Source organism: Variovorax sp. OV084, assembly GCF_900111625.1.
Classification (GTDB): Bacteria; Pseudomonadota; Gammaproteobacteria; order Burkholderiales; family Burkholderiaceae_C; genus Variovorax.
Genome location: NZ_FOII01000023.1, coordinates 1 through 56196, shown reverse-complemented (window position 1 = coordinate 56196; position 56196 = coordinate 1). Strand labels below are relative to the sequence as shown.

Annotated in this window: 55 protein-coding genes and 1 tRNA gene; 22 read left to right on the top strand and 34 right to left on the bottom strand. The window is 65.9% G+C overall.

Features of this window, described 5'->3' with window-relative positions:
* Positions 1–37: 37 nt before the first annotated feature.
* From BMW87_RS31015 to BMW87_RS31005, 3 genes are all read right to left on the bottom strand, one after another.
* On the bottom strand, positions 38–811 hold the full coding sequence (locus BMW87_RS31015) for an ABC transporter permease (RefSeq protein WP_093053105.1): 774 nt from the start codon (positions 809–811) through the stop codon (positions 38–40).
* Positions 812–838: 27 nt separating this feature from the next.
* The gene (locus BMW87_RS31010; protein ID WP_093053103.1) at positions 839–1831 is read right to left on the bottom strand and encodes a tripartite tricarboxylate transporter substrate binding protein; all 993 of its coding nucleotides are present in this window, start codon (positions 1829–1831) and stop codon (positions 839–841) included.
* Positions 1832–1976: 145 nt separating this feature from the next.
* Positions 1977–2642 carry a TetR/AcrR family transcriptional regulator gene (locus tag BMW87_RS31005; protein ID WP_093053100.1) on the bottom strand — a complete coding sequence of 222 codons (666 nt, stop codon included), beginning with the start codon at positions 2640–2642 and terminating at the stop codon, positions 1977–1979.
* A 94-nt stretch (positions 2643–2736) separates the two neighbouring features.
* Between BMW87_RS31005 and BMW87_RS31000 the strand changes: the two genes are divergently transcribed.
* Positions 2737–4464: a thiamine pyrophosphate-binding protein gene (locus BMW87_RS31000; protein WP_093053097.1), complete on the top strand. Its 1728-nt coding sequence runs from the start codon at positions 2737–2739 to the stop codon at positions 4462–4464.
* On the opposite strand, the gene BMW87_RS30995 is transcribed toward BMW87_RS31000, so the two are convergent.
* A complete protein-coding gene (locus BMW87_RS30995; RefSeq protein ID WP_093081682.1) occupies positions 4427–4723 on the bottom strand; it encodes a hypothetical protein in 297 nt (98 codons plus the stop codon). The two genes, BMW87_RS31000 and BMW87_RS30995, sit on opposite strands and share 38 nt — an antisense overlap.
* Before the next feature lie 103 nt (positions 4724–4826).
* Between BMW87_RS30995 and BMW87_RS30990 the strand changes: the two genes are divergently transcribed.
* Positions 4827–5606, top strand: a complete 780-nt coding sequence (locus tag BMW87_RS30990; protein WP_093081679.1) for an AraC family transcriptional regulator — start codon at positions 4827–4829, stop codon at positions 5604–5606.
* Positions 5607–5646: 40 nt separating this feature from the next.
* On the opposite strand, the gene BMW87_RS30985 is transcribed toward BMW87_RS30990, so the two are convergent.
* Both BMW87_RS30985 and BMW87_RS30980 read right to left on the bottom strand, forming a co-directional pair.
* Positions 5647–6090 carry an SWIB/MDM2 domain-containing protein gene (locus BMW87_RS30985; protein WP_093081677.1) on the bottom strand — a complete coding sequence of 148 codons (444 nt, stop codon included), beginning with the start codon at positions 6088–6090 and terminating at the stop codon, positions 5647–5649.
* 155 nt (positions 6091–6245) lie between these two features.
* Positions 6246–7169: a DMT family transporter gene (locus BMW87_RS30980; protein WP_093081674.1), complete on the bottom strand. Its 924-nt coding sequence runs from the start codon at positions 7167–7169 to the stop codon at positions 6246–6248.
* A gap of 38 nt (positions 7170–7207) precedes the next feature.
* Here BMW87_RS30980 and BMW87_RS30975 point away from each other — a divergent pair, with 38 nt between their 5' ends.
* Positions 7208–7621 (top strand): gamma-glutamylcyclotransferase family protein, encoded by a 414-nt coding sequence (locus BMW87_RS30975; protein ID WP_093081672.1) that lies wholly within the window; start codon positions 7208–7210, stop codon positions 7619–7621.
* A 205-nt stretch (positions 7622–7826) separates the two neighbouring features.
* Positions 7827–9158 (top strand): isocitrate lyase, encoded by a 1332-nt coding sequence (gene aceA, locus BMW87_RS30970; protein WP_093053080.1) that lies wholly within the window; start codon positions 7827–7829, stop codon positions 9156–9158.
* Positions 9159–9259: 101 nt separating this feature from the next.
* Here the strand turns inward: aceA and BMW87_RS30965 are convergent, their stop codons facing one another.
* Positions 9260–10222 carry a GlxA family transcriptional regulator gene (locus BMW87_RS30965; RefSeq protein WP_093081712.1) on the bottom strand — a complete coding sequence of 321 codons (963 nt, stop codon included), beginning with the start codon at positions 10220–10222 and terminating at the stop codon, positions 9260–9262.
* Between the two features lie 115 nt (positions 10223–10337).
* Between BMW87_RS30965 and BMW87_RS30960 the strand changes: the two genes are divergently transcribed.
* From BMW87_RS30960 to BMW87_RS30915, 10 genes are all read left to right on the top strand, one after another.
* Positions 10338–10649, top strand: a complete 312-nt coding sequence (locus tag BMW87_RS30960; protein WP_093081669.1) for a putative quinol monooxygenase — start codon at positions 10338–10340, stop codon at positions 10647–10649.
* 218 nt (positions 10650–10867) lie between these two features.
* Positions 10868–12775, top strand: a complete 1908-nt coding sequence (gene thrS / locus BMW87_RS30955; protein WP_093081667.1) for a threonine--tRNA ligase — start codon at positions 10868–10870, stop codon at positions 12773–12775.
* A gap of 101 nt (positions 12776–12876) precedes the next feature.
* The gene (gene infC / locus BMW87_RS30950; protein ID WP_093081664.1) at positions 12877–13503 is read left to right on the top strand and encodes a translation initiation factor IF-3; all 627 of its coding nucleotides are present in this window, start codon (positions 12877–12879) and stop codon (positions 13501–13503) included.
* A gap of 162 nt (positions 13504–13665) precedes the next feature.
* A complete protein-coding gene (gene rpmI, locus BMW87_RS30945) occupies positions 13666–13869 on the top strand; it encodes a 50S ribosomal protein L35 (protein WP_007832497.1) in 204 nt (67 codons plus the stop codon).
* Positions 13870–13893: 24 nt separating this feature from the next.
* Positions 13894–14253, top strand: coding sequence for a 50S ribosomal protein L20 (gene rplT / locus BMW87_RS30940; RefSeq protein ID WP_007832499.1), 360 nt, complete (start codon positions 13894–13896; stop codon positions 14251–14253).
* Positions 14254–14365: 112 nt separating this feature from the next.
* Positions 14366–15442: a phenylalanine--tRNA ligase subunit alpha gene (pheS, locus tag BMW87_RS30935; protein WP_093053069.1), complete on the top strand. Its 1077-nt coding sequence runs from the start codon at positions 14366–14368 to the stop codon at positions 15440–15442.
* 38 nt (positions 15443–15480) lie between these two features.
* Complete coding sequence (gene pheT / locus BMW87_RS30930) at positions 15481–17922, top strand: phenylalanine--tRNA ligase subunit beta (RefSeq protein ID WP_093081662.1); 2442 nt, start codon at positions 15481–15483, stop codon at positions 17920–17922.
* 5 nt (positions 17923–17927) lie between these two features.
* Entirely contained in the window at positions 17928–18299 is a 372-nt protein-coding gene (locus BMW87_RS30925) for an integration host factor subunit alpha (RefSeq protein ID WP_093081659.1), read from the top strand.
* 64 nt (positions 18300–18363) lie between these two features.
* The gene (locus tag BMW87_RS30920) at positions 18364–18822 is read left to right on the top strand and encodes a MerR family transcriptional regulator (protein WP_093081657.1); all 459 of its coding nucleotides are present in this window, start codon (positions 18364–18366) and stop codon (positions 18820–18822) included.
* A 26-nt stretch (positions 18823–18848) separates the two neighbouring features.
* A tRNA-Pro gene (locus BMW87_RS30915) sits at positions 18849–18925 on the top strand.
* A 129-nt stretch (positions 18926–19054) separates the two neighbouring features.
* On the opposite strand, the gene BMW87_RS30910 is transcribed toward BMW87_RS30915, so the two are convergent.
* Positions 19055–20056, bottom strand: coding sequence for a hypothetical protein (locus BMW87_RS30910; protein ID WP_093081654.1), 1002 nt, complete (start codon positions 20054–20056; stop codon positions 19055–19057).
* 364 nt (positions 20057–20420) lie between these two features.
* Between BMW87_RS30910 and BMW87_RS30905 the strand changes: the two genes are divergently transcribed.
* Positions 20421–20669: a hypothetical protein gene (locus BMW87_RS30905; protein WP_093052781.1), complete on the top strand. Its 249-nt coding sequence runs from the start codon at positions 20421–20423 to the stop codon at positions 20667–20669.
* A 201-nt stretch (positions 20670–20870) separates the two neighbouring features.
* Here the strand turns inward: BMW87_RS30905 and BMW87_RS30900 are convergent, their stop codons facing one another.
* Both BMW87_RS30900 and BMW87_RS30895 read right to left on the bottom strand, forming a co-directional pair.
* Positions 20871–22646, bottom strand: a complete 1776-nt coding sequence (locus tag BMW87_RS30900; RefSeq protein WP_093081652.1) for a cytochrome c biogenesis protein DipZ — start codon at positions 22644–22646, stop codon at positions 20871–20873.
* 37 nt (positions 22647–22683) lie between these two features.
* Positions 22684–24051: an ATP-binding protein gene (locus BMW87_RS30895; protein WP_093052775.1), complete on the bottom strand. Its 1368-nt coding sequence runs from the start codon at positions 24049–24051 to the stop codon at positions 22684–22686.
* Positions 24052–24299: 248 nt separating this feature from the next.
* Here BMW87_RS30895 and BMW87_RS30890 point away from each other — a divergent pair, with 248 nt between their 5' ends.
* On the top strand, positions 24300–25331 hold the full coding sequence (locus BMW87_RS30890) for an alpha/beta fold hydrolase (protein ID WP_093081649.1): 1032 nt from the start codon (positions 24300–24302) through the stop codon (positions 25329–25331).
* A gap of 98 nt (positions 25332–25429) precedes the next feature.
* Positions 25430–26173: a response regulator gene (locus BMW87_RS30885; protein ID WP_093052769.1), complete on the top strand. Its 744-nt coding sequence runs from the start codon at positions 25430–25432 to the stop codon at positions 26171–26173.
* Between the two features lie 97 nt (positions 26174–26270).
* Here the strand turns inward: BMW87_RS30885 and BMW87_RS30880 are convergent, their stop codons facing one another.
* The 6 genes from BMW87_RS30880 to BMW87_RS30855 form a co-directional block, all read right to left on the bottom strand.
* Positions 26271–26840, bottom strand: a complete 570-nt coding sequence (locus tag BMW87_RS30880) for a thioredoxin family protein (protein ID WP_093081647.1) — start codon at positions 26838–26840, stop codon at positions 26271–26273.
* A gap of 153 nt (positions 26841–26993) precedes the next feature.
* Positions 26994–27965 (bottom strand): tripartite tricarboxylate transporter substrate binding protein, encoded by a 972-nt coding sequence (locus tag BMW87_RS30875; RefSeq protein WP_093081644.1) that lies wholly within the window; start codon positions 27963–27965, stop codon positions 26994–26996.
* A 27-nt stretch (positions 27966–27992) separates the two neighbouring features.
* A complete protein-coding gene (locus BMW87_RS30870) occupies positions 27993–28868 on the bottom strand; it encodes an amidohydrolase family protein (protein ID WP_093081641.1) in 876 nt (291 codons plus the stop codon).
* Between the two features lie 3 nt (positions 28869–28871).
* The gene (locus BMW87_RS30865; protein ID WP_093081639.1) at positions 28872–30065 is read right to left on the bottom strand and encodes a CoA transferase; all 1194 of its coding nucleotides are present in this window, start codon (positions 30063–30065) and stop codon (positions 28872–28874) included.
* Positions 30066–30079: 14 nt separating this feature from the next.
* Positions 30080–31060: a tripartite tricarboxylate transporter substrate binding protein gene (locus BMW87_RS30860; RefSeq protein ID WP_093081636.1), complete on the bottom strand. Its 981-nt coding sequence runs from the start codon at positions 31058–31060 to the stop codon at positions 30080–30082.
* A gap of 61 nt (positions 31061–31121) precedes the next feature.
* A complete protein-coding gene (locus BMW87_RS30855) occupies positions 31122–31994 on the bottom strand; it encodes an HpcH/HpaI aldolase/citrate lyase family protein (RefSeq protein WP_093081634.1) in 873 nt (290 codons plus the stop codon).
* A 75-nt stretch (positions 31995–32069) separates the two neighbouring features.
* Here BMW87_RS30855 and BMW87_RS30850 point away from each other — a divergent pair, with 75 nt between their 5' ends.
* On the top strand, positions 32070–32975 hold the full coding sequence (locus BMW87_RS30850) for a LysR family transcriptional regulator (protein ID WP_093081631.1): 906 nt from the start codon (positions 32070–32072) through the stop codon (positions 32973–32975).
* Here BMW87_RS30850 and BMW87_RS30845 read toward each other — a convergent pair.
* From BMW87_RS30845 to BMW87_RS30810, 8 genes are read right to left on the bottom strand one after another with little or no spacing between them, the layout of a single operon-like run.
* Complete coding sequence (locus BMW87_RS30845) at positions 32972–33661, bottom strand: substrate-binding domain-containing protein (protein ID WP_177192884.1); 690 nt, start codon at positions 33659–33661, stop codon at positions 32972–32974. The two genes, BMW87_RS30850 and BMW87_RS30845, sit on opposite strands and share 4 nt — an antisense overlap.
* Positions 33662–33663: 2 nt before the next feature.
* The gene (locus BMW87_RS30840) at positions 33664–34554 is read right to left on the bottom strand and encodes a DUF1932 domain-containing protein (protein ID WP_093081628.1); all 891 of its coding nucleotides are present in this window, start codon (positions 34552–34554) and stop codon (positions 33664–33666) included.
* Between the two features lie 17 nt (positions 34555–34571).
* Complete coding sequence (locus tag BMW87_RS30835) at positions 34572–35411, bottom strand: metal-dependent hydrolase (protein WP_093081624.1); 840 nt, start codon at positions 35409–35411, stop codon at positions 34572–34574.
* A gap of 23 nt (positions 35412–35434) precedes the next feature.
* Complete coding sequence (locus tag BMW87_RS30830) at positions 35435–36436, bottom strand: Bug family tripartite tricarboxylate transporter substrate binding protein (RefSeq protein ID WP_093053207.1); 1002 nt, start codon at positions 36434–36436, stop codon at positions 35435–35437.
* A gap of 5 nt (positions 36437–36441) precedes the next feature.
* Positions 36442–37422 carry a Bug family tripartite tricarboxylate transporter substrate binding protein gene (locus tag BMW87_RS30825; protein WP_177192881.1) on the bottom strand — a complete coding sequence of 327 codons (981 nt, stop codon included), beginning with the start codon at positions 37420–37422 and terminating at the stop codon, positions 36442–36444.
* A 36-nt stretch (positions 37423–37458) separates the two neighbouring features.
* Entirely contained in the window at positions 37459–38745 is a 1287-nt protein-coding gene (locus tag BMW87_RS30820; protein WP_093081622.1) for a gallate dioxygenase, read from the bottom strand.
* Positions 38746–38760: 15 nt separating this feature from the next.
* On the bottom strand, positions 38761–39462 hold the full coding sequence (gene ligK, locus BMW87_RS30815) for a 4-carboxy-4-hydroxy-2-oxoadipate aldolase/oxaloacetate decarboxylase (protein ID WP_177142347.1): 702 nt from the start codon (positions 39460–39462) through the stop codon (positions 38761–38763).
* A gap of 2 nt (positions 39463–39464) precedes the next feature.
* Entirely contained in the window at positions 39465–40493 is a 1029-nt protein-coding gene (locus BMW87_RS30810; RefSeq protein ID WP_093081617.1) for an amidohydrolase family protein, read from the bottom strand.
* A 170-nt stretch (positions 40494–40663) separates the two neighbouring features.
* Between BMW87_RS30810 and BMW87_RS30805 the strand changes: the two genes are divergently transcribed.
* On the top strand, positions 40664–41956 hold the full coding sequence (locus tag BMW87_RS30805) for a LysR family transcriptional regulator (protein ID WP_093081614.1): 1293 nt from the start codon (positions 40664–40666) through the stop codon (positions 41954–41956).
* 18 nt (positions 41957–41974) lie between these two features.
* Here BMW87_RS30805 and BMW87_RS30800 read toward each other — a convergent pair whose 3' ends face one another.
* From BMW87_RS30800 to BMW87_RS30765, 8 genes are all read right to left on the bottom strand, one after another.
* Positions 41975–42532, bottom strand: coding sequence for a hypothetical protein (locus BMW87_RS30800; protein ID WP_093081612.1), 558 nt, complete (start codon positions 42530–42532; stop codon positions 41975–41977).
* Between the two features lie 13 nt (positions 42533–42545).
* Complete coding sequence (locus BMW87_RS30795) at positions 42546–43313, bottom strand: DUF899 domain-containing protein (protein WP_093081609.1); 768 nt, start codon at positions 43311–43313, stop codon at positions 42546–42548.
* Position 43314: 1 nt separating this feature from the next.
* Positions 43315–44001 carry a Vgb family protein gene (locus BMW87_RS30790; RefSeq protein ID WP_093081607.1) on the bottom strand — a complete coding sequence of 229 codons (687 nt, stop codon included), beginning with the start codon at positions 43999–44001 and terminating at the stop codon, positions 43315–43317.
* A gap of 46 nt (positions 44002–44047) precedes the next feature.
* Entirely contained in the window at positions 44048–45268 is a 1221-nt protein-coding gene (locus BMW87_RS30785) for a helix-turn-helix domain-containing protein (RefSeq protein WP_093081605.1), read from the bottom strand.
* Positions 45269–45288: 20 nt separating this feature from the next.
* Complete coding sequence (locus tag BMW87_RS30780) at positions 45289–46122, bottom strand: alpha/beta hydrolase (RefSeq protein WP_093052709.1); 834 nt, start codon at positions 46120–46122, stop codon at positions 45289–45291.
* A gap of 83 nt (positions 46123–46205) precedes the next feature.
* Positions 46206–47846 carry a methyl-accepting chemotaxis protein gene (locus BMW87_RS30775; RefSeq protein WP_093081603.1) on the bottom strand — a complete coding sequence of 547 codons (1641 nt, stop codon included), beginning with the start codon at positions 47844–47846 and terminating at the stop codon, positions 46206–46208.
* Positions 47847–47952: 106 nt separating this feature from the next.
* The gene (gene kdsA, locus BMW87_RS30770; RefSeq protein ID WP_093052704.1) at positions 47953–48798 is read right to left on the bottom strand and encodes a 3-deoxy-8-phosphooctulonate synthase; all 846 of its coding nucleotides are present in this window, start codon (positions 48796–48798) and stop codon (positions 47953–47955) included.
* A gap of 63 nt (positions 48799–48861) precedes the next feature.
* A complete protein-coding gene (locus BMW87_RS30765; protein WP_093081601.1) occupies positions 48862–49818 on the bottom strand; it encodes a S1C family serine protease in 957 nt (318 codons plus the stop codon).
* 201 nt (positions 49819–50019) lie between these two features.
* On the opposite strand from BMW87_RS30765, the gene BMW87_RS30760 reads away from it, so the two are divergent.
* Entirely contained in the window at positions 50020–50208 is a 189-nt protein-coding gene (locus BMW87_RS30760) for a hypothetical protein (protein WP_093052698.1), read from the top strand.
* 12 nt (positions 50209–50220) lie between these two features.
* Here BMW87_RS30760 and BMW87_RS30755 read toward each other — a convergent pair whose 3' ends face one another.
* Complete coding sequence (locus tag BMW87_RS30755) at positions 50221–51900, bottom strand: alpha/beta fold hydrolase (RefSeq protein ID WP_093081598.1); 1680 nt, start codon at positions 51898–51900, stop codon at positions 50221–50223.
* A gap of 219 nt (positions 51901–52119) precedes the next feature.
* Here BMW87_RS30755 and BMW87_RS30750 point away from each other — a divergent pair, with 219 nt between their 5' ends.
* On the top strand, positions 52120–52386 hold the full coding sequence (locus tag BMW87_RS30750) for a hypothetical protein (protein ID WP_093052692.1): 267 nt from the start codon (positions 52120–52122) through the stop codon (positions 52384–52386).
* 35 nt (positions 52387–52421) lie between these two features.
* Here the strand turns inward: BMW87_RS30750 and BMW87_RS30745 are convergent, their stop codons facing one another.
* Positions 52422–52628: a hypothetical protein gene (locus BMW87_RS30745; RefSeq protein ID WP_093052689.1), complete on the bottom strand. Its 207-nt coding sequence runs from the start codon at positions 52626–52628 to the stop codon at positions 52422–52424.
* 292 nt (positions 52629–52920) lie between these two features.
* Between BMW87_RS30745 and BMW87_RS30740 the strand changes: the two genes are divergently transcribed.
* On the top strand, positions 52921–56196 hold a 3276-nt coding region (locus BMW87_RS30740; RefSeq protein ID WP_143062637.1), incomplete at its 3' end, for a two-partner secretion domain-containing protein.

Genomic DNA, 56196 nt, shown 5'->3' with positions numbered 1-56196 from the left:
AGTTGTTGGCTTTGCGAAGGAACTTGAAACGGAAAACTCAGTTCGCGTGGCGCTGCGAGGCGTGCCAGGGAATCATCACGCGCTCGACCAGGTCGACCGCGACGAAAAGAATGACGCCGATGCTCGAGAGAACCACCAGCGCGGCGAACATCAGCGGCAAGTCGAAGTTGCCGTTGGCAACCTGCAGCACGTAGCCGATGCCCGAGTTGGAGCCGACGAATTCACCGACCACCGCGCCCACCACGGCCAGCGTGACCGACACCTTCAGGCCGCTGAAGATCGAAGGCAGCGCCTGCGGCAGGCTGATCTTGAGAAAGGTCTGCAGGCGGCTCGCACCCATCGAGCGCGAGAGGTCGAGCATGTCGGGCTCGACCGACTTGAAGCCCATCACCGTGGACACCACCACAGGGAAGAAACCCAGCAGGAAGGCGCTGATCACCTTCGGGAAGATGCCGAAGCCGAACCACACCACGAACAGCGGCGCGATCGCTACCTTCGGGATGCTCTGCGAGAACACCAGCAGTGGATAAACGTACGACTCGACGACGCGCGAGTAGGCGATGACCATCGCGATCGGAATGCCGATCAGGATCGTCAGGCCGAAGCCGCCCAGCGTGGCGAGCGTGGTCTTCCAGCTTTCGGCGAGCAGGCGCGGCCACTCGGCGACGAGCTGCTTCACGACCTCCCACGGCGGGGGAATCAGGTAGGCCGGAATCTTGAAGAGGCGGATCGCCAGGTCCCACAGCACCAGCAGCAGCAAGATGAGGATGAAAGGGCGCAGGGCCGGAGAGAGCAGGAGCTTGCGGAACATGGCGAGGGCCGGGGCTTTCAGGGGGGCTTACTGTTGGACCGAGAGCCCGGCTGCCTTCACGAGCTGCGCGTTGCTCGCGATCTCTTCCTTGATGTAGGCGTCGAACTGCTCGGGCTTGAGCGTCCAGGCGTCGGCGCCGAGCTTGGCGAAGCGCTCCTTCACCTCGGGCGTGGCCAGCGCCTTGGCTACCTCGGCATGCAGGCGCTCGACGACGTCGCGCGGCGTCTTGGCGGGCGCCATCATTCCGATCCAGAAGTTGAATTCGGAGCCGGGCACGCCGGCCTCGGTGGTGGTGGGCACGTCGGGCAGGGCTGCGGCGCGCTTGGGCGAACCGACCGCCAGCGCCAGCAACTGGCCTTCCTTGATCTGGCCGATGACCGGAGCAATGGGCGAGAAGTAGTAGTCGACGCGGCCCGAAAGCACTTCGGTCACGGCCTCGCCCGATCCCTTGAAGGGAATGTTGGTCGCGTCGATCTTGGCGGCCATCTTGAACTTCTCGGCGTTCAGGTGCGTGGCGCTGCCCTGGCCGGCGGAAGCGAAGTTCATGCTGCCGGGCTTGGCGCGCGCGGCGGCCAGCAGCTGGGGCAGCGTCTTGATGTTCTTGCTGGGCGAGATCACCAGCGCATTGGGCAGCGACGAGATTGGCGTGACCCCCGCGAAATCGTGCACCGTGTCGAACGGCAGCTTGGCGAAGGTCGAAGGGCTGACCGTGTGCGACGACGAATGGATCATCACCGTGTAGCCGTCGGGCGCAGCCGTGGCCACCGCCTGCTGGCCGATGGTGCCGCTGGCGCCGCCGCGGTTGTCGACCACCAGCGTCTGGCCCATGCTGGCGCTCATCTTGTCGGTGATGGCGCGGGCAATGATGTCGGTGGTGCTGCCGGCCGCGAAGGGAACGATCACGCGGATCGGCTTGCTGGGGTAGCCGTTCTGCGCGGCGGCCAGGCCCGGTAGCAGTGCAGCGATGCAGGTCAGCGAGGCAACGACGGTGGTGCGTGCAGTGCTGGCAAAGAGCTTCATGGATGTCTCCGCGCGGTCGGGCCGCTTTCTTGAACCGATCAATTCACCAATGAGTGAATTATCGATTGTAGGAACGGCTGCGCTGCAGCGTCAACGGCCGCTGCCTAGTAGATACCCGGAGAGCACGAAGACGCGCTGATGAAGCTCAGTGCAGGACGTAGCCCAGCACGAGATCAGTCATGTGCGAGAGGCGTTGCGCCATTGCCTTGGGCGCGCGCAGGTCACGGCCGAAGATGGCCGAGAGCGTGTGGTTGTTCGAGAGGTAGAAGTAGCAGAGCGACGCGATGGAGATATAGAGCTGCACAGGGTCCACGCCGGCGCGGAACAGGTTGTCGCGCCGGCCGCGCTCCAGCACGGTGTCGAGCAGCTGTACCAGCGGCGAGTTCATCTCCTGGATGCGCTCGGAGCGCTTGAGGTGCGCCGCGCAATGCAGGTTCTCGCTGTTGAGCAGCGTGATGAACTCGGGGTGCTCGAGGTAGTAGTGCCAGGTGAACGAAACCAGCTGGCGGATGGCCTCGACAGGCTCGATCTCGTCGAGATGCAGGCGCTGCTCGGCCTCGCGGATATCGGCGTAGGTGCGCTCCAGCACCGCGAGGAACAGGTCGTCCTTGCTGCCGAAGTAGTAGTAGATGAGGCGCTTGTTGAGGCCCGCGCGCTCGGCGATGCTGTCCATGCGCGCGCCGGCGAGACCGCGCGCGGAGAACTCGTCGCGCGCCGACGCGAGGATGGCGAGCTGCGAGCGGTCGGCGTCGCGCGAACGGGGTTCGATCACTTCGGCGGCGTCGGGTGAGGGGTCCTTGGAGGCCTTCATGGCGCGAATTTAACCAATTGGGGAATTAACGCAAGGCGTCTGGAGCGGGCGCACATAATTGCCGAAGACATTTGCAGCTGAGGTTCTACTTCTCATGAGTACATCACAACCCGCGGGCCACCTGATCGTGGAGTGCCTGGTCGAACAGGGCATGGAAATGGCGTTCGGCGTGCCTGGCGAAAGCTTCCTGGCGGTGCTCGACGGCTTTCATGCGTACCGCGATCGCACGCGCTTCATCGTCAACCGGCAGGAGGGGGGCGCGGCCTTCATGGCCGAGGCGCACGGCAAGCTCACCGGGCGGCCGGGCGTGTGCTTCGTCACCCGCGGGCCCGGCGCGACGAACGCATCGATCGGCGTGCACAACGCCTTCCAGGATTCGACGCCGATGGTGCTGTTCGTCGGCGACGTCGGCAGCGACTTCCGCGATCGCGAGGCTTTCCAGGAGGTCGACTACGGCAGCTTCTTCGGGCCAAGCACCAAGGGCTTTGCCAAGCGCGTGGAGCGCATCGACGATGCGAACCGCATTCCCGAGTACATCGCGCGCGCCTTCGCCACCGCGATGAACGGACGGCCGGGGCCGGTGGTGCTTGTGCTGCCGGAGGACATGCTGCGCAGCGAGACGACGGCTCGGCCGCTGGCGCGCGTGGAAGCGGTCGAGCCCTGGAGCGACCCGGGTGCGCTGCGCACCTTGCGCGAACTGCTGCTGAAGTCGCAGCGCCCGCTGGTGATTGCCGGCGGCGGCGGCTGGACGACGCAGGCCGCGCAGGCGCTGCAGCGTTTTGCGGAGAACTGGCGACTGCCGGTGGCGAACGCCTTCCGCTTTCAGGACACTTTCGACAACCACCATCCGCTGTATGCGGGCGATGTCGGCATCGCGATCAACCCGAAGCTCGCGCAGCGCGTGAAAGACGCCGACCTGATCTTGGCCATCGGTCCGCGCCTGGGCGAGATGACGACCGGCGGCTACACGCTGCTCGAAGCGCCCAAGGCGAAGCAGACGCTGGTGCACATCCATGCGAGCGCCGAAGAGCTCAACCGCGTGTACCAGGCCGACCTGGCGATCAACGCCGGCATGAGCGCGGCCGCGCGCAGCCTGGAGGTGCTGAGCGCGCCGCCGACGCTGCCCTGGGAAGAATGGACGCTGCAGGCGCACGCCGACTACGAGGCCAACCTTGTGCCGCAGGCGCTGGCCGGCATGCCCGCCGAGACGCCGCGCGGGCCGGTCGACATGGCGGAGGTCGTCGCGCTGCTGCAGAAGCACTTGCCGGCGGACGCGGCCATTACCAACGGCGCGGGCAACTTCGCAAGCTGGGTGCACCGCTACTTTCGCTATCACGGGCTCGCGAAGGGCGCGAAGACGCAGCTGGCGCCGACCAGCGGAGCGATGGGCTATGGGGTGCCGGCCGGCATCGCGGCCAATCTTGCGACGGGGCGCGTGGCCTTCACCATCGCGGGCGATGGCGATTTTCTGATGACCGGGCAGGAGCTGGCGACGGCTGCGCAGCATGGCGGCAAGAGCATCGTCGTGCTGCTCAACAACGGCATGTTCGGCACCATCCGCATGCACCAGGAGCGCGAGTACCCCGAACGCACGAGCGGCACTGCGCTGCGCAACCCCGACTTCTGCGGCCTCGCGCGCGCCTATGGCTATGCGGCCGAGCGCGTGACGGAAACGGCGCAGTTCGAGGCCGCGCTGCTGCGTGCGCTGGCGGCCGATACGGGCACGCTGATCGAGATCCCGCTCGACCCTGAAGTGATCACCACGCGCGGCACGCTGGCGTCGATCACGCGTTCGGCGAAGCAGCAGCAGGCGCAGGGCTGAGTGCCGAGCGATGTCGGGCCACTTCGTCGCGCAAGGACGGCGAGCGCAGCTCGAACACGTCGAACAGGCCGAGCGCGTCGAGGGCGGGAATCAGGGAGACCAGGTCTTGCTCGGCGGCGTGCCTGTCGGCGGCCGACGCGCTTGCGTCTTCGAGGATGCGCACGTTGGCGAGGAAGGCGCCGACCGATCCCTTGCGCAATGTGCGGCCGTTCACGACGGTGAAGTCTGCGCCGTCGGGCAGTACGTCTTGGGCTTTCATGGATGTTCCTTGGATGGGTTGGTGAGGATGAACTCGATGCTAGGCAGCGGCGCGCGTTCGGGCTTGCGGCGCGGGGCCAATCGATACCTCTGGCGGGCCAACCATGGCTGCTGAGGCCCCTGTGAAGCTCTGGATCAACGCCTACGAGGCGCCGCGCGTCACGGACTACCACGCGCATGAAACCGGCCAGCTGTTCGCACTGCGCGAGGGGTTGCAGGTCATCGAAACGCCTTCGGGCCGCTGGGTGCAGCCGCCGGGGTGGATCGGCTGGATCGCACCGCGCTGCGCCCATGCGGCGCAGAGCTTTGGTGCCACCACGGGCTGGAGCTTGCACATCGACTCGATGATGGCGGCGTCCTTGCCGGACGGACCGCATGTGTTTGCCGTCACGCCGCTGGTGCAGGGGCTGATCGACCGGCTGACATCGATGGATGCCACCGAGCCCCTGCTGGAGCCGCGCCGTGCGCGTCTGGTGGGCGTGCTGATCGATGAGCTTGCGGCGAGCGCCAGGCCGTCGCTGCACCTGCCGATGCCGCAGGACAAGCGCCTTGCCGCGATGGCTGCTGCGGTGGCCAATGATCCGGCGTTGCCGGACAGCATCGACGAATGGGCCGATCGCATCGGCATGGCGCGCAGGACGCTCACTCGCCGTTTCGCCGTGGAAACGGGCCTGAGCTTCGCGCAATGGCGCCAGCAGGCGCGGTTGCTCAAGGCCGTCGAGCTGCTGAGCCTGAAGGAGGCCGTGACGGCGGTGGCGCTGACGGTGGGCTACAGCTCCGTGAGTGCCTTCATCGAAGCCTTCCGCAAGCACTTCGGCCGCACGCCGTCGCGCTTCTTCGAAGAAAGCGTGGCCTTGCCGCAGGCGAAAAAAAAGCCCGCATGAAGCGGGCTTTTTGATTCAGGAGCGCGAGGCCCCTGAGCGCTTACTTGACGTGCTTGCCGATCAGCGCGGCCAGTTCGAACATCGACACTTGGGCCTTGCCGAAGATTTCCTTCAGCTTGGCGTCGGCGTTGATGTTGCGCTTGTTGGCCTTGTCTTGAAGGTTGTTCTTCTTGATGTAGTCCCACAGCTTGCTCACGACAGCGGTACGCGGTAGCGGCGTCGAGCCGACCACAGCGGCGAGTGCCGGGCTGGGGGTCAGGGCCTTCATGAACGCGGCGTTGGGCGTGCGCTTCTTGGCGGGAGCAGCCTTCTTTGCGGGAGCGGCCTTCTTGGCAGGAGCCTTCTTCGCCGGAGCAGCCTTCTTAGCAGGAGCAGCAGCCTTCTTGGCCGGTGCAGCCTTCTTCGCAGGAGCCGCCGCCTTCTTTGCGGGAGCGGCCTTCTTTGCCGGAGCTTTCTTGGCCGGAGCCTTCTTTGCAGTTGCCATGGTTGATTTCCTTTTTTGGTTGAACACTCACCAATGAAAAACTTGCGTCTCCAGTGGCAATGCGGATGCTAAAGGAGAAAAAACGCGTTTCCAAGGGAAAAAGCGCTTTTTTCATTGGGAGTTGTTGTTTTTTCAGAGGGGAGAAGCCCTGTTTTTCACGTTCGGCGCCCAGGCCATGTCGCAAGCACCACACCCGCGAGGGCAATGACGAACGCAACCAGCTGTGGCGAAGAGAGGTTTTCACCCAGCACGAGCACGCCGACGAGGGCTGCGCTCACGGGCAGCATCACGGCGAAGACACCCGCTTGTGCGGCTGGTACGTGGCGAAGTCCGGTCATCCAGAGCCACACCGTCCAGATGCTTGCAGCGAGCGCATAGACCACGAGCAGCGCCCAAGTGCCGAAGCGCACCGCGGTGAAATCGAACTGCAGCGCGAACCAGATGCCGAAGGGCAGCGAGAGCACGAAGCCCCACAGGTTGATGAGCGAGGCGATGCGCTTGGGCCCCAGGCGCCCCGTGAGCGACTTGCCGATCACCGCATAGGCCGTCTCGCAGAGCACCGCGCAGAACACCAGCAGGTTGCCGAGCCAGGGCATCGATGCCGACGAAGCAGAGGGCGATGCCGGTGCGTGCGCAGGCGAAAGTGCCAGCAGACCGATGCCGAGCGCGGCGCAGGCGATGGCCAGGCCGATGCGCACGGTGATGCGCTCGCGCAGGAACAGCCAGCTCGCCACGGCCACGCACGCGGGGATCGACGCCATGATCACGCCTGCCGACACCGCGCTCGTGAGGCTCACGCCGAACAGCATGCAGATCGAGAACATGAAGTTGCCGAGGAACGACTCGAGGAACACCAGCCAACGCGTGCGCGCGGTCATCGGCGGTTCGTCGGGTGTGCGCTTGAGCCAATGCGGCATGGCCAGTGCGGCGATGCCGAAGCGCAGCCATGCGAGCAGCAGCACCGGAAAGGCGGCGACAAGGGGCTTGGAGAGGGCGACGTAGCCGCCGACGAGCGACATGCTCAGGGCCAGGCAGCCGTAGGCCACGAGGCGGCCTGATGCGGGAGCAGCGGAGTTCAATAGACTGAAGTTCTGTAGTTGCGGAGAAGGCGGTTTCGATGATGCCCCACGTTTTTGTTTACGGCACGCTGCGCCGCGGCGGGCGCAACGACATCGCGCGATATCGGCCCGCGCCGGTGTGGGTAGGTGAGGCGAGCATTTCCGGCACGCTGTATGACCTGGGCGCCTATCCGGGTGTCGTGCTGGGTGGGGTGGGACGCGTGAAGGGCGAGGTCTATGTCGTCGAGCCCGCGGTCGAGGCAGCACTCGACGTGCTCGAGGAAGTGGCTGACGATGACTCAGGCGAGTACATCAAGCGGCAGGTGCGCGTGGATGTTGGCGGGCAGTGGCTCGATTGCCTGGTCTACGAGATCCATCCGGCGCGCATCGTGGGCCGCCGCGTGATCGAAAGCGGGGATTGGATCGCGCATGCGGTGCGAAGCGGTGCCTCGTTTTCACAACCGAAAGATTGATTGCGCATTGCGAAATAGACGGCTGCTGCGCCGCAATATTTTTCTCAATATGAGAAAAATAATTTTACATTGAGAAATATATCTGTAAGTAGTTGATTTTATTGATTGAAAAATATGTCTTCTATAAGACATAAGAGTCTGCAGTCCGATTACAGTAACTCCACGGCCGCAGCGCCCAACCTTCAATCAACCTCACGGAGTGACCATGCCCCAGACCCTCACAGAACAACTCAGCCGCGAACAGCAGATTGCCGCCCTCGAAAAGGAATGGGCCACCGATCCGCGCTGGAAGGGCGTCAAGCGTGGCTACAGCGCGGCCGACGTGGTGCGCCTGCGCGGTTCGTTCCCCATCGAGCACACGCTGGCCAAGCGCGGCGCAGAGAAGCTCTGGGACAAGATCAACGGCGGCTCCAAGAAGGGCTACGTGAACGCGTTCGGCGCCATCTCCGCCGGTCAGGCGATGCAACAGGCCAAGGCTGGCCTGGAAGCCGTGTACCTGTCGGGCTGGCAAGTCGCCGCCGACGGCAACAGCTCCGAGACGATGTACCCCGACCAGTCGCTGTACGCCTACGACTCGGTGCCGACGATGGTCCGTCGCATCAACAATACCTTCCGCCGCGCCGATGAAATCCAGTGGGGCCGCGGTGTCAACCCGGGCGACAAGGAGTTCATCGACTACTTCCTCCCCATCGTGGCCGACGCGGAAGCCGGTTTCGGCGGCGTGCTCAACGCCTTCGAACTGATGAAGAACATGATCACGGCCGGCGCAGCTGGCGTGCACTTCGAAGATCAACTGGCTGCCGTGAAGAAGTGCGGCCACATGGGCGGCAAGGTGCTCGTGCCGACGCATGAAGCCTGCGAGAAGCTGATCGCCGCGCGCTTCGCAGCCGACGTTCTGGGTGTGTCGACCATCGTCCTGGCCCGCACCGACGCGGAAGCCGCGAACCTGATCACCTCCGATCACGACGCCAACGACAAGCCCTTCCTGACGGGCGAGCGCACGCAGGAAGGCTTCTACCGCGTGAAGAACGGCCTGGAGCAGGCCATCAGCCGCGGCGTGGCCTACGCGCCCTACGCAGACCTCGTGTGGTGCGAAACCGGCGTGCCGGACATCGGCTTCGCCCGCGAATTCGCACAAGCCGTGCACGCCGCCTGCCCCGGCAAGCTGCTGTCGTACAACTGCTCGCCTTCCTTCAACTGGAAGAAGAACCTCGACGACAAGCAGATCGCCTCGTTCCAGGAAGACCTGTCGGCCCTGGGCTACAAGTACCAGTTCATCACGCTGGCCGGCATCCACGTCAACTGGTTCAACACCTTCCAGTTCGCCCACGCCTACGCTCGCGGCGAAGGCATGAAGCACTACGTCAACATGGTGCAGGAACCCGAGTTCGCCGCGCGCGACAAGGGCTACACCTTCGTGTCGCACCAGCAGGAAGTTGGCGCCGGTTACTTCGACGACGTGACCACCGTGATCCAGGGCGGTTCGTCCAGCGTGAAGGCGCTGTCGGGCTCGACCGAGGAAGAGCAGTTCCACTGATCGGGTGATCGATCCTCGCGGGTCGGTCTTTCGACAGGCAGATATTTCGCTGTCACTTTCAGCCCGGCCGCGCGCCGGGCTTTTTTGCGTCCGTTGCGTGCTCAGGCTTCGAGGCGCACCTCGCGCACGCCGCGGCCCAGGCGCTGGCGCAGCAGGGTGCGCAGCGTGACGCCGTCGGCGTAGCCCACCATGCCGGCGATCTGCTCCAGGCTCTTGTCGCTGGTCTTGAGCAGGTGCACCGCGCGCTCCACGCGCAGGTCCTGCACGTAGGAGAGGGGGCTCTTGCCCAGCACCTGCTGCATGCGGCGGGCCAGCGTGCGCTTGCTGGTGCCCGCGGCCTGTGCGGCCTCGTCGAGCGAGAAGCCGTCGGCCAGCCGGCCGCGCGCCCAGCGCTCGAAGCGCTCCACCAGTGGGTCGGAATGCGAGAGGTGGTCGGAGATCACGTAGGCCGACTGCGATGGTCGCGAATCGACGATCAGGTAGCGCGCGACCAGCGTGGCGAGTTCGGGGCTGGCCTGGCGCACGATCCACAGCGCCATGTCGACATGGCTCAGTGCTGCGCCGGCCGTGACCAGATTGCCGGAGCTGACCAGCATGCGTGAGTCTTCCAGTTGCACGGCAGGGTAGCGCTGGCGGAACAGCGTGGCCAGCCACCAGGTCGTGGTTGCCTTCTGGTGATCGAGCACGCCCGATTCCGCGAGCACGAAGGTGCCGATGCAGGCGGCGGCCAGATTGGCGCTTTTGCTTGCGCGCTCCCGAATTGCGGCGCAGGCGTCGCGCACGTCGGGGCGACACAAGGCGGGTTCCAGTGTTTCGGGCATCTTGCAGCCCAGCGCTGGAACGATCAGCCAATCCGCGGACCCGGCGTCGAGCGCGCGAGCCACCGGAACGGTGAGCCCCTGCGAGGTTCTCACCCGCTTGCGAACGCCCGTCACCGTGACTTCGAACGGCGCCACGTCGAGCTGCAGCATGGCAGCGAGTTCGTTGGCAGTGGTGAACACGTCGAGCACCGTGGACAGGCCGGTGTCGAACACGCCATCGAGAGCGAGTACATCGAGCTTCATGGCCATAACGATATCAAAGATGTCAAAAACGCCAATAGCTCCAGAGACAACGCCTGCCTAGAGTCCATACCAACGCCGCGCAATGTCGCGCGCCGTTCAACTCAGGAGATCACCCATGATCAAGTACGCACTGTTCGCTCGCCTCGAAGCCAAGCCGGGCAAGGAAGGCGATGTAGAGAAGTTCCTCGAAGCCGGCCTTGCGATGGCGCGCGACGAGAAGACCACGCCGATCTGGTTTGCGCTGCGCCTGTCGCCGAGCACCTTCGGCGTGTTCGACGCGTTCGAAGACGAAGCCGGTCGCCAGGCTCATTTGACCGGCCCGATCGCCCAGGCGCTGATGGCGAAGGCTCCCGAGCTGTTCGCCAAGCCGCCGTCTATCGAACCCATTGAAGTGCTGGGACTCAAGAACGCGGCGCCCGCGTCCTGAACGGGCAGCGGCTAGAATTGCGGACTCTGCACTCAACAAGAGCGAGAAAGGCACCTTGGTTATGACACCGCGAACTACTCCGCAAGGATTCAGCGGCTTTTTCTTCACTGAAGGAAAAGGCCGGTAGCCCGCGCTCGCTGGTTTCTGCCAGCTCTACAACCAAGCAAAGCGCGGCATCCACCGCGCTTTTTTGTTTTTCTCCCCGAGGTTTTCTTCAAATGATCCAGATCACGCTCCCCGACAACTCGCGCCGCGAGTTCCCCGGCCCGGTTTCGGTGGCCGAAGTCGCCCAGTCCATCGGTCCCGGCCTGGCCAAGATGACGGTGGCCGGCAAGGTCGACGGCAGGCTCGTCGATGCCAGCGACGTCATCGACCATGACGCCAAGCTGCAGATCATCACGCCCAAGGACGACGAAGGCCTGGAAATCATCCGCCATTCGACGGCCCACCTGGTCGGCCATGCGGTGAAGCAGCTCTATCCGACGGCCAAGATGGTGATCGGGCCCGTGATCGACGAGGGCTTCTATTACGACATTTCGTACGAACGCCCGTTCACGCCCGAGGACATGGCCGCCATCGAGGCGCGCATGCGCGAGCTGATCGCGCAGGACTACGACGTGATCAAGAAGATGACGCCGCGCGCCGAAGTCATCGAAGTCTTCAAGTCGCGCGGCGAGGACTACAAGCTGCGCCTCGTCGAGGACATGCCCGACGAGCAGGCCATGGGCCTGTACTACCACCAGGAATACGTCGACATGTGCCGCGGCCCGCACGTGCCGAACACGCGTTTCCTGAAGGTCTTCAAGCTCACGAAGCTGGCCGGCGCCTACTGGCGTGGCGACGCCAAGAACGAACAACTGCAGCGCATCTACGGCACGGCCTGGGCCGACAAGAAGCAGCTCGACCAGTACATCCAGCGCATCGAGGAAGCCGAGAAGCGCGACCACCGCAAGCTCGGCAAGGAGCTTGACCTGTTCCACATCGACGAAGTGGCGCCGGGCGTGGTGTTCTGGCACCCCAAGGGCTGGGCTGTGTGGCAGGCCGTCGAACAGTACATGCGCGGCATCTACCGCGACACGGGCTATTGGGAAGTGAAGGGCCCGCAGATCCTCGACAAGAGCCTGTGGGAGAAAACGGGCCACTGGCAGAACTATCGCGACAACATGTTCACGACGGAGTCGGAGAAGCGCGAATATGCGCTCAAGCCGATGAACTGCCCGGGCCACGTGCTGATCTTCAAGAGCGACCTGCGCAGCTACCGCGACCTGCCGCTGCGCTACGGCGAGTTCGGCCAGTGCCACCGCAACGAACCCAGCGGTGCGCTGCACGGCATCATGCGCGTGCGCGGCTTCACGCAGGACGACGGGCACATCTTCTGCACGGAGGACCAGATCCTCGACGAGTGCATCGCGTACACGGAGCAGCTGCAGAAGGTCTATGCCGACTTCGGCTTCACGGACATCCTCTACAAGGTCGCCACGCGGCCCGAGAACCGCGTCGGCTCCGACGAGCTGTGGGACAAGGCCGAGCACGCGGTGATGGAATCGCTGCGCCGCTCGGGCGTCGACTTCGTCATTGCACCGGGCGATGGCGCCTTCTACGGCCCCAAGATCGAATACACGCTGCGCGATGCCATCGGCCGCCAGTGGCAGTGCGGCACGATGCAGGTCGACTTCAACACGGCCGAGCGCCTGGGCGGCGAATACGTGACGGAATCGAGCGGCCGCGCGCACCCTGTGATGCTGCACCGCGCGATCGTCGGCAGCCTCGAGCGCTTCATCGGCATGCTGATCGAACACCACTCGGGCGCGCTGCCCGCATGGCTCGCTCCGGTGCAGGTGGCGGTGCTCAATATCAGTGAAGGACAGGCCGATTACGCCGCGCAAGTTGCGAAAGCGCTGCAAAATCAAGGGCTTAGGGTTCAGCTTGACCTGCACAACGAGAAGATTACGTATAAAATACGGAAGCATTCGTTGCAAAAGCTCCCTTATATCGTTGTCGTAGGCGACAAGGAAAAGGAAGCAGGTGCCGTCGCAGTGCGCGCCCGGGGCAATCAAGACCTCGGTGCAATGTCCCTCGAATCGTTCGTGCAACGGCTCGTCCAGGATATTGCCGACAAGCGTTGATTTGTCTTCGGAACACCCCATATGTTTCAAAGCCAAATCATGCCGTTTGTCCGCGAGGACTGACCGGTGTTCGCTACAGATTTTGTAGCAAATTTTGAAGGATTCTGACCATCGCTACTGCATTCCGCGACCGCCGCCACCGCGAGGAACGCCAACACCGCCTGAACCGGGAAATCATGGCCCCGGAAGTCCGCCTGATCGGCCCGGATAACGAGCAATTGGGTGTCGTGAGTCTTGCCGAGGCTCTGCGCCTTGCCGGTGAGCAGGACGTGGACCTAGTGGAGGTCGTTGCGGCGGCCAACCCGCCCGTGTGCCGCCTGATCGAGTACGGCAAGTTCAAGTACCACGAGCAGAAGAAGGCAGCCGAGGCGAAGTCGAAGCAGAAGGTCATCGAGGTCAAGGAAATCAAGTTCCGGCCCGGTACCGACGATGGCGACTACAACATCAAGATGCGCAACATCAAGCGCTTTCTTGATGAGGGCGACAAATGCAAGATCACGCTGCGCTTCCGCGGCCGCGAGATCACGCACCAGGAGCTCGGTCTGGCTTTGCTGCAGCGTATTCGCGACGAACTGGGTGACCTGATCATGGTCGAGCAGTTTCCGAAGCTCGAAGGCCGGCAGATGATCATGATGATCGCGCCGGGTCGCAAGAAGGCTGGTGGCGCTGCGCCGAAGCCGGCTGCAGATGCCGCTGCCGCGCCGGCAGCGTCGCCCGCAACAGCCTGAGCGTCAGGGTTGCAGTAGAGAAGAGAAGGTTCGAAGGGATTTCGCCCTTGCCAGCGCCTCGCAAGAGATGCCGGCAGGGGCGGGATAAAGAAGTGTCTCGGGGCCAACAAGTCTGTGGAGCATCCATGGCGCCTCACGAGCACAAACTAAAGGAGCATTCACATGCCCAAAATGAAGACCAAGAGCAGCGCGAAAAAACGTTTCCGCGTTCGTCCCGGTGGCACCGTCAAGCGCGGTCAAGCCTTCAAGCGTCACATCTTGACGAAGAAGACCACCAAGAACAAGCGTCACCTGCGTGGTGCAGTCGCAGTGCATGAGACCAACATGGTTTCTGTCGCCGCCATGCTGCCCGGCCGTGGCATTTAACTCAGACGAACAAGGAGTACACACATGCCTCGCGTCAAACGTGGTGTAACGGCTCGCGCCCGCCACAAGAAAGTTCTCGCACTCGCCAAGGGTTTCCGCGGTCGCCGCGGCAATGTCTTCCGCGTCGCCAAACAGGCGGTGATGAAGGCAGGCCAATACGCCTACCGTGACCGCCGTACCAAGAAGCGCGTGTTCCGTCAGCTGTGGATCGCGCGTATCAACGCCGCCTCGCGTGAACTGGGCCTGACCTACAGCCAGTTCGCCAACGGCATCCGCAAGGCCGGTATCGAGATCGACCGCAAGATGCTTGCGGACATCGCCGTGCACGACAAGGCCGCTTTTGCCGGCATCGTGGAGCAGGTCAAGGCCAAGCTGGCTGCTTGATTCTGCACAGCAGGGGTGCTGCCTCCGGGCAGCGTCCTGCGCCCACGGCTCAAGGGCTGGCGCTTGAAAAGGCTCCAGCTCTTTTTTATTTCCCCTCGAAGATTTTGTTGCTATGAACGAGTTGGACTCCCTGGTCGACACCGCACGCGCCGCTTTCGCCGAAGCGAAAACGCCCGCCGAGCTCGAAAACGCCAAGGCCCAGTTCCTCGGCAAGTCGGGCCGCATCACCGAGCTGATGAAGGGCATGGCTGCGCTGAGTGTCGAAGAGAAGAAGTCCCGCGGCGCCGCGATCAACGTCGCCAAGCAGGCCATCGAGGCCGCGTTGACCGACCGCCGCCAGCAACTGGCCGACGAAGAGCTCTCGCTACAACTGCGCGCCGAAGCGCTCGATGTGAGCCTGCCCGGCCGTCGCCGTATTCCCGGCGGACTGCACCCCGTGAGCCGCACCCTTGAGCGCATCGAGGAAATCTTCTCGAGCATGGGCTTCGACGTGGCCGACGGCCCCGAAGTCGAGAGCGACTGGCACAGCTTCACCTCGCTGAACAACCCACCGAACCATCCGGCGCGTTCGATGCAGGACACCTTCTACGTCGACATCAACGGCGACGACGGCATTCCCTACAACCTGCGTCCGCACACCAGCCCGATGCAGGTGCGCTACGCGCATCAGCACATCAAGAAGTACGCCGCCGAGTTCGCAGCCGCTGCGGCCGACACTACCGGCACCGTGAAGGCGCCCGAGATCCGCGTGATCGCCCCGGGCCGTACCTACCGCGTCGACAGCGACGCCACCCACTCGCCCATGTTCCACCAGTGCGAAGGCCTGTGGCTCGGCGAGAACGTGAGCTTCAAGGACCTGAAGGTCGTCTTCACCGACTTCTGCCGCACCTTCTTCGAGCGCGACGACCTCGTGCTGCGCTTCCGCCCGAGCTTCTTCCCGTTCACCGAACCGAGCGCCGAGATCGACATCCAGTTCGCGAGCGGGCCGCTGGCCGGCCGCTGGCTCGAGGTGTCGGGTTCGGGCCAGGTGCATCCGAACGTGGTGCGCAACATGGGCCTCGATCCCGAGCGCTACATCGGCTTCGCTTTCGGCATGGGCCCCGACCGGCTCACGATGCTGCGCTACGGCGTGAACGACCTGCGCCTCTTCTTCGACGGCGACCTGCGTTTTCTCTCGCAGTTCCAGTAAGCACCCCTCCATAGAAAAACCAGATCGAGATCGAAGAGATGCAATTCCCGGAATCCTGGCTGCGCGAGTTCTGCAACCCGCCCCTCGACAGCGCCGCACTGGCCGAAACGCTCACCATGGGTGGCTTCGAGGTCGAAGAGCGCCGACCGGTGGCGCCGCCCTTCACGCGCATCGTGGTCGGCGAAATCAAGGAAGCCGAGCAGCACCCGAATGCCGATCGCCTGCGCGTGTGCCAGGTCGACGCGGGGCAAGGCGCCTTGCTCAATATCGTGTGCGGCGCGCCCAATGCGCGCGTTGGCATCAAGGTGCCTTGCGCACTCGTCGGCGCCGAACTGCCGCCGGGTGAAGACGGCAAGCCCTTCCTCATCAAGCTCGGCAAGCTGCGCGGCGTCGAGAGCCAGGGCATGCTGTGCTCAGCGCGCGAACTGGGTCTGAACGAAGACCACGGCGGCCTGCTCGAGCTCGATGCCGACGCGCCCATCGGCGCCGACGTGCGCGACGTGCTCAAGCTCGACGACGCACTGCTCACGCTCAAGCTCACCCCCAACCTGGCGCACGGCCTCAGCGTCTACGGCGTGGCGCGCGAACTCGCCGCGCTCACTGGTGTGCCACTCAAGACCCCTGCCATCGCGCCGGTGGCGACGTCGTTCGCCGACGTGCTGCCGGTCAAGGTCGAGGCTCCCGAACTCTGCGGCCGCTTCTCGGGCCGCATCGTGCGCGGCGTCAACACCAAGGTCGTCACACCGGCATGGATGGTCGAACGCCTTGCGCGCTGCGGCCAACGCAGTGTGACGCCGCTGGTCGACATCTCGAACTACGTGATGTTCGAATACGGCCAGCCCAGCCACATCTTCGATCTCGACAAGATCCACGGCGGCCTCACGGTGCGCTGGGGCAAGGCGGGCGAACAGCTCAAGCTGCTCAACGGCACGACCATCACCGTCGACGAGAAGGTCGGCGTGATCGCCGACGACCGCGAAGTCGAATCGCTCGCCGGCATCATGGGCGGCGACGCCACGTCGGTGACCGACGACACGCGCAACATTTACGTCGAGGCCGCTTTCTGGTGGCCCGAGGCGGTGCAGGGCCGTTCGCGCCGCTTCAACTTTTCGACCGATGCGGGCCACCGCTACGAGCGCGGCGTCGATCCGAGCCGCACAGTGCAGATCATCGAGCGCATCACGCAGCTGATCGTCGAGATCTGCGGCGGCGAGGCCGGCAGGATGGACGACCAGACGCTGAGCGTGCCCGAGGCCGTGCCCGTCACGCTGCGCGTCGAGCGTGCGGCGCGCGTGATCGGCATGCCGCTGACGCAGGCGCAATGCGCCGACGCGCTGAATCGCCTCGGTTTCGCGATCACCGAAGGCGAGGGCACGTTGACCGTGACCCCGCCGCCGCATCGCTTCGACCTGCTGATCGAAGAAGACCTGATCGAGGAAGTCGCGCGCCTCATCGGCTTCAACAACCTGCCGACCACCGCGCCGCTCGCCCCCATCACCGCCCGCGTGCGGCCCGAGGCGCAGCGCAGCCGGTTTGCGGTGCGCCGCAGCGTCGCAGCGCTGGGCTATCAGGAAACGATCAACTTCAGTTTCGTCGAAGCGCATTGGGAGCAAGACCTTGCAGGCAATGCCAACCCGATCAAGCTGCTGAACCCCATCGCCAGCCAGATGAGCGTGATGCGCTCGTCGCTGCTGGGCTCGCTGCTGCAGGTGCTCAAGTTCAACCTCGACCGCAAGGCGCCTCGCGTGCGTGTGTTCGAAGTGGGCCGCGTGTTCATGCGCGACGACAGCGTTGCCACCACCGACAGCACCGTGCGCGGCGTGAACCAGCCGATGCGCGTGGCGGGCCTCGCCTGGGGCGACGCCGACGAGTCGCGCTGGGACGGCAAGCCGCAGCGCGTCGACTTCTACGACGTCAAGGGCGACGTCGAAGCATTGCTCGCGCCGCTGGTGCCCAGCTTCGAGGTGGCCGAGCATCCGGCCCTGCACCCGGGCCGTTCGGCGCGTGTGCTGGTCGACGGCAAGGCCATCGGCTTCGTCGGCGAACTGCATCCGCGCTGGCGCCAGAAGTGGGACTTCGCCCAAGCGCCCGTGTTGTTCGAACTCGACCTTGACGCCGTCACGGCGCGCCCCGTGCCGGTGGCACAGCCGGTGCCCAAGCACCAGGCCGTGGAACGCGACCTTGCCGTGGTGGTGGCTGAAGCCGTCACGCACGATGCACTGGTGCAGGCCATCCGCGCGACGACAGCTGCGCAGGGACTGCTGCGCGACGTGACGCTGTTCGACATCTATCGCCCGCAGCCGCTGCGCGATGGTGTCGTGGCTGCGCCGGGCGCGTTGGCGCAAGGCGAGAAGAGCATGGCGGTCCGCCTCAGTTTCCAGAGCGACAACGCCACCCTGACGGACGAGCAGGTCGAGCCCGCAGTCCGTGCAATCGTCGAACAACTGGACGCCAAGCTCGGCGGCCGCTTGAGGGGATGATGAGAATGAACGCTGCCGAATTCACGCTCGAGGCTCTCGAAACGCCTGCGCTCACCAAGGCGCATCTGGCCGACCTGCTGTTCGAGCAGATCGGCCTGAACAAGCGCGAGTCCAAGGACATGGTCGAGGCGTTCTTCGAGCTCGTGGCCAGCAGTCTCGTCGAAGGCACGGACGTGAAGATCTCGGGCTTCGGCAACTTCCAGATCCGCGTGAAGGCGCCCCGGCCGGGCCGCAACCCGCGCACTGGCGAGGCCATCCCGATCGGCGAGCGCCGCGTGGCCACGTTCCACGCGAGTGCGAAGCTCAAGGAGCAGATTCATGGAAGCATCGAACAGAACGGTGCATCCGAAGTCGAGTGGAGCCTGGGCGCCGAATAGTGCTTGGTGCTGCGCGCCTGCGTAGAGTAATCTCTCAGGTTTCCCGCGCACAGTCTTGATTTCAATGGAGAAAACGCTCCCTCCGATTCCCGTCAAACGCTACTTCACCATTGGTGAGGTCGGCGAACTGTGCGGCGTCAAGCCGCACGTGCTGCGTTATTGGGAGCAGGAGTTCACGCAGCTGCGGCCCATGAAGCGGCGCGGCAACCGTCGCTACTACCAGCACCACGAGGTGCTCATGATCCGCCGCATACGCGATTTGCTCTACGACCAGGGCTTCACGATCAGCGGTGCGCGCAACAAGCTTCAGGAGCTCGTGCAAGGTGAACGCGACCGTCGCAAGGCGGGCGAGGTGCCGCTCGACGGCATGGAGGCCATCGAGATCGACCAGGAAGAATTCGATGCCGCCGTGGTGCAGGATTCGCCCTCGGCGTCTGCCACGCAGACGGTCGACCTGTCGCAGTTGTTGCACCTGCGGCGCGAACTCTTTGAAATTCGTGAGCTGCTGACCCTCGGACGCTGAATTTCAACCGCTATAATCGAGAGCTTCGGTGTGTGGCGCAGCCTGGTAGCGCACTTGCATGGGGTGCAAGGGGTCGAAGGTTCGAATCCTTTCACACCGACCAAAATCAGCAGACAGAACGACGGGTTACGCTCACAAGGTGTAACCCGTTTTTCTTTGATAGAGCCAGCCAGAAATAGACGGCATTAGTCCAGAGTAGTGTTGGACTGCCGACCAACTTCTGGTGCTGCGACTAAAGCGGCTTCTTGGGACCTTCCTTCGGCCAAACCAACTCCTTGCCGGCGTATCCGATTGCGCACAAGGTCGCAACCACGGCAGTCGCGTGGAAGCTCGCTCTGCTTGCCCTGATCACATAGCCTCTGACTCCTCTGGCGCCGGGGTAGTACTGGGGAAGGCTTCGGTGCGCGACTTTGTGCGGCCTGACCGGATCTTCCTCGGATATGAAGATGGCGTTGGGTCGATTCGCAGGACCAACGAAGACTTTGCCCACGACGACACGGTTCTTGTTCTGGAAAAACAAGGGCTTATTCGTGAAATAGTCTTCCCAGACGTCAGCAACCAGCGATGTCTCGACTGACAAGGTGGGCTTGGTGAAGTCGTGATTGCCCAACCAGCCGAAAAAGTAGCCCAGCAGGTCGTACTGGCCTCGTTGAAGTCGTGGAGCAATGCCGTGCCAGAGCGCGTTGTCGGTCAGCGGGTGTCCCAGTCGCACGTTCGCCACGGAATTGGAAAGTCCCAAGGCCAATGAATTCCCGTATGCCAGCTGCCTGGTTTGTGGCAGTCCTGCTGCTTGAGCCGCGACGACCGCCAGCACCTTTGCCAGCGCACTGACCCATTGCGCCCAGATCACGAAGAGCCGTGGGGTAACTATCACGTCGACCCAACTCGTCAGATAGAGCGTGCCGATCCGGTCGACGAATCGTCCAAGGGTTATCTGCTTGTTCAGGTACTCGCAAACACACTGCTGGATCACATGGTCGGCCACATGATGCGCCCGCATGGTGTTCTGGCCGGGGACCGAGACCCCCGTCTTTGACGTCGTGCCAGTGTGAGGCACACCAGCCAGATACCTCTGCTCGACCAACCCCAGCGGGTTATAGCCGCCCAGAGGGTACATGGCTCGTTGCAGCCAGGAGGTCGATCGGTCGACGAACAGCGTCGTACTTTGTTGAAAGTCGTTCCTGCCCCTGACTTCGAAGCGTGGAGGCGGGCCTGGATTGAAGACGATCGGCATGGCTTTGCATTGCCACCTCTTATGTCGCCCGACTGGCTTGTGTGGCCTCCTCTTGCGTAAATGTAAGTTTGCGTCACACAAGATGCAAGTCGGGCCGTCTATCGCTTGCGTGGTGGCGAATGACGGTGCGGGCAAAAAAAAGCTCGCACAAAGGCGAGCTGAAGGACCCCGTTCTTGCGCATGGGGTCGGAGGGAGGAGCCCGCCGGAGGGAGGCGGGCAAGCCGATGATCGCGACCAATCTGGGAGACATTGAGGATGAGGGCGCACCGGATATCCCCCTGATGGCAATCTTGAAGTATTGCTAATGCAAAGGAACTAGTTCCTTGGGGCGCTGCGGGTTCGAGGCCTATCCTCAGCCCCAACATGAACGTCACACAGCAACAACTACAACTTCTCGTCAACCTGCCCGATGGCTGGTCGAGCCGCATCGATATCAAGCAGACCACCAGTGGCCGCTACGCGGGCGTTGCCGAGTTGAGCCTTCGTGGGCTCAGGCGGGGAGTGGTCGTATTCATGCAGCAGCCCACGCTGGAGGCTGCATTGCAGCGGGTGCGGCTCCGGGCCAGTCAGTTCGCGAGAGAGCGGCTCTCCTTGCCGGCTGCCAAGTCGTAGATGCCGCTCTTGCAGGTTGGGGTTTTCTATCCCGCACATGAGGATTCCCAACCCACGAACACCCCGCCGCGCGGCACCATTGAGCTTCACTGAAGGAGAACAACGCCATGAAGGCATTCAGGAAGTTCGTCGGCGGCGCCATTTCTATCGCCGGGGCCGTGGTGCTTGTAGCGCAGCACCTGTAAGGGGCACCAAGGGCGATCAGCCGAAGGTGAACACGTAGGCCTGCGCGCCCGCGTCGAGAAATTCGATTTCGAACAGGCGGTCCTTGTCGTTCGCCGTCTGGCGCACCAGTTGGTACAGGCGCTGTCCATCGATGGTGCCGTTGCCTTGCACATCGGTATCGGTGCCGTGGTCTGCCAGCGGTGGCTTGCCGTCGATCAGAACCTTGAAGCGCACGGGCTTGCCATCGGCCGACGGGCCGAGCACCAGATGCAGGTCGCGTGCATGAAAGCGATAGGCGATGCGCCCATTGGCCCGCACCAGCACCGCGCGTTCGCTTTCCACCGACCATTCGCCGCTCAGTGCCCACTGGTTGGCGCGCAGTGATGAAGCCACGGGATAGACCCGCGCACGATCCTTCGCGATGCCACCAGGCGAGGCGAAGCTCTGCGCGCGCTCGTAGCCCAGGTAGGTCTCGCCCGACAGGGCCGGCGACGCAGCCGCCGCAGCCTGCGTACCCTGGCCTTCCGGAGAGACCACGTCGGCCGGCACGACGGGCCGCCCGGCTTCCGCCAGCAACTGCTGGATGACCTGCTCCGACTTCGCATACTGCCCCTCGCCGAACTGGTGATGCCTGATGCGCCCCTGCGCATCGACGACATAGAACGCCGGCCAGTACTGGTTGCCGAAGGCGCGCCAGATCGCGTAGTTGCTGTCGACGGCCACCGGGAAGCCAATGCCCAGGTCCTTCGCTGCGCGGCGCACGTTGGCAGGCTGCTTCTCGAACGCGAACTCCGGCGCATGCACGCCGACTACCACCAGCCCCGCGTCCTTGTATTTCTCGGCCCATGCGCGAACGTAGGGCAGGGTGCGCAGGCAGTTGATGCACGAGTAGGTCCAGAAGTCGACCAGCACGACCTTGCCGCGCAGGCCCTCGGGCGTCAGCGGCGCGGAGTTGAGCCACTCGGTGGCGCCGGCCAGCGAAGGAAAGCCACCTTCGTCGGGCAGTGCCAATGCGGGCTTCTTCGGCTCCGGTTGCGTCGACGTCAGCATCAGGCCGCCCGGGTCGATGGAAGCCTTCGGTTGCGGCGATGGCATGGGCATGTCGATCTTCTCCACCAGTGCTTTCTCCAACGCCGAAGTTGTGCCGACAGAGAGGCGGCTGAGCAGCCCGGTGTCCAGCCCCAGCGCAATAGCGCCGACGCCCACAAGAACGGACACGCCGGCCACGCGCCGCATCCATTCACCGGTGCGCAGCGACCCCTTCATCGCCGAGAACAGTCGACCGCCAAAGAGCAGTGCAGCCGCCAGCGAGGTGCACGCACCGGCCGCATAGGCCAGCAACAACAACGACGTGCCGATGCTCGCGCCGTTGAGCGCGGCGCCGGTCAGGATCAGCCCGAGGATCGGCCCCGCGCACGGCGCCCACAGCAGCCCCGTGCCAACCCCCAGCAACAGCGGCGAGAACACCGACGCCTTCTCCGAGGCAGGCCCAGACAACCGCAAGCCAAGCGCCACCAGCGGACGGCTCAGCCGGTCGGCCACCGATGGAAACAGCAGCGTCACGCCGAACACCGCCAGCAGCGCAATCGCCGCATAGCGCCCGTATTCGTTGAGCGCCACGACCCAGCCGCCGCCCACCGCCGCCAGCGTGGCGATGGCCGAGAACGCCAGCGCCATGCCCAGCAGCATGGGCAGGCCATGCGAGCGGAACGGTCGATCGGCGCGCGCGAACACGAACGGGAGCACGGGCAGGATGCACGGGCTCAGGATGGTGAGCACACCACCCAGGTAGGCAACGATGAGGAGGAGCATGGTCGGGGTCTGGTCAATGGGGGGATGAGGGCGCGGCTCAGTTCGGCGGCGCGGCGCGCGTGCTCATGGTCAGCCGGGCTTCGAGCCCGCCTTCGGGTCGGTTGCGCAGCACCAGCTCCGCGCCCATCGCCATTGCCAGTTGGTGGGCGATGGCCAGGCCCAGTCCGGTGCCGCCGGTGTTGCGATTGCGCGAGCCTTCCACGCGGTAGAAGGGCTTGAGCACGTTCTCCAGCTGGTCGGGAGGAATACCCGGTCCGTTGTCGACCACGGCCAGCACCAGCCGGTCGGCCTCGGCATGCACCTGCAGGCGCACGTCAGTGCCGAACTTCAGCGCGTTGTCGATCAGGTTCGTCAATATTCGCCGCAGCGCATTCGGCCGAGTCACGATGGGCTCACCCGTGCGGCCTTCGAGCAGCACCTGTTCACCCGAGTCCTCGTAGTCGGCCACCATGCTCTCGAACAGTGCATCGGCGTCGATGCGGCACGGCGGCTCGGTGGCGCCGTGCAGCGTGCGCGCGTAGGTCACGCCTTCGCGCACCAAGGCGTGCATCGCATCGAGGTCCTGGCGGAATTTGTCGCGGTCCTGATCGCTGTCCATCAGGTCGGTGCGCAGCCGCATGCGGGTGATGGGCGTCTGCAGGTCGTGCGAGATGGCCGCAAGGATTTCCACGCGCTCGGCCATGTAGCCCGCAATGCGCTTCTGCATTGCATTGAATGCGCGCGCCGCGTGCTTCACCTCGGTCGGGCCTTCTTCGGGCAACTGCTGTCCCTTCAGGTCTGGCCCCAGTTCGTCGGCTGCGTCGGCCAGCTGCGCCAGCGGCCGCGTGACCAGCCGCACCGCATACCAGGCGCACACGGCCAGCACCAGCAGCTGTATCCACAACAGCCACATCACCCAGCTCGACACGGGCATGTCCACACGCCGCGCATGCACGACCACGGAAGACCCGTCCGACAGCCGCACCTGGATCTGCAAGCTTTGCGGTGGGCTGCCCACCTGGCCGACCTTGACGATCTCGAATGGGCGCATCGCATCGACGATGGCGGCGGCGAACTGTTGCGACATCGGCGTGTCGGGCGGCGTGCCCTGTGCGCTGCCGCCCAGCACGAAGCGGTAGTTGCGCCGCTCCAGCCGCGCGAGCCAGCTTTCGCGCTCGGCGGCCGGCAGCCGGTCGAGGATGGCGACCGAGCTCGCGATGTCGCGCTCGATGCCGATCATCATCAGCTCGCGCATCGCGATGCCGCGTTCGTAGCGGATCGCCGTGAAGGTCAGCAGCTGCGCAATGGCCAGCCCGATGACGATGATCAGCGTCACGCGCGAGAACAGCGAGCGGGGCAGCAGCCGGCGCAGGCCTGCGGGGTTGACCGGGGCGAGGGGTGCGGGGAGGCTTGCGGATGTAGGCATGGGCTGGTTTATAGACCCGGGGTCGCGCCGCAGATCACTTCTTTGTATTGCAGTGTGTTGGGCGGCAAACGGGACATACAACATTACCTGCCGGGGCTCAGATGCCGTCGCAGCTTCGGCTTTGTATGGCCGTGTATCCGGCGCGGCCCGTACACACGGCCATACAAGAACACCCCTGGCATGACACATGCCGCATACATCCGGCGCATTCAATCGTTCCGTCGCCAACACAAACGAAGGAACACCCCATGTCCGAAGAACCCGTCAACCGTCAACGCCGTTTCCTGCTGGGAGGCGCCGCCGCCAGCCTCGCCGCCGTCGAACTGGCATTCATGAGCAGCACCGTCCACGCGGCCGATGCCGTGCCCGCTGCCAAGCCGCGCAAGCTGGAGCCCATCCGCCAGATCAAGGCAGGCGAGCTCGATGTCGGCTACTACGAGGCCGGCCCTGCCGACGGCATTCCGGTGCTGCTGATGCACGGCTACCCCTACGACATCCACAGCTATGCCGAAGTCGCGCCGCTGCTCGCGGCCCGGGGTTGCCGGGTGATCGTGCCGCACCTGCGTGGCCATGGCACCACGCGCTTTCTCGACAGCGCCAACCCCCGCTCCGCGCAGCAGGCGGCAGTGGCGCTCGACCAGATCGCGCTGCTCGACGCCCTGAAGATTGACCGCGCCGTCATCGTCGGCTACGACTGGGGCGCGCGCACCGGCTGCATCATCGCGGCGCTCTGGCCCGAGCGCTGCATCGGGCTGCTCTCGGTCAACGGCTACATCATGACCAACCGCCCCGGCAACAAGCTGCCGCTGCCTGCGAAGGTCGAGCTGGGCTGGTGGTACCAGTACTACTTCGCCACCGAGCGCGGCCGCCTCGGGCTGGAAGCGAACCGGCGCGACATCGCGCGCATCCTGTGGACCACGAATTCGCCGAAGTGGGCATACGACGACGCCACCTTCGAGCGCACCGCCGCGTCGTTCGACAACCCTGACTACGTGCAGATCGTCATCCACAACTACCGCTGGCGCCTCGGTCTTGCGGACGGCTTCGCGCAGTACGAGGAATACGAGAAGCGCCTGGCCGCGTTTCCGACGATCAAGGTGCCAGCGATCACGATGGACGGCGACTCCGACGGTGTCGTGCCGGCCACCGACGGGAAGGCCTACGCTGCCAAGTTCACCGGGCCGCGCACGCACCTCGTCGTGAGCGCGGGCCACAACGTGCCGCAGGAGACGCCGCAGGTGTTTGCCGATGCGGTGTGGAAGCTCGCGTCGGCAACGTAGTGTGGCCGGCCGGGGCGCCGGATACACAGGAATACAAACCCGCTTGTCCCGGCCCGCAGCCGGGCTACATTGCGGCTTCCGACGTACCGGCCACCCGCATGACGACCTCGAAGACCTCCGACCACATCCTCATCGTCGACGACGACCGGGAAATCCGCGAACTGCTCACCACGTACCTGGTCAAGAACGGCCTGCGCGTGGTCGCGGTGCCCACGGGGCGGCACATGCGCGCGGCGCTGGAGGAGTCGGGGCCGTTCGATCTCATCATCCTCGACCTGATGCTGCCGGGCGAAGACGGGCTCACGCTGTGCCGTGACCTTCGCACGGGCAAGTACAAGGCCACGCCGATCCTCATGCTCACTGCGCGCAGCGAGGAGGCAGACCGCATCCTCGGTCTGGAGATGGGCGCCGACGACTATCTGGCCAAGCCGTTTTCCGCCCGCGAACTGCTGGCGCGCATGCGCTCGGTGCTGCGCCGCACGCGCATGCTGCCGCCGAACATGCGCTCGACCGAGTCGGCTTCGAAGCTGGGGTTCGGCGAGTGGCAGGTAGACACCACTGCGCGCCACCTGATCGACGACAGCGGGGTGATGGTGGCTCTCAGCGGTGCGGAGTACCGGCTGCTGCGCGTATTTCTCGACCACCCGCAGAAGGTGCTGAGCCGCGACCAGTTGCTGAGTCTCACGCAGGGGCGCGAGGCCGAGCTTTTCGAGCGCTCGATCGACCTGCTCGTGAGCCGGCTGCGTCAGCGTCTACGAGACGATGCGCGCGAGCCGCGCTTCATCAAGACGGTGCGCAGTGAGGGCTACGTTTTTTCTTCGACTGTCGAGGCGTTGGACTGAATCGTGCTGTGATGCACTGGCAGCTCACCGGGTTGCGTATCTCGTGGGTGATGCCGCCGGCTAGGAAGAGTAGGGCGAACCAGAGCTTCTTCATTCCTCAAGACCCCACCGGCGCAGGCTCAGCCAGCAGCGCCTGGATCTTCTTTTCCGTAGTGCCATAGCTGCCTTCGCCAAAGTGCGAATAGACGATCTTTCCCTGCTTGTCGATCAGGTACACCGCAGGCCAATATTGGTTCCTGAAGGCCTTCCAGGTGCCGTAGCTGTTGTCTTGCGCCACCGCGTGCCTGATCTGCAGCCGCTGGATCGCGTCCTTCACGTTCTTCGTCGATTTCTCGTACGCGAACTCCGGCGTGTGCACGCCGACGACGATCAGGCCTTTGTCCTTGTACTTCTCGTTCCAGTCCTTCACGTAAGGCAGGTGGTTGAGGCAGTTGATGCAGGTGTAGGTCCAGAAGTCGACCAGCACGACCTTGCCGCGCAGCTCACTGAGCTTCAGCGGCTGCGAGTTGAGCCAGGTGTCGATGTTCTGGAATTCAGGCGCGGGCACCGCCTCGGCGGCCGGAACGTCACCGCCGAGCGGCGATGGTGCGGCAAAGGTCAGCGTGAGGGCCGCCGCCGAGGCCGCGATGGCAACGGCGAAGAAGAGGGTGGAAGAGCGAAAGCGCATGGTGGTTCCTTCGGAAGAGTGACGGGCGTTCGTCTGTGAACGGAGCCGATTCTTCGTTGGGCCACCCTGCCGTGGCGCGAAACGCGTATGCCTCTGTATCCGCGGGGGGAAACCCACACACTACGTTTCACGCACACCCAGTCGAGTGCAGGATCAATCGACCCTGATGTTGCGTGCCTTCACCAGCGCGCTCACTCTTCCCGTCTCGTCCTGCACGAACTTCGCGAAGGCCTCGGGCGTGGTGCCGGCCGGCTCCAGGCCGAGCTGCAGCAGCTTCTGCCGCACGGTCGGGTCGTTGACCGCAGCCTGCACCGCCTTGCCGAGTTTCTGCACGATGTCGGCCGGCGTTCCCTTGGGCAGGAACACGCCGTTCCATTCGACCACGTTGTAGCCCGGCAGGCCCGACTCCGCGAGCGTCGGCGTGTCGGGCAGCCCCGGCACGCGCTTGATGGAGCTCACGCCCAGCGCGCGCAGCTTGCCGCCCTTGACGTAGCCCAGGGTCGACGCCACGTTGCCGAAATAGGCCGACACCTGCTCGCCCATCACGTCGGTCAGCGCTGGCGCGCCGCCCTTGTAGGGCACGTGCATCAGGTTGATCTTCGCCTGCTCGTTCAGCGCCTCGCCCGCCAGGTGCGAGCCGGTGCCGCCGCCCGCCGACGCAAAGCTCAGCTTGCCCGGGTTCTTGCGCGCGAAGTCGATGAACTCCGCGACGGTCTTGTACGGCGCGCTCGTCGGCACGACGAGGATCTGCGGCGCGGTGGCGACCAGCGACACGGGAATGAAGTCTTTCGCCGCGTCGAAGGGCAGCTTGCGCAGCGACGGATTCACCGAGAACGCCGATGCGTCGTAGAGCACGGTGTAGCCGTCGCCGGCCGCCTTGGCCACGTTGTCGGCGCCAAGCACGCCACCCGCGCCCGGCTTGTTGTCGATGACGATCTGCTGGCCCAGCGCAGTGCTCATCTGCTGCGCGACGATGCGCGCGGTGTTGTCGGCGCCGCCGCCCGCGGCGTACGGCACCACCATGCGGATCGGCTTGTCGGGCCAGGCGGCCCAGCCCAGCAGGGGAGCGGCGCAGGCGGCCAGCGCTACGACGGATTTCAGAAGGCGCTTCTGTGGTTGCTTCATGCCAATGTCTCGGAGTTTGCTTGTAGTTCAGGAAAAGTCGTAGAGCCGCGCGGGGTTGTCGACGAGCACGCGGCGTCGCGCGGCCTCGTCGGGAACCCATTGGCCCAGCAGGTCGAACAGCTGTGCGTCGTCGGGCTTGGCGGTGCGCTCGGTCGGGTGGGGCCAGTCGCTGCCCCACACCACGCGGTCGGGTGCCTGCTGCGCCCAGGCTTGCGCAATACCGGTCGTGTCGGCGTAGCCGCCTTCCGCGCCCACACGCGAATCCAGGTAGGCGCCTGACAGCTTGATCCAGGTGCGGCCGTTGTCGAGCAGCCGGCGCACGACGTCGTATGCGGGATGCGCCAGCGCATCGGGCAGTGGCAGGCGGGCAAGGTGATCGAGGACGATCGTGCAGGGCAGGCGCGCGAGCAGCGCCGCGTGCTCGACGATCTGGTCGGCGTTCCAGTGCAATTGCACATGCCAGCCGAACGCATGCACGCGCTGCGCCAGCGGCTCGACCATGGCGAAGTCCGTCGCCGCATTCATCGGCGTGTACAGCGTGAACCGGATGCCGCGGATGCCGCCCGCGTGCAGGCGTTCGAGTTCGGCATCGCTCACCTCGGGCCGTACCACCGCCACGCCGCGCGTGTGCGCGGCGCCAAGCGCTTGAATGGCGGCCAGCGTCACGCTGTTGTCCGTGCCGTGGGCGCGCGGCTGAACGACTACCGTGCGCTGCGTGCCGATGCGTTGCTGCAGCAGGCGGTAGTCGGCGGCGGTGGCGTGATCGAGCATGGCATCGGGCGGCCCGTGCAGCGCGAAGCGTCGGTCGTACACATGCATGTGCGCGTCGCACGCGCCTTCGGGTGCCGCGCTTGCGGGCTTGCGAGTGCCGCTGCTGTGGGGCACCACGTTATCGGTGGGCATGTCCTATTCGTCCAAGCGCTGCGCGGCCAGCACGCCTGCTGTGTGTTGCCCCAGCGTCGGCGCGGCAAAGGGCTCGGGCCCCGGCGTACGGCCGAATCGCACCGGCCGGGTGAAGCCGCGGTACGAGCCGAGCGTGGGGTGCGCGAAGTTCGCCACCATGTCCTCGGCCAGCACCTGTTCGTTGTCGAACATGTCTTCCACGGTGCGTGCTGCCGCGCAGGGCACTTCCTCGCCGAACAGTTCTTCCCATTCGAGCGCGGTGCGCGCGGCCAGCGCGGCGCGCAGCTTCGGAATGATCTCGGCGGCGTGCTGCGCGCGCTTGCGCACCGAGTCGTAGCGCTCGTCGCCCGCCAGTTCGGGCAGGTCGACCTTGGCGCACAGCGCCTGCCAGAAGTGCGGCGTGTTGGCCGAGATGTAGATGTGCCCCTCGCGCGTGGGGTGAAGACCGGTGATGCCGCCCGAGCGCATGTCGCGCCCCACGTCTTTCGGCTCGCCCTCGGCCCACACCATGCGCGCCGACTGCATCGTGAGCGCGGAGCGCAGCAGCGAAACGCCGACGAACTGGCCTTCACCGCTTTTCTCCCGCTCGTACAGCGCGGAGGCCACGCCGGCAGCCACCAGCGCGGCCGCGTAGTAGTCGACCACCGAGCCGTAGATGATCTCAGGCGGCTCGCCGCGCTTGCCCTGCAGCGCGCACATGCCGGTCATGGTCTGCAGCACCTGGTCGTAGCCCGCCTTCTCGCGCAGCGGCCCGGTCTCGCCATAGCCGGTGACGGCGCAGTAGATCAGGCGTGGGTTCACCGTCTTCAGCTGGTCGTACGCAATGCCCAGCCGCGGCGGCACGCTGGGGCGGAAGTTGTGCACCAGCACGTCGGCCGTGCGCACCAGCGCCATCAGCGCGGCGAGGTCCTGCGGGCTCTTGAGGTCGAGCACCACGCCCAGCTTGCTGCGGTTGACGCCGATGAACGCACGGCTTTCGGCTTCCAGCGTCGATGGGTACTTGCGCAGGTTGTCGCCCGTGGGCGGCTCGATCTTGATGACTTCCGCGCCCTGGTCGGCCAGCAGCGAGCAACCGTAGGGGCCCGCGATGTAGGCGCTCAGGTCGAGCACGCGCAGGCCGCTCAACGGCCCGGCGGGGCCCTGGCGCGCGGGCAGGGGCTTGTCGTCGCCAGCGTTGTCGGGGGCGGTAGTGCTCATGGGTTCTTCTTTCCTCAGTCGGCTGTGATGTTCTGTTGCTTGGCCAGCTTCTTCCAGCGCTCCACGTCGTCAGCGATCACGGTGCCGAACTGCGCAGGCGTCAGCGGCGTAGCGATGGCGCCTTCGCGCAGGAAGTTGGCCGTGATCTCGGGCCTGGCCAGGATCTGGTTGACGGCGCCATTGAGCTTGGCGACCACATCAGGCGGCGTGCCCGCCGGTGCCAGCAGGCCCCACCAGAGTTCGAATTCGTAGCCGGGCACCGCAGTGGCCATTGGCGTGAGATCAGGCGCGACGGGGCTGGACTTCAGGCTCGTGATGCCCACGGCGCGCAGCTTGCCGGCACGCACCATCGGCAGCAGCGAAGGACCGCTTGAAATCAGCAGCTGCGTCTGGTTGCCGATCAGGTCAGTCACGGCCGGACCCATGCCCTTGTAGGGAATGTGCGCGATCTGCAGGTCGCCCACCTTGGCCTTGAGCAGCTCGGTGCCGAACTGGTTCACGCTGCCCGAGCCCGACGAGGCGTAGTTGTACTGGCCTGGCTTGGCCTTGATGGCGGCGATCAGCTCGGCCGGTGTCTTCGCGGGAAACTCGTTGTTGACCGCGACGATGAACGGGCCCTTGGCGAACATGGCCACGGGTGCGAGGCCTTTCACCGGATCGAAGGGCATCTTCGATTGCACGGCTGCGTTGGTCGTCATGCTGGACGACACCGCCACCAGCGTGTAGCCGTCGGGCGTGGCGCGCGCCACCTGCGCCGTACCGGTGTTGCCGCTCGCGCCGGGGCGGTTGTCGATGATCACCGGTTGCTTGAGTTGGTCGCCCAACTCCTTGGCCACTTGGCGCGCGAAGGTGTCGTTGGAGCCGCCGGCCGGGTAGGGCACGACGATCGTGATGGCCTTGCCGGGATAGGCGCCCTGGGCGAATGCCGCGCCGGCAAGCGCTGCCGCTGCAACAACAGCGAGCACGCGCGGGCGAAGGAAGGATGGGAAATGCATTGTCTTGTCTCCGGTTTCTTATTGATGGGAAGCTCAGGTCAGGCAGGCAGCAGCCCAAGGCTCAATTGGGAAGCAGCCCAAGGCTGCGTGCACTCTCGACGATGGCGCGCGCGCGAATCACGAAGGGGATGTCGATCATTTTTCCGTCCACCACGTAGGCGCCGATGCCGTTGGCATCGGCTTCGCGCGCTGCCTCGACCACCTTGCAGGCGTGCGCGATCTCTTCATCCGTGGGGCGGAACACCTCGTTGGCGATGGCGATCTGGCTCGGGTGGATGCAGGTCTTGCCCAGAAAGCCGAGGTCGCGCGCCAGCGTGGCTTCGGCGCGGTAGCCCTCGGCATCGCGGATGTTCGCGAATGCGCCGTCGTAGGCATACATGCCCGCTTCGCCGGCTGCGATGCGCACCGCGAACATCGCCTGGCGAATCGCTGAAGGTTCGCGCCGGGCGATGCCCAGCGGCTCGAACAGGTCGCCCAGCCCCAGCTGCAGCCCCGACACGCGCGGATGCGCCAGTGCGAGTTCCGCTGCCGTACGCAATGCAGTGGGTGTCTCGATGTTCAGCAGCAGGCCAATGGGCGCCTGCACGCCGCTAGAGCGTTCGGCGCGCTCGATGACTTCGACCGCCGTGCGCACGTGCGCCGGGCTTTGCGGCTTCGGCAGGTTGATCAGATGCACGCCGGGCTGTGTCACCGCCGCCACGTCGCGCTCGAAGTGCGGCGTGTCCATGGCGTTGACGCGAACGATCAGTGTCTTTTGCGAGGAGGCCGCATCGCCGCTGGCAAGCAGCAGCTGGCGCACGGTCTCGCGCGCCTCGTCCTTGCGCGGCTCGGACACCGCGTCTTCCAGGTCGAGGCAGATGGCGTCCGCCGCACTGGTCAGTGCCTTGGCGAACAGTTCAGGACGGGTTCCGGGAACGAAGAGTTTGCTTCTCATGCATGCAGTGTCCGCAGTTCATGAGAAGAGAAAAACAGCTGCTCCCTGCGATCAGATCGCAGAAAATCTATCTTCATGGAAACGGCCTACCTGCAAAGCTTTCTTCTGGTGGTGGAGTCGGGCTCGATGTCGGAGGCCGCGCGCCGGCTCGACCTGACGCCCGGCGCGGTGGCGCAGCAGATCCGCGCGCTGGAGCGGGAGCTCAACGCACCGCTGCTCGCGCGCGCCGGCCGCACGGTGCAGCCGACCGAGGCGGGGCACCGGCTGGTGCAGCGCGCCCGCACGCTGCTGCGCGAGGTGAGCGACATCAAGGCGCTGGTGGGCAGCGAGGCGGCCGGCGGCGAGCTGGTCATCGGCACCATCAACACGGCCATCCACAGCCTGCTGCCAGACATCCTCGCGCGCTTCGTGAAGACGCATCCGGGTGTCAAGGTGTACCTGCAGTCGGGCAACACTGCCACGCTCTACAAGGCCATGCAGCAGGGCGAGCTCGATGCGGCCGTGTGCCTGTATCCACCGTTCGCGCTTGCGAAGACCTTCGACTGGGCCCTGCTGCGCGAAGAGCCGCTGGTGCTGCTCGCGCCGAGCCGCCTCGCGCGGCGCGATCCCCACGAACTGCTGCGGACCTCTCCGCTCATCCGCTACGACCGCAACCTCGGTGGCGGCAAGCAGGCCGACCGCTACCTGCGTTCGGCGGGCATCGTGCCGCAGGAGCGCTTCGAACTCAGTTCATTGCTGGCAATCGCGATGATGGTCGATCGAGGCCTCGGCGTGTCGGTCGTGCCCGACATCGCTTCGCCGCTGCTCGACGGGCAGCGCATCGCCAAGATCCCGCTGCCGCTGCCTTCGGAGACGCGGCGCTTCGGTGTGCTGTGGCTGCGGGCGTCGCCGCGGTTGAGGCTGATTCACGGTTTTGTCGAGAGCGCGGGGCTTGTCATTGCCGGCAAGGGAAACGGCTCTCGCAAGTCTGCGACCCGTTAGGCCGGCTCCATGCCGTGCCGGCGCTTGGCTTCTGCGCTGTCGCCGGAGGCCAGGTACGCGAGCAGCCCGCTTGCGGCGTCCGGCTGCGAAGCGGAAGAGCCCGGCGCTGCGCTGAACACCGTGGTGATCTGGATTGCCGGCGGCAGCGGCCCCAGCAGTGCGATGCCTTCGACGTCGATCAGCTCGCTCAGTTGCTGAAAGCCCAGCGCGGCTTCTCCGCGTGCGATCAACGAGCCCACCGGCACGCCGGGTGGCGCCTGTACCAATCGGCCCTTGATGGTGTCGGCGATGCCCCAGCGCTCGAACAGCGCGGCCAGGGCAACGCCACTGGGCCCGGTCGAATACGCGACGCTGGCCGCATCCAGCACGGCGCGCCGCACCGCTTCTTCGGTGGAGATATCGACTCGCGCGGCGTTCGCGGCAACGGCCACGGCAACGCCGGAGCGCACCACGTCGGTCTTGCGCGATGCGTCCACCTTGCCGGCAGCCGCCAGCTTGTCGATGGCATCGGAGGCGAGCACTACAACGTCGAATGGCTCTCCTGCCGAGACGCGCTTTGCGGCATCTACGCCGCCTACTGCCTCGAACGAAACCGGCACGCCGCTCGTGCGCGTGTACGCCGCGGCCAGCTCCAGCAGCAGGCCCTTCGTGGCCATGGAGCAGATGCCCCGTATCGAATCCGACATGGTCATGCGCGGCCGATGAGGCGATCCGCGTAGGCCTGCCAGTCGCTTGCGGCGTCCAGCCCTTCGAACAGGCCATCGCGTGCCTGCGCCGCAACCCAATCCTGCTTGGCCGCGATGGCGGCCGTCATCAGGGGCTCGAAGCCGGCCTCGCGCACGGTCTGCGCCGCTTCGCGCATCTCTTCCGCGCGGCGCTTGCCGTGCTGCACGACGCGGCTGAAGAAGTAGGCGCCTTGCTTGTCCCAGTCGATCTGCGGAAAGGTTTCCTTCAGCGTCGGCAGCACATGCGCTTCGACGCCGTAGCGCCTGGCGGTGGTGTAGCTCTCGATGACCAGCGCTTCCAGCCCCTTGATCATGATGCTGCGGCTCATCTTGATCGCCGAAGCCACGCCGAGTTGGTCGCTCACGACGCGAACGTCCATGCCCCAGCCGGCCAGCGTTGCAGCAAGCGCTTCGGCCTGCGGGCCGCCCAGCAGCATCGGCACGCGGATGCCGTAGGGCGGCACCGAGGTCATGACGCCGGCCTCGACGTAGGCGACGCCCACGGGCTCCAGCGCCGCCGCGGCGCGCTGCTTGGTGCCGGGCGATGCCGAGTTGAGATCGAGAAAGCGGCTGCCGGTGCGCGCGTGGCGAGCGGCCTCTTCGGCTACCGCCAGCGTGTTGGAGGCGGTGACGGCGGAGATGAGCAGGTCGGCGCGGCTGCAAAGCTCCTGCAGGCCGCTCGCCACGTGCATCCCGTCGCTTTCTGCCGCGGCACGCGCTGCCGCGCCCGTCGCGGGATCGGCGAAGCGCTTGTCCCAGACCCAGACGGCATCCACGCCGCCTTGCCCGCGCAACCCGCGTCCGAAGATGCCGCCCACTTCGCCGTAGCCGATGAGGCCCAGTGTCGTTCCCATGATCGTGTGTGTCCTTGTCAGAAGATGGCCTTCTCGCCGGGCTTCAAAGCCAGCACGCGCGTGCTTGTGCTGCCTAGCGCGCGGATGTATTCGTCGGGCGTGCCCTTGCCGAGCGGGTTGGCGCCATAGTGCATCGGAATCACCGCGCGCGGCTTGAGCCATTCGCGCGTGGCGTAGGCGGCGTCCACCGGGTCCATCGTGAAGTGGCCGCCGATCGGCATCAGCACGAGGTCGGGCTTGTAGTAGTCGGCGATGAACTTCATGTCGGCGAACAGGCCCGTGTCACCCATGTGGTAGATGCGGAAGCCGTTCTCCAGCTCGATGATGTAGCCCACGGGCTCGCCGCCGGGGTGCACTTCGTCCTTGCCGGTGGCCGGGTTCTTCCACACGATGACCGAGGAGTGCTCCGCGTGCACGGCAGTCACCTTGATTCCCGGCACCGGGTTGATCGTGCCGCTCTTGTTGAAGCGCGGCACAAGGTTGGGCGGCAGGATGCCGAGCACGCCCACCGTCTGGTTCATGTCGCCGGGCGCGTACATCGGCACCTGGTTGAGCAGCGCCAGCGCAGGCGCATCCGCGAAGTGGTCGAAGTGACCATGCGTGACCAGCAGCACGTCGACCTTGCCGAGGGCTTCGAGGTTCTTGTATGCCGCGGGCGTCAGCGGATTCAGCTTGAGCCACGGGTCGGTCACGATCACCTTGCCGCCCGGCGTGGTGATGCGGAATGCCGACTGGCCGAGCCAGAGCACTTCGGTCTTGCCACCACTCGTGGAGGGCGACGATTGGGGCGATTGCGCGCAGGCGGCGAGCAGTGCCGCGACGACAAGGGCGAGCAGCAGACGGGCGAGCGATTTCATGGCCGGTGTGTTCCTGTCCAACTTCAGTCGACGGTGATGTGGGCGCTCTTGATCACGCGGTCCCAGCGCTTCATTTCGCTCGCGATCAGCTGGCCGAAGGCCTGCGGCGTCGTGGGCGTGGGCTCGGCGCCCTCGGCTGCCAGCCGCGCGTGAACGTCCGCCGTGTTGAGCGACTGGTTGATCTGCCGGTTGAGCATGGCGACGATGTCCGCGGGAGTCCCGGCCGGGGCGACCACGCCGTACCACTGGTCGGCCTCGAAGTCCTTGGTGCCGGGCACGCCGCTTTCAGCCACCGTCGGCACGTCGGGCAGCAGCGCGATGCGCTTCGGGCTCGACACCGCCAGCGCACGCAGCTTGCCGGACTTGATGTGCGGCAGCAAAGCGGGCGCGCCGGTGAAGAGCAGCTGCAGCTGGCCCGCGAGCAGATCGGTCACGGCCGGGGCGGTGCCCCTGTAAGGCACGTGCAGCAAAGAGGCGCCCGTCTGCAGCTTCAGATATTCGGTAGCGATGTGCGCCGCGCTGCCGTTGCCGCCGGAGCCAAAGGCCAGCTGGCCCGGCCGTGCCTTGGCCAGCGCGACCAGTTCGGCCAGCGTGCGCGCCGGAACGGAGGAATGCACCACGAGCACGTTCGGCACGCGCGCCACCCAGGCCACGGGCGCAAAGCTGCGCACGGGGTCGTAGTCGAGCTTGGGGTACAGCGATGGGTTGATGGCCAGCGTGCCGATGTGCCCCATCAGCAGCGTGTAGCCGTCGGCAGGCGACTTGGCGACCTTGTCGGCACCGATGGAACCACCGGCGCCGGGGAGGTTGTCGACCACCACGGGCTGGTGCCACGCGCGGCCCAGCTCGATGCCGATGGCCCGCCCGAGCACGTCGGTGGAGCCGCCGGGCGGGAAGGGAATGACCATGCGGATCGGCTTGGACGGATAGGCCTGCTGCGCCATGGCGGCGCGGCTTGCCGGCAGCAGGGCGGCGGCTGCTGCCGCGAGGCAGGCGTGGCGACGGGTGATGCCTGTCGTGGTCATGGCGATCAATCAGGCTTGATGTTGGCTTCGCGGATCAGCTTGCCGTAGCGCGCCACGTCGGCCTTGAGCAGCTTGTCGAACTGCTCGGTCGGCCCCGGCAGCGGAACGCCGCCGGCCGCGGCGAGCTGGGAGCGCACCTCGGGCGAGTCGATGGCTTTCTGCACGGCGTCGTGCAGCTTGTCGACGATGGGCTTCGGCAGCCCGGCCGGCCCCACGAAGCCGTACCACACGCTGGCCTCGAACCCCGGGTAGCCTGACTCGGCAACGGTCGGCACGCCCGGCAGTACGGCGGAGCGTTCGGCGCTCATCACCGCCAGCACGCGCAGCTTGCCGGACTTGGCCAGCGGCAGTGCCTCGAGCGCATTGACCGCAACCACGTCCACATGGCCGCCGAGCACATCGGTGAGCGCCTGCGCGCCGCCCTTGTACGGCACATGCCGCAGTTGCAGGCCGGCGGTGTGCTGGAACAGTTCCATGGCCAGGTGCGGTGTCGATCCGTTGCCTGGCGTGGCGACGGTCACGCTGCCCGGCTTGGCCTTGGCCGCGGCGACCAGTTGGGGCAGCGTCTTGATGGCCGATTCTTCGCGCACCGTGAACACCACGGGCACCCGGCCGACCGAGGCCACCGGCGTCAGCTCGCGCTCCAGGTCGTAGGGCGCGGGCTGGAACAGCGACGGATTCACGGCCAGCGCGTTGGCGGCCAGCAGCAAGGTGTAGCCGTCGGGCGCGCTCGTGATGACGGATTTCACCGCGATGTTGGTGCCCGCGCCGGGCTTGTTCTCGACGATGACCGGCTGGCCCAGGATGGCCGACATCCGCAGGCCGACCGAGCGCGCAATGGCATCGACCGCGCCGCCGGCGCTGTAGCCCACGAGGATCTTCACGGGCTTCGACGGAAAGGCGTCGGCCGCGCTGGCAATGCCGAGCTGGCCGAATGCGGCCAGTGCGGCCACGCCGAGGGCGAGGCGTCGGAAAAGGGGCTTCATTTGTGTTGTCTCCAGAATCAAAAAATCAGGTGCGGCTCAGCGGCGGTCCCACGCCTGCGGCGCGGCGTCCTTGCCGGCCACCGAATACAGGGCGCCGGGCGCATTGCGGGTCTGCTGGAACTCTTCCAGCGATTGGCCGCGCATCGCGGCATAGATGTGCAGGTTCGACACGCCCACCACCGCGCCCAGCTTTTCCAGCATGAAGAAGATCACCCCGTACTGGATCAGGCCGCGCCAGTCGCGGCGGCGCACCATGTCGCGCTCCTTGTCTGTCAGCGCGGCAGCGTCGAACGCGGCCTCTTCGTCGGCAAGAAAGGCTGCGCGGTGCGCCGGGCGCGTCATGCCGTGCAGGAACTTGTTGAGGCGGTAGGCGCGCACGCTGGTCTCGAGCGTGAACGGATAGGTGCCCTGCAGCGCTTCCACGCCCGCCAGTTCCTTGTCGATGTGGCGGCGGTGCCGCTCGACTTCACCGGCGACGGGCGGGCTCGCCAGGTTCTCGTAGATGGCGGTGGCAATGCCCGTCATCGAGGGCAGGTAGTAGCTCTGGTGCGTCTTGCGCACGTTGGACGACAGGGCGCCGCGCATCACCAGCCACATGATGACTTCGGCGCCTTCCATGCCGCCGAGCGTCGCCAGTTCGGCCTGCGTCATCTCGGTGAGCCGCACCGGATCGTTCTCGATCAGGTCGAGAAACTGGGCATCCCAGGCGGTGTTGTTGAAGCCCGCGCGCTCGCCATGCACTTGGTGCGAGAGTCCGCCGGTGGCAACGATTGCCACCTTGATGTCGTCCGGGTAGCTCTCGATCGCGCGCCGCAGCGCCTGGCCGAGCTTGTAGCAGCGCCGTGCCGACGGCACCGGCGACTGCAGCACACCAACCTGAAGCGGCACCACCGGTATCGGCCATGCGGGCTCGTGCGGGCACAGCAGCGACATCGGCGAGAACACGCCGTGGTCCAGCGCCCGGTCCTGGAAGAAAGACATGTCGAACTCGTCGGCCACCAGCGAGCGGCCGATGTGCCGCGCCAGTGCCGGATGGCCAGCCAGAGCCGGCAGGTCGCGCGCGCCGCCGCCTTCGTCGGCCACTTCGTGTCGCTCGCCCACACCAAGCGAGAAGGCCGAGTAGTGGTCGAAGAAGAACGAGCTGACGTGGTCGTTGTAGATGAAGAAGAGCACGTCGGGCTTCTTGTCGGCCAGCCACTGCTGCACCGGCGCGAAGGCCTCGAAGATGGGCGCCCAGACCGGGTCCTGCTGCTTGTTCTTGTCGAAGGCGAAGCCGATGGTGGGCGTGTGCGAGCAGGCGACGGCGCCGATGATGCGAGCCACAGTGCGGTCCCTTGCTCAGTCGATGTAGCGCAGGCCGGCCTTGGCGAGCGGCTCGCGCATGGCGTACATGTCCAGCCCCAGCTCGCCGGCCGCGAAGCGCGCGCGCTTGCCGGCCTCGTTGGCTTCGCGGGCCTCGGCGGCATCGGCTACGCGTGCGGCCAGCTGCGCCGGCACAACGACCACGCCGTCAACGTCGGCCACCACCACGTCACCCGGCTGCACCAGCGCGCCGGCGCACACCACCGGCACGTTGACCGAACCCAGCGTGGACTTGATCGTTCCCTTCGAATGGATGGCGCGGCTGAACACGGGGAAGTCCATAGCGATGAGGTCGCGCACGTCGCGCACGCCGCCGTCGATCACCAGGCCCTTGCAGCCGCGCGCCTTGAACGAGGTTGCGAGCAGGTCGCCGAAGAAGCCGTCGGTGCTGTCGGCGGTGCAGGCGGCCACGACCACGTCGCCGGGCTGTATCTGCTCGGCCGCGACGTGCAGCATCCAGTTGTCGCCGGGCTGCAGCAGCACCGTGATGGCGGTGCCGCAAATGCGCGCTTCAGGATGGATGGGGCGGATGCGCGGCGCCATCAGGCCCAGGCGGCCGAGTGCTTCGTGCACCGTGGATACGCCGAAGCGCGACAGCTTCTCGACGGCGGCCGCATCGGCGCGCACCACGTTGCGGTGCACGACGCCGAGTTCCTGGAGGAGGGGAGTGGTCGACATGTTCAAAGTCCTTTTTGCTTGAGTGCGCGGTCCAGCCGCGGGTACACGCGGCGCGCGTTGCCTTCGTAGATCTGGTGGCGCGCCTTGTCGTCGAGCATGGGCGTGGCATCGATGTAGCGGCGCGTGTCGTCGTAGAAGAAGCCGGTCTCGGGGTCGATGCCGCGCACCGCGCCGATCATTTCGCTGGCGAAGAGCACGTTGTCGACCGGGATCACGCGCGTGAGCAGGTCGATGCCGGGCTGGTGGTACACGCAGGTGTCGAAGAAGATGTTGTTCAGCAGGTGGTCTTTGAGCAGCGGCTTCTTCATCTCCTGCGCCAGGCCGCGAAAGCGCCCCCAGTGGTAGGGCACCGCGCCGCCGCCGTGCGGAATGACGAAGCGCAGCGTCGGAAAGTCGGTGAACAGGTCCGAGGTGAGGCACTGCATGAAGGCCGTGGTGTCGGCGTTCAGGTAGTGCGCGCCCGTGGTGTGGAAGCAGGCGTTGCAGCTCGTGCTCACGTGCACCATCGCGGGAATGTCCAGCTCCACCATCTTTTCGTAGAGCGGATACCAGTGCCGGTCGGACAGCGGCGGGCTGGTCCAGTGGCCGCCCGAGGGGTCGGGGTTGAGGTTGACGCCCACGAAGCCGTATTCGTTCACGCAGCGTTCCAGCTCGGGAATGCAGCTGGCCGGATCGACGCCCGGCGACTGCGGCAGCATGGCCGCGCCGATGAAGTGATCGGGAAAGAGCTGGCTCACGCGATGGCACAGCTCGTTGCAGATGGCCGCCCAGGTGGACGACACCTCGAAGTCGCCGATGTGATGCGCCATGAAGCTCGCGCGCGGGCTGAAGATGGTCAGGTCGCTGCCGCGCTCCTTCATCAGCCGCAGCTGGTTGCCCTCGATGGACTCGCGCAGTTCGTCGTCGCTGATCTTCAGCTCCGAGACTTTGGGCCTGGCCGACGGGTCCTTGATGCCGGCGATCTGCCGGTTGCGCCACGCCTCGAGGGCTTTGGGCGCGGTCGTGTAGTGGCCGTGACAGTCGATGATCATTCGCAACGCTCCGGAAGGTGTGCAGGGGGTGCTTCAAGCATGAAGAGAAGTCTGCGCGGCGGTTGCTTTGCGTGGGGTGAGTTAGCGTTGCGCTGCCATCATTCTTTTTTATCGATAAAGGGTTTACCCTTAGGCGTGAAAATGCATGATCGAGAGCGACGCCTCCACCCGTGAACAAAAAAAACGAGCATCACAAAGTTATTGCGCACGCCGACAGCGTGGCGCTCGGCATCAACCTGCGCCACCTGCGCGCGTTCTCGGCCGTGGCATCTGCCGGGAGCATTGCCGCGGCTGCCGAGGCGCTGTTCCGCGTGGCGTCGGCGGTGACGCGTTCGATCCTCGATCTGGAGGCCGCGCTCGGCAGGCCGCTGTTCGACCGGCGCTCGCGTGGCGTGGCGCTCAATGCATACGGAGAACTGGTGCTGGCGCGTGCCCTGCGCATCGAGCGCGAGTTCGAGGAGGCGCGAACGCAGCTGGCGGCGCGCGGCGGAATCGACAGCTCCGCCGATGTGCATTCGCTCTTCACTTCGATCCTGAATGGCCGACGCCTCGCCGTGATTGCGAGCCTTGCCGAGAAGCGCAACATGCCCGCCGTCGCGCGCGAGTTCGGCATCACGCAGCCGGCCATCAGCAGCGCATTGAAAGACCTGGAAAGCGGGCTCGGCGTCACGCTCTTCAACCGGAATGCGCGCGGGCTCACCGCGACGCCGGCGGGCGAGATCGTGGCCTTCTACTTCAAGCGCGTGCTGTCGGAGCTGCGGCACATCGGGCCAGACATCGCGGCCAGCGAAGGCACCTTGCAGGGCAGTGTGAACGTGGGTGCATTGCCGCTCGGGCGCACGCAGATCCTGCCGCTGGCGATTGCCTCATTGCTCGCGCGGCATCCGGGCCTGCACGTCACCACGGTCGAGAGTCCGTACGACGCGCTGGCCGCGTCGCTGCGCAGCGGCGACATCGACTTCATCCTCGGCGCGCTGCGCAGTGCAGGTGAAGCGAAAGACCTGCAGCAGGAGCCGCTGTTCGAAGACCGCATCTCGGTGATCGCCCGTGCCGGTCACCCGCTCGCGCGCGCGAAGCGCATCGACTTCAGGATGCTGCGCGAGGCGAGCTGGACGCTCTCTCGGCACGGCTCGCCATCGCGCGAGCTGCTGGAGCGCTTCTTCTCGGATGCGCGGCAGGCGCCGCCACTGCCTGCGGTCGAGACAGGCGACCTTGCCGTGCTGCGCGGCCTGCTGCTGGAAAGCGACATGCTGACCGCGATCTCGGCGCACCAGCTGCGCTACGAGATTCGCGACAGCAGCCTGGTGGTGCTGGACTTTCCGCTCGAGGAAACACGGCGCGAGATCGGTTTGACGCAGCGACTGGGGGCGTTTCCTTCACCGGGCGCGCGGGCCTTGATGGACGAGATCCGCAAGGTGGTGGCCGGGTCGCCGGATTTCCACGTGCCGAAAGGGCGGCAGTGATGCGGCCGGGCATCGCCTTCAGTGCGGCGCCGCAGGCGACTTCCGCCTGAAGTCGAAGCCGCGGCACACGCCGGTGGCGATCATGCCAGTAACGCCGAGCATCGCCGCTGTGTGAACGCCGACGGCCGCGAGCGCCAGCATCAGCGAGCCCGATGCGGTGATCTCGCGTGCTGCCGGTGCGTCGCCCATGCACAGCGGAATCAGCGCCGGCACCAGCATCAGCCCCGCGCCGTGCGCGGTGGACATCATGAAAGACCAGAGCGCCAGCCCGGCATGCCCGGCCGTCTTGCCCGAGCTGCGGCCCCACAGGTGATACGCGACGACGGCGACAAGCAGCCCACCCGCCAGCACCTGCAGCGCCATCCGATCCATCGACAGGCCCAGCGCTACAGCAGCGGCAACCAGTGCGACCGATGCGGCGTGCCCGACCGCGATCGGCACCAGGGCCCGCAGCGCCTGCGACCGGTCGCGTGAGCGCACGCCCCAGGCGGCTGCGAAGGCCCAGCCGGTGGCAGGGTTCAGCCCGTGAAGGGCGCCGACCCCCGCAACCGCCAGCCAGGGCCAGAGGCTTGCCATGATGCTTCGCGCTTCAGCCGTGTGCCGAGCAGCACGAATCGCCTGCCGTCTTTGCCTGCGGCTCGTAGCGGTCGTGGTGGCGCACCCACTCCATCTTGTAGGGCACCTCGCGCTCGTCGCGGCCCTTGGGCGTGAGGTCCATCATGTAGTAGGCGCCCATCATCACTTCCACGCCGCGACCGAAGGTCGAGTAGGTGTGGAACACCTCGCCCGCGTCGTCCTTGTAGAACACGCTGACGCCGGGCGCCTCTTCCTGGGGAAAGGGCTGCACGGCGTAGTTGTAGTAGACCTTGCCGGTGGCCTGCTCCTCGGGGGTGAAGCTGACGTGGAAGTCGTGGTTGAAGTCGCTGCCGTTCGCCGACACCCACTTGAACTGCCAGCCCATGCGCTCGCGAAAGCGCGCGATCTCGGCCAGCGGTGCGCGCGAGACGGCCACCATCGTGATGTCTCGATGCGCCAGATGCACGTTCATGCCGTCGGTGTGGTCGGCCATGAAAGAGCAGCTCTGGCAGCCTTGTTCCCACCCCGGGCCGAGCATGAAGTGCTGCACCATCAGCTGGCGGCGTCCCTCGAACAGCTCGGCGAGCGTGCGCTTGCCCTCGGGCGTGTCGAAGACGTAGTTCTTCTCGACGCGCTCCCATGGCAACGCACGGCGCTCGCGGGCAATCTGGTCGTGCAGGTGCATCAGCTCCTTCTCGCGCGCCAGCAGTGCCTTGCGCTCGGCGAGCCATTGGTCGCTGGACACGACGGGGTGGTTTGCTGCGTGATTGATTTCGGTCATGTCAATGCTCCGGTGAGTTGCGGGGACGGCGCACGGCGCGGACCTTGCCGCTCTTGCCGCCGCCGGCATAGAAAAGATCGGCGCCGTCGGACTCGAGTCCGCTGACGCCGATGCCATGCGGCATTTCGAGCCGCTCGAGCACGGCGCCGCTTTGCGGGTCGATGCGGCGGATGTCGCTTTCTTCGGCCTCCCAGGTGCCGTGCCACAGCTCGCCGTCGACCCAGGTCACGCCGGTGACGAAGCGGTTCGACTCGATGGTGCGCACGACGGCACCGGTCTCGGGGTTGATCTGGTGGATCTTGCGGTCGCGGTGCTGTCCCACCCACAGGCTGCCTTCGGCCCAGGTGAGGCCCGAGTCGTTGCCGTGGCCGGGCGAGGGGATCGACGCCAGCACCTTGCCCGTGGCCGGGTCGATCTTGTCGATGCGCGACTCGGCGATCTGGTAGAGGTATTTGCCGTCGAAGGCGGTGCCGGCGTCGCAGGCGGTGTCCAGCGTGCGCGTGGTCTCGCCGCTGGCGGGGTCGAAGGCCACCAGCCTGGCGCCGGTGGCGGCCCAGACGCGCTGGCCGTCGTAGGTCACGCCCGCCACCTGGGTGGCGTCGGCAAAGGGGCCGTACTCGCGCACGATCTCGGCCGGCCGCACGGTGGGCTGGGGTCTGCTCTTGCTCGTCTTGTTGTTGCTGCTCATCGTTGGCTCCTTGTGAAACGCCTCGGATCGGCGCCTGGAGACAACTCTATTCAAACGGCAGCGCAGCGGGGAGTAACAAGATCGTCGTGAATCCCGCCAGCGGCGGCGACAGCCAGCGGCGCGAGCGCGTCTGGCCGATGGAGCGCACCCGGCCTTCGGCCTCCAGCTCGACCAGCGCGCGCTGCACGGTGCGTTGGCTGGCCCCGAGCGCCAGCGCCAGGGCCGAGGTCGACCAAGCCGCGCCGTCGGAAAGCAGCGCCACCAGCGAGGCCTGGTCGCCGTCGATGGGCGGCGCCAGCAGGGCGACGGTGCGTTCGCCGTGCGGCTTGAGCACGAAGCCGCGCGGCGTGGCCTCGATGCTCGCCAGGGTGGTGACGAGTGCGCGCAGGCGGCCGATCTCGACACGCAGGCGCGCCCGATGCGTTTCGTCGGGATGGCGGGTGCGGAATGCGCTTGCGATCAATGCTTCGCGATCGACATCGCCGGGCCACGCCTCGGCCAGCGAGCGCGCGAGCGTGAACAGGATCGGACGGCGCGCCAGCGGCTGCCACGCGTCGCCCGCGCCCAGGCCCCGGCGGCAGGCATCGACCACCAGTGCGTCGGAGGCCAGGAGCGCCGCGACTTCATCGAGGCGCAGCGTCTGCTCGCCGCCCGCGAAGATGCGCCGCGCAGCGGGGCGCTCGAAGGCAGCGCGCGCCTCCGCCACCTCGGCCAGCAGCGCCGGTACGCGCGCACGCACGGCCGCTTCGTGCGCACGGGCCAGCGCTGCCTGCGCCGGGCCGATGCGCAGCGAGCGCAGCGCCAGCTCGGTCGCGGTCAGCTCGGCCACCGCCGCCAGCGACGGCGGCAGGCCGCGCGCATCGAGGCGCTCCAGCGCGGCCGCGGCTTCGGCGAGACGCCCCAGCAGCAGGAGCCGGCGCGCCGCGATCAGCCGCGCCTGCAGCGCGTTGGCGTGATCGTCGTGCGCCTCCAGCGTGGCTGCCGCAGCCGTCAGCGTGCGCGGCGAGCCGCCAAGGTCGCGCATCGCCAGCGCCACCTCGGCCTCGGCCACGATGCAGCGGGCGCGCGACAGCACTTCATGCGCGCCGAAGTCGCGCGCGGCGCGCCGCAGGAGTTCGCGTGCGCGCGGGTGCTCGCCGAGCTGGGCCATGGCGATGCCGCGCAAGGCCAGCGCAGGTGGGTCGTCGCGCAGGGCGACCCGCTTGAGGGCACCTAGCGCATCGCCAGCGGCCAGGGCGCGGGCGGAGGCGGCGATCAGGGAGTCCATGGCATCGACCAGCCAGCGGGCTATGCCGCCTTCGGCTCGGGAATGACCGCCGTCAACGCAAAGTCGACGAGATAGAGCCAGGTCTCTTCCAGGCCCATGATGCTGTGATGGTTCGACGCGGGAACCGTCTGCACGCTGACCGGGGTGGGCCATGCGGCGATGAGTTTTTGCGAGCGCTCGGGCAGCACGACGTCGTCGTGCTCGGCCAGCAGCACCTGGGTTTTCGCGGCGACCTCCTTGCAGTGCTCCAGCGAGTTGAACTGGTGCCGCAGCAGCAGCGACAGCGGCACGAGCGGGAAGCGCTTCTTCGCTACTTCCAGCATCGAGTCGTAGGGGGTGACGAGTTGCAGGCTCTCGAAGTCTTGTCGCGCCACGAGCTGGATGGCTACGCCAGTCCCCAGGCTGCGGCCGACCACGTGCAGGCGTGCATGCGGAAAGGCGCGGCGCAAATGGTTGGCGAACTGGCTCGCGTCTTCGACGGATGCGATCTCGGAAGGGCGCCCCTGCGAGTCGGCCACCCCGCGGTAGTTGAGCGCGGCAAAGCCGAAGCCTTCGGGCAGCCAGTGGAGCATCTGCGCGGTGGCGCGCACGTCTTCGCCGCGGCCGGCGAAGTAGACGAACAGGTCCCGCAGCGAGTCTTCGCCCTGGGGGTGATAGACATACCCGCGGACCATGCCGCCCGGCACGGTGTGGGAGTACGTGGAGAAGTCGTCCGACAGATGGACGACGGGCAGTTTGCGGGCGTTGAAGAGGATGTGCCCCTGGCGCGTGGCAAGCAGGGTCCAGTACGCCGCGATGCTGCCAATGGCGGCAGCCGAGGCCGACAGGGCAATGCGGGAGACTTTGGATGACAAGGTAGGCTCCGGAGGAAAGACTGATACGTGGCGCCTAGTTTCGCCTCATTCCTCCGTGCAGGGCCTTTGTCGGCTTCTTCCGCCTAGTGGGACGCGATCAGCTCCTGGTAGGCGCGTGGCGCGTTGGGTGCGTAGGTGCTCAACGACGTGGTCGCGGATGCCGCAGCAGTGTGCTGCCGCTCCAGCTTGAACCTGCCGACGATCCGCGACAGGCTCCCTGCCTGTTCCTGCAGCGACTGGGCTGCGGCCGAGGCCTCTTCGACCAGCGCCGCGTTCTGCTGCGTCGCCTGGTCCATCTGCGTGACGGCCTGGTTGATCTGCTCGATGCCCGAGGTCTGCTCCTGGCTTGCCGCGCTGATCTCGCCCATGATATCCGTCACGCGCTTCACGCTGCCGACGATCTCTTCCATGGTGCGGCCGGCATCGGCCACCTGCCGGCTGCCTTCCTCGACCTTGTCGACGGAGTCGCCGATCAGCGTCTTGATTTCCTTGGCCGCCGCGGCCGAGCGCTGCGCCAGGCTGCGCACTTCGGATGCCACCACAGCGAAGCCACGCCCCTGGTCGCCCGCGCGCGCTGCCTCGACGGCCGCGTTGAGCGCGAGGATGTTGGTCTGGAACGCGATGCCGTCGATCACGCTGATGATGTCCACGATCTTCTTCGACGACGCATTGATCGACCCCATCGTCTCCACCACCTGGAACACGACGCTGCCGCCCTTGACTGCCACTTCAGAGGCGGAGGTGGCCAGCTGATTGGCCTGGCGTGCGTTGTCCGCGTTCTGCTTCACGGTGGAGGTCAGCTCCTCGAGGGAGGCCGCCGTCTGCTCCAGCGAGCTGGCCTGCTCTTCGGTGCGCGACGACAGGTCCTGGTTGCCTGTGGCAATCTGCGAGCTGGCCGTGGATACGTTCATCACCACGCCATGCACCTGCGTCAGCGAACCCTGCAAGGCGGTGCGCATCTGGTCGAGAGCGCGCAGCAGGTGGCCGGTTTCGTCCTTGGCATAGCTTGGCTGGACTGCACCAGTGAGGTCCATCTCGGCGATCGACTGCGCGATGGTTTCGGCGCTGCGCAGCGGGCGCGTGATGCTGCGTGCCAGCAGCCAGGCCAGCAGGGTGCCGAGCACCAGGCTCACGGCGGAACACACGATCAGCAGCGTGCTGGTCTGTGCGCGCAGATTGTTGGCGCGGGCGGCGGCGGCATCGAGCTGCTCGCGCTGCATGTCCACCACTTGCTGCACGCCCGCGATGTAGCTGACCGATGTGGGCTGGAACTGGGAGTCGAAGATGCGGTTGGCGCCTTCGAGGTCGCCCTTCAGCTTGAACTTGCTGACTTCCTCGCGCGAGGCGAGGTAGGCCTTTCGCAGGTTGCCGACCTTCTCGAGCAGCTCACGCTCCTCGGGCTTGGCCAGCTTGCCTTCGATGAACTTCTGCAGCTCGTTGGTGTCCTTGATCGACTTGGCCGTGGCCGGCGCGAAGTAGTCGATCAGGCTGGCGTCGCTGCTCTTGGCAATGGCCGCCGCCCGCTGCACGCCCGACGTGGTGTGGCGCAGCCAGTCGGAGCCGGCGCGCTCGGTCTTGACGTTGTCCTCGATCATGGCGTCGATCTCCTGGCTGAGCTGCTGCAGCTTCCACACCGCGGCGACGCTGGTGGCGAGAAAGAGCGCCAGGATGGCGCCCAGCACGATGGCCAGGCGCTTGCCAATTGAAACGTTGCTCAGAAACATATTCGGACTCCGGAATCCAGGGGAATGGCTGGATATCGGCAGTCCAAATGAAAACTTTAGTAAATGGCCCACGGATGGAGCCGCGCCGGGCCCTCGGGCCCCTGCTTCAGATCTTCAGGGGAGCGAACGACTTGACCAGATCGTCCAGCGCCTTGATCTGCGTCAGGAACGGTTCCAGCTTGTCCAGCGGCAGTGCGCTCGGGCCGTCGCACTTGGCCTGCGCCGGATCAGGGTGGGCTTCGAGGAAGAGGCCCGCCAGGCCGACGGCCATGCCGGCGCGTGCCAGGTCGGCCACCTGCTCGCGGCGGCCGCCCGATGCGGCAGCGCCGGCTTCGCGCTGCTGCAGCGCATGGGTCACGTCGAAGATGATGGGCAGGTTCTGCGTCACCTTCTTCATGACGCCGAAGCCCAGCATGTCGACCACGAGGTTGTCGTAGCCGAAGCAGGTGCCGCGGTCGCACAGGATGAGCTTGTCGTTGCCCGCTTCCTTGAACTTCTCGACGATGTTGAGCATCTGCGAGGGGCTGAGGAACTGCGGCTTCTTGATGTTGATGATGCGGCCCGTCTTGGCCAGCGCCACGACGAGGTCGGTCTGGCGCGCGAGAAAGGCGGGCAGCTGGAGCACGTCGACCACCTCCGCGACCGGGGCCGCCTGCGCGGTTTCGTGCACGTCGGTCAGCACGGGCACGCCGAAGGCGTCTTTCACGGCCTGCAGGATCTTCAGGCCTTCGTCCAGGCCGGGACCGCGGTAGGAGTGGATGGAGGAGCGGTTGGCCTTGTCGAAGCTGCCCTTGAAGACGTAGGGAATGCCCAGTTTCTGCGTGACGCGCACGTACTCCTCGGCGCTGCGCAGGGCCAGGTCCTTCGATTCGAGAACGTTGACGCCGCCGAAGAGGACGAAGGGGGCTTCGTTGCTGGCGTTGACTTGAGGGGTGATGGTGACGGTGGACAAGGTTTTCTCCTGGACAGGTGCTTCACTGCAGCCGCCTATTGTCGTTGCGCCGGCAGGAGGGGGTCAGCCTGCGGGCGTTACCGTCAGGTAAAACGGCGTGAGCGTCCCGGCCACGGGCCGCAACAGCTTGAGCAGCAACGGGCGTCCATACCCTTCGCCCGCCAGCCGCTTGAGCAGGTCGGACAGCTGGGCCAGTGGCACTCCGTCGCAGCCAATAAGGATGTCGCCGCTGCGTAGCCCGTCGCGCGCGGCGGCCGAGCCGGCCACCACCTCGACCACGCGCACCCCGGTGGCCACGGGCCATTCGTTCTCGCGCACCCAACGCCTGGGCAATGCCACGGCCGCGCATTGCACGCCCAGCTTGCCGCGGCGCACCGCGCCATGACGCATCAGCTCGCCGGCCACCCAGCGCGCGGTGTCGATGGCCACCGCGAAGCTCAGGCCTTGCGCCGAAGGGATCACCGCCGTGTTCACGCCGATGACCTGCGCCGCGCTGTCCAGCAGCGGGCCGCCCGAGTTGCCGGGGTTGAGGGCCACGTCGGTCTGGATCACGTCCTCGATCATCCGGCCGCCCCGCGCGGGCAGGCTGCGGCCCAGCGCGCTCACGATGCCGGCGGTCACGGTGAAGTCGAAGCCCAGCGGATTGCCGACCGCCACGGCCAGCTGGCCGGGTTGCAGGGCGGCCGAACTGCCCAGCGGCAGGAAGGTGCTCGGGTGCGACTCGATGCGCAACACCGCGATATCGGTCGAGGCGTCCAGCCCGACCAGGCGCGCGACGCTTTCGGTGCCGTCTGCGAATGCGGCGCGCAGCTCGCTCGCGCCCTCGACCACGTGGGCATTGGTGAGCGTGAAGCCATCGGGCGTGAACAGGAAGCCGGAGCCGCTGCCCTGGCCGCCCGCGCCGCCGCGCTGTGCCTGCTTTCGGACCTTGATGTGGGCGACCGCCGCGCTGGCGGTGTGCGCCACCTGCGTGACGGTGGCCGAGTAGGAGTCAAGAATGAATTCGTCGCGCGCGCCCATGGAGCACCTCTTTTCAGTCGCCAGATCCCAGAGGAAATGGCGGCATGCCGGAGGTTTTCAACCCGGGCACGGGAAGCCGGCAGGGCCATCGTTTCAGTGCCCAGCGTTCATGAAGCCTTCAGCAGAGGCTCAGCGATTCTTCAGCAGCCGCCCGGACACTGGGGCTCCCAAGAACTACACCGACAGCACGGGGAACACAGCTTGAAGCACCTCATTCTTCTGCTTGCAGTCGCCAGCCTTGCGGCCGGCTGCGGCCACGACAACCACCGCCGCAATCGTGACCGCGACCACAACGGCATTCCTGACCGCTATGAACGCAACCGCGACAGTGATGGCGACGGCGTGCCCGATCGCTATGACCGCCGGCCGGACAACCCGCGCAAGTACTGATCGCCTCGTCGCTCAGGGCGCCTTCGGCCGCGACGACGGTTCCCACGAGTCGGGCGTGGTCGCCACCAGCGACTTGAAGTCCTTCCACGGCCGCGCGCCCGGGATGGTGCGCCCGCCGACGATCAGCGACTTCGCGAACACCACCATGCGCTCGCGCAGATAGGCCTGGTCGGATGCGGGCCAGGTCTCGATCGAGTGCGGCCCGCGCGCCAGCACGATCTCTTTCAAGCCGCGGATGCGGTTGTAGGCGGCCACGGTGCCTTCGAGCGTTTCCGCGCGGTCCCACAGGCCCTTGCCGAAGAAGGCGGCGGGCCAGCGGTCCATGCCCGCGAGCGTGGAGGAGTTCGGATAGAACACGATGTGGTGATCGGCCGCCATGCCGCCCAGGAACAGGTTGCGGTCGGCCAGGTCGGGCGAGTCGCCCACATAGCCCGCGCCGCTGGCGAACGACGACAGCAATATCGCACCGCGAATGTTCCGCAGGCCCTTGGGCGGCGTGCAGTTGGGCTCGGGCATGTCGAAGCTGCACTGGGCCACGTAGTTTCTCGTCATGGCCCAGGCGGTGGACATCGAGCCGCGCGAGTAGCCGCCGAGCACCAGCGGGATCTCGCTCGATGGCATGCCTGCGAGCAGCTTGCCCCGGGTGGCTTCGCCTTCGAGCACTTCGCCCTGGGGCGTGAGGATGCGCAGCCCGCGCCCGGTTTCCAGCGCCGTGAGCGCGCGGAACACGTCTTCCCCTTGCTCCAGCGTGTTGGTGTCGCTGAAACCGCCCGACAAGCCTTCGCCGCGCCGGTCGTAGGCCAGCACGTCGAAGCCGGCCTGGTTGAGCGCATACAGGTTCTCGCGCCACCAGCGCTGGCCCATGGTCTCGGTGGTCGCGTTGGGAAAGTTGATGGGAATGGTCTTGCCGGTCTTCTCGTCGATGCGGTACGACGCCTCGTCGGGGTGCTGGATGGCCGTGAGCTGCCCGCCGCCGCCCGGCGCCATGATGACCAGCGCGCGCACTTTCTTGCCCTTGCCGCCGTCCACGCCCGCGCCTTCGATGTACCAGCCGCGCAGCTTGATGTCGCCGGTCATCTTCAGGTCGATGCGCTCGAAGGTGTCGCGCGGCGCGGTGAACTCGACCATGTAGGTGCGGGCGTCGGCCCTGGCGATGCCTTCGCGGTACGGCGCCTTGGCGAAGAAGGCGGGCCGGCGGATCTGCTTCAGGTCGACCTGGCCGTCCGGATCGATCTTGCCGGAGGGGTCGACCACGCCTGTCGATCGCGTGGCACGCTCCTTGTTGGGCGGCAGCCAGCGCTGCATCTGCGCGTCGATGCGCTTGAAGCACGCCGGGTCTTCCTTGCAGGCGCGCCAGCGGGCCTTGAGCTTGTCGTCGGTGAACTCTGCGATGTGATAGTCGCCGCCCGCATAGCCGGAAGGCGTGGGGTTGGCCGTCATCAGCACCGGCACGCAGACCTTGGTGCCCTTGCTGTTCTTCTGGTCCTGCGGCAGCAGGTAGCCGCCCATCATGGCGTTGCGGTCGGTGCCGACCCAGGCGGTGCAGTCGGTGGGCGGCGGCGTGCTGGCGGTTGCCAGGCGCTGGGCTTCCGTGGGGCCGCTGCATGCTCCCAACAAAAGCAGTGCGGCAGCGAGGCCGGATGCGGCTGCGCGGCGGCGGAGCCGGGCAGGGCGCGTGATCGTTTCGGTCATCGAATCGGGTGCTCCGGAAAGGCTCCGGGAACAGGAAATCTGGAAGCTGCGATCTTCGCCGGATTGGCGCTGCGCAATGGAAGCCGAAGCCGTTTCCGGATACAAGTTCTCTCCTTGCTGTCTGTAGGACATTTCCTGCGCGCGCATGCGAATTTTTCTACTCTTTGCCGTTGCTGCATGCGCGTCCAATCGCCGCCCCTTCACAAGGAGACAAGAGAGATGAATTTCGAAGGCATCTATTGCTTCGACACCGCGAGCGTGCGATTTGCCTTCTACCCCGAAGGCCCCGGCGGCCCCCGTGTCGTCGCGCAGATTTCCGAGGAAACCCTGCACGACGAATTCGGCGCGCGCGAAGTCGGCGACAGCCTGCTGGAGACATGCAGGCAGCATTTTCACGTCATAGAGCCCGTGGCCGTCGCGCGCTACCAAGCCGAGCCGCATCGGTCCATCACGCTCACGATCGACGACTTCGCGCTGCACGCCTGAGCCGCCAAGGCTTGAAGGCGCCGTGAGCGATTCAATCAACCGTGCCCGGCAGGCGCGCGGTGCCGAATCTCGCTTTGCAGCGCACGCTGGCCGGCCGAGAGCGCCAGTTCATAGCTCTCCACAGCGTCATACGCCTTGCGCAGCACGCGCGGGTGCGTGCCCTTGTCATCGGTTTCGAGCAGCTGCCAGACAAAGGCGCCCGGCAACGGTTCTTCGATGGTGAGTTCGATGGGGTGTGTCATGGGTTTCACCATGGCGCGGCGGGAGAGTCTTGTCTGTAGGTCGGCGGCGACGGCTGCTGCGCGAAGGCGGGGCAAACGCCGGGCATCCGGGCGCAATTTCACCGGCATGCGGTGGCGGCGCAGCCAAGTAATTCATATGCATTACATCGCCCGAAAAACCTTCGACGTAATCTTACAAAGCGTGACTAAATACCTTGCTGAGATGTAACGCTATCCCATAATCGCGCCCCTGCAACGCGTGTCTAGACACAAATGTGTTGCGGATTAACAAAGATTTGAGGGAGCGCTAAACATGAATCGGCACTTGCACCGCGTTGTTTTCAATGCGGCCAGAGGTATGCGTATGGTGGTCCAGGAGACGGCCACCAGTACCGGCAAGGGTGCGAGCAAGGCGACGACCGCAGCGGGCGCCATGGCCATCGCCGGCGTGCTGATGGCAACGTCGGCACATGCACAGATCGTCGGCGCGCCCAATGTGCCGGGCAATCTTCGCCCGACGGTGCTGCTGGCGCCCAACGGCGTGCCGCTGGTCAACATCCAGACTCCTTCGGCCGCAGGCGTTTCGCGCAACGTCTACAACCAGTTCAATGTGGGCGCGAACGGCGCCATCCTGAATAACAGCCGGGTGAACGTGCAGACCCAACTGGGCGGGTTCGTTCAAGGCAATCCTTACCTCGCAACGGGGCCGGCGCGCATCATCCTGAACGAAATCAACGGCGGCTCGCCGAGCCAGCTTCGCGGCTACATCGAAGTGGGTGGCCAGCGTGCCGAAGTGATCATCGCGAACCCGGCCGGCATCAGCGTGGACGGAGGCGGCTTCATCAACGCCTCGCGGGCGACGCTCACCACCGGAACGCCGCAGTTCAACGCGATCGGGGGGCTCGACAGCTTCCTGGTTCGTGGCGGCACTGTCACCATTGACGGCGCGGGGCTCGATGCGAGCAAGACCGACTACGCGGCCATCCTGGCGCGTGCTGTGCAGGTCAATGCTGGTATCTGGGCGAGTGAGCTGAAGGTGGTGACTGGTGCGAACGAGATCAGCGCCGATCACAGCCAGGTCACGCCGACATCAGGCACTGGTGCTGCTCCGACCTTTGCGCTCGACGTTGCGGCGTTGGGTGGCATGTATGCGAACAAGATTTCGCTGATTGGGACAGAGGCTGGACTGGGTGTGCGCAACGCCGGGAGCATCGGCGCGAGCGCCGGCAATCTGGTCGTCACGGCGTCCGGTCGCCTGGAGAATACCGGCACGCTGGAGGGCCAGAGCGTGCAGCTTGCCAGCACCGGCAGCGACATCGTCAACCAGGGGACGATCCGCCAGACCAGCATGGCGTCGCTCGCGCTTGCGGCCCCCACGATCAGCAACACCAATGATGGGTGGATCGGCAGCGAGCCTGTGCCTGCTTCGACAGCCGGTACTGGCAGCGGCAGCACCGGTGCAGGTGCCACGCCAAGCTCGGGCTCAAGTGGCTCGACGGGCACCACCGCATCGACCGGCAGCACGACAACCGCTGGCACTTCAACACCAGCAGCAGCACCGATTGAACCGGGCAGCCTCACAGCCGCAGGTGCTATCCGCAACGATGGCGGCAAGGTTTACGCAGGTGGCCCGATCACGGTGCAGACAGCGAACCTGGTCAACAACGGGGGAGCCCTGAGCGTCACGAGCATGTCGCTCAACCAGCCGAGCTTCCAGAATACAGGGGGCACGCTGAACATCTCGGGCGCTTTCACGGCCAATCTCGGCACCTTCAACAACAGCACGGGCACCCTGCACGCCGGCAGCCTGGATATCACGACCACGGGTGACCTGAACAACCAGGACGGCATGCTGACCAGCGACAGCAATGCAAACCTCGCGGTCGGTGGCAACGCCGACAACACACGAGGCACGATCTCCGCCACCGGCGCACTGACAGCCAGCGTTGTCGGCGCGATCCAGAACACCTCGGGCACGTTGACCTCGAACCAGAGTCTCAGTGTCTCGGGCCAATCCTTGAACAACAGCCAAGGGACCATTTCTTCGGCCAGCGGCAATGCCCAGCTCACCGTCGGGCAGCAACTCCTGAACACCGATGGCCATATCGCCAGCGGCGGAACTCTTACGATGCAGACCGGCAGCCTCGACGGCAGCAAGGGCAATCTTCAAAGTACCGGCGACATGAACGTCACGGCCACGCAGGCCCTGACCTCCACCGGCACCAACGTCGCAGGCGGCAACGCCACGCTCAAGGGTGCTTCCGTCGACCTCTCCGGCAGCCAGACCGGCGCATCCGACATCATGATCACGGCCACCCAAGGCAACGTGACCACCAGTGGCGCCACTGTCGCTACGCCCGGTACGCTCGCCATCACCGCCAACGCGCAGCCCGGCCAGACGCTGCTCAACAGCGCCGGCCAGCTCAACGCCGCTCGGTTGAAGATCGATGCCTCGAACATCGCCAACACCAACGGCGGCGAGATCGTCCAGACCGGCACTGGCGCGACCATCCTCGCCGTCAGCGGCAGCATCGACAACTCGAACAGCCACATTGCCACGAACGGCCAGGACCTGACACTCCAGGCAGCGTCCATCACGAACACAAACGGCAAGATTGATCATGCCGGCACCGGCACCCTGACCATCGCGGGCGGCAGCTTCAACGGCGCGAATGGCAAGATCACCGGCAACGGTGCATTGGCCGTCAATCTCACGGGCATGTTCAATCAGGACGGCGGCACGGCTTACGCCCAACAGATCAATCTGTTGGCCGGCTCCCTGAGCAACCAGAACAGTGGCAGCATCGTGCAGGCAGGCACAGGCACCACGACCCTCAACGTCGGTGGAGCCCTGGTCAACAACGGCGGAACCGTCGCGAGCAATGGCGTTATCACCGCCAACGCGGGCTCCATGGCCAACCAGGGCGGCAAGTTCCAGGCAGCGGGCAGTTCCGACCTGAATCTCACCGTCACCGGTCTGCTCGACAACTCCGCGGCGGGCCAGATTCTGGCGGGCAGCAATGCCACCATTCAGGCAGGCAGTCTCAAGAACGACGCTGGCAACCTGACGGCCGTCGGCAACCTCAATGCAACCGTCTCGGGTGCAGCCACGAACGTAGGCGGTACGCTGGCCGCCAACGGCAACACCACGGTCACCGCCGCCAGTCTGGACAACAGTGCGGGAACGGCCGCAGCCGTCAATGGCAATCTGGCTGTCACGACCACGGGCACCACGACCAACACTGGCGGCACCTTGCAAGCCGGTGGCACGACTACGTTGAACAATGGTGGCCTGAGCAGCGCCGGCGGCAAGGTCTTCGGCAACAGCCTGTCCATCGACACGCATGGCAATGCCCTGGACAACAGCGCCAAGGGAACGATAGCTGCGACCACCACTGTCGACGTGAAGTCCGGTGCGCTGAACAACGACGCCGGCCTCGTGCAAAGTGGTGGCACCATGGTCATCGACACGAATGGCCAGGCACTCACCAACGCCAACGCATCGGGCTACACCAACGGCCAAGGCGGCATCACAAGTGCCGACATGCTGACACTCAGTGCAGGCGCTGTGAACAGCAGCGCGGGCTTC

Bases quoted from the DNA above. Each gene is read 5' to 3' on its own strand.
- BMW87_RS31015 (WP_093053105.1), bottom strand. From the start codon at position 811: ATGTTCCGCAAGCTCCTGCTCTCTCCGGCCCTGCGCCCTTTCATCCTC.
- BMW87_RS31010 (WP_093053103.1), bottom strand. From the start codon at position 1,831: ATGAAGCTCTTTGCCAGCACTGCACGCACCACCGTCGTTGCCTCGCTG.
- BMW87_RS31005 (WP_093053100.1), bottom strand. From the start codon at position 2,642: ATGAAGGCCTCCAAGGACCCCTCACCCGACGCCGCCGAAGTGATCGAA.
- BMW87_RS31000 (WP_093053097.1), top strand. From the start codon at position 2,737: ATGAGTACATCACAACCCGCGGGCCACCTGATCGTGGAGTGCCTGGTC.
- BMW87_RS30995 (WP_093081682.1), bottom strand. From the start codon at position 4,723: ATGAAAGCCCAAGACGTACTGCCCGACGGCGCAGACTTCACCGTCGTG.
- BMW87_RS30990 (WP_093081679.1), top strand. From the start codon at position 4,827: ATGGCTGCTGAGGCCCCTGTGAAGCTCTGGATCAACGCCTACGAGGCG.
- BMW87_RS30985 (WP_093081677.1), bottom strand. From the start codon at position 6,090: ATGGCAACTGCAAAGAAGGCTCCGGCCAAGAAAGCTCCGGCAAAGAAG.
- BMW87_RS30975 (WP_093081672.1), top strand. From the start codon at position 7,208: ATGATGCCCCACGTTTTTGTTTACGGCACGCTGCGCCGCGGCGGGCGC.
- aceA (WP_093053080.1), top strand. From the start codon at position 7,827: ATGCCCCAGACCCTCACAGAACAACTCAGCCGCGAACAGCAGATTGCC.
- BMW87_RS30965 (WP_093081712.1), bottom strand. From the start codon at position 10,222: ATGAAGCTCGATGTACTCGCTCTCGATGGCGTGTTCGACACCGGCCTG.
- BMW87_RS30960 (WP_093081669.1), top strand. From the start codon at position 10,338: ATGATCAAGTACGCACTGTTCGCTCGCCTCGAAGCCAAGCCGGGCAAG.
- thrS (WP_093081667.1), top strand. From the start codon at position 10,868: ATGATCCAGATCACGCTCCCCGACAACTCGCGCCGCGAGTTCCCCGGC.
- rpmI (WP_007832497.1), top strand. From the start codon at position 13,666: ATGCCCAAAATGAAGACCAAGAGCAGCGCGAAAAAACGTTTCCGCGTT.
- rplT (WP_007832499.1), top strand. From the start codon at position 13,894: ATGCCTCGCGTCAAACGTGGTGTAACGGCTCGCGCCCGCCACAAGAAA.
- pheS (WP_093053069.1), top strand. From the start codon at position 14,366: ATGAACGAGTTGGACTCCCTGGTCGACACCGCACGCGCCGCTTTCGCC.
- pheT (WP_093081662.1), top strand. From the start codon at position 15,481: ATGCAATTCCCGGAATCCTGGCTGCGCGAGTTCTGCAACCCGCCCCTC.
- BMW87_RS30925 (WP_093081659.1), top strand. From the start codon at position 17,928: ATGAACGCTGCCGAATTCACGCTCGAGGCTCTCGAAACGCCTGCGCTC.
- BMW87_RS30920 (WP_093081657.1), top strand. From the start codon at position 18,364: ATGGAGAAAACGCTCCCTCCGATTCCCGTCAAACGCTACTTCACCATT.
- BMW87_RS30910 (WP_093081654.1), bottom strand. From the start codon at position 20,056: ATGCCGATCGTCTTCAATCCAGGCCCGCCTCCACGCTTCGAAGTCAGG.
- BMW87_RS30905 (WP_093052781.1), top strand. From the start codon at position 20,421: ATGAACGTCACACAGCAACAACTACAACTTCTCGTCAACCTGCCCGAT.
- BMW87_RS30900 (WP_093081652.1), bottom strand. From the start codon at position 22,646: ATGCTCCTCCTCATCGTTGCCTACCTGGGTGGTGTGCTCACCATCCTG.
- BMW87_RS30895 (WP_093052775.1), bottom strand. From the start codon at position 24,051: ATGCCTACATCCGCAAGCCTCCCCGCACCCCTCGCCCCGGTCAACCCC.
- BMW87_RS30890 (WP_093081649.1), top strand. From the start codon at position 24,300: ATGTCCGAAGAACCCGTCAACCGTCAACGCCGTTTCCTGCTGGGAGGC.
- BMW87_RS30885 (WP_093052769.1), top strand. From the start codon at position 25,430: ATGACGACCTCGAAGACCTCCGACCACATCCTCATCGTCGACGACGAC.
- BMW87_RS30880 (WP_093081647.1), bottom strand. From the start codon at position 26,840: ATGCGCTTTCGCTCTTCCACCCTCTTCTTCGCCGTTGCCATCGCGGCC.
- BMW87_RS30875 (WP_093081644.1), bottom strand. From the start codon at position 27,965: ATGAAGCAACCACAGAAGCGCCTTCTGAAATCCGTCGTAGCGCTGGCC.
- BMW87_RS30870 (WP_093081641.1), bottom strand. From the start codon at position 28,868: ATGCCCACCGATAACGTGGTGCCCCACAGCAGCGGCACTCGCAAGCCC.
- BMW87_RS30865 (WP_093081639.1), bottom strand. From the start codon at position 30,065: ATGAGCACTACCGCCCCCGACAACGCTGGCGACGACAAGCCCCTGCCC.
- BMW87_RS30860 (WP_093081636.1), bottom strand. From the start codon at position 31,060: ATGCATTTCCCATCCTTCCTTCGCCCGCGCGTGCTCGCTGTTGTTGCA.
- BMW87_RS30855 (WP_093081634.1), bottom strand. From the start codon at position 31,994: ATGAGAAGCAAACTCTTCGTTCCCGGAACCCGTCCTGAACTGTTCGCC.
- BMW87_RS30850 (WP_093081631.1), top strand. From the start codon at position 32,070: ATGGAAACGGCCTACCTGCAAAGCTTTCTTCTGGTGGTGGAGTCGGGC.
- BMW87_RS30845 (WP_177192884.1), bottom strand. From the start codon at position 33,661: ATGTCGGATTCGATACGGGGCATCTGCTCCATGGCCACGAAGGGCCTG.
- BMW87_RS30840 (WP_093081628.1), bottom strand. From the start codon at position 34,554: ATGGGAACGACACTGGGCCTCATCGGCTACGGCGAAGTGGGCGGCATC.
- BMW87_RS30835 (WP_093081624.1), bottom strand. From the start codon at position 35,411: ATGAAATCGCTCGCCCGTCTGCTGCTCGCCCTTGTCGTCGCGGCACTG.
- BMW87_RS30830 (WP_093053207.1), bottom strand. From the start codon at position 36,436: ATGACCACGACAGGCATCACCCGTCGCCACGCCTGCCTCGCGGCAGCA.
- BMW87_RS30825 (WP_177192881.1), bottom strand. From the start codon at position 37,422: ATGAAGCCCCTTTTCCGACGCCTCGCCCTCGGCGTGGCCGCACTGGCC.
- ligK (WP_177142347.1), bottom strand. From the start codon at position 39,462: ATGTCGACCACTCCCCTCCTCCAGGAACTCGGCGTCGTGCACCGCAAC.
- BMW87_RS30810 (WP_093081617.1), bottom strand. From the start codon at position 40,493: ATGATCATCGACTGTCACGGCCACTACACGACCGCGCCCAAAGCCCTC.
- BMW87_RS30800 (WP_093081612.1), bottom strand. From the start codon at position 42,532: ATGGCAAGCCTCTGGCCCTGGCTGGCGGTTGCGGGGGTCGGCGCCCTT.
- BMW87_RS30795 (WP_093081609.1), bottom strand. From the start codon at position 43,313: ATGACCGAAATCAATCACGCAGCAAACCACCCCGTCGTGTCCAGCGAC.
- BMW87_RS30790 (WP_093081607.1), bottom strand. From the start codon at position 44,001: ATGAGCAGCAACAACAAGACGAGCAAGAGCAGACCCCAGCCCACCGTG.
- BMW87_RS30785 (WP_093081605.1), bottom strand. From the start codon at position 45,268: ATGGACTCCCTGATCGCCGCCTCCGCCCGCGCCCTGGCCGCTGGCGAT.
- BMW87_RS30775 (WP_093081603.1), bottom strand. From the start codon at position 47,846: ATGTTTCTGAGCAACGTTTCAATTGGCAAGCGCCTGGCCATCGTGCTG.
- BMW87_RS30765 (WP_093081601.1), bottom strand. From the start codon at position 49,818: ATGGGCGCGCGCGACGAATTCATTCTTGACTCCTACTCGGCCACCGTC.
- BMW87_RS30755 (WP_093081598.1), bottom strand. From the start codon at position 51,900: ATGACCGAAACGATCACGCGCCCTGCCCGGCTCCGCCGCCGCGCAGCC.
- BMW87_RS30750 (WP_093052692.1), top strand. From the start codon at position 52,120: ATGAATTTCGAAGGCATCTATTGCTTCGACACCGCGAGCGTGCGATTT.
- BMW87_RS30745 (WP_093052689.1), bottom strand. From the start codon at position 52,628: ATGACACACCCCATCGAACTCACCATCGAAGAACCGTTGCCGGGCGCC.